The following is a 55,664-nucleotide window of genomic DNA, read 5'->3' on the forward strand; positions in this document are numbered from 1 at the left end:
CACGAACGTGCCGGGCACCGGGGGCACGTCGATCCACTCCCCGGCGCCGTTGAGCACCTCGAGGCCGGGTGCGGTGGGTTTGAGCAGGGTGAAGCACTCGTAGTCGGTGTGCGCGCCGATACCCATCCGGTCTTCGGCGTCCGGGTTGAAGGGGTAGTGCACGAGGCGCAGTTGGCTCGGCGTCTTCGTCGCATGACGGGAGAACACGTCCGGGTCCTCGCCCAGCGCGATCGCGAACGCCCGCAGCAGCCGCTGTCCGACCTCGAGCACCGCGGTGTAGTAGGCGGTGACCGATTCGGCGAACCCCGGCAGGTCCGGCCAGGTGTTCGGGCCCAGCATCGGGTTGCCGGCCAGGTGGTCCGGGTCGTCGGCCGGCAGGTCCAGCGCGGTGTCGAACGCCTCCTTGAGGTCCGGGTTCGCCTGATCGGCGACGCCTTCCTCGCCGACCGGCACATATCCGCGGTGACACCGGGACAGGCCGATGTAGCTGCGCATCTTCTCCTCCAGCGGCAGCGCGAAGAACTGCTTCGTCGCAGCGAGCATCCGGTCGAAGAGCGACTCGTCCACACCCGATCCGCTGAGGTAGAAGAAGCCGACGTCGCGCGCCGCGGCGCCGAGGTCGGCCGCCACGCGTTCCTGCTCCGCCGGGTCGGTCGAGCGCAGTCCGCTGATGTCGACGATCGGCACGGAGGTGAATGACGTTGCTCCGCTCACAGTTCCACTTCTCCTTCAGTTCGCTCGATGTCCCACCGCACGCCGCCGGCGCGTAGTCGAGGACCGGACGTCGTGATGTCGAGTGCGTTCCACCGGCTGTCCCCCACCGCGCCGACCACCACGGAAGTACCACTCGCCCAGCCGAATCGGCCACCGACCCGCAGCAGCAGACCGTGCGCGACGCCAGCGGTGAGCCACAGCGCCGAGCACGGTGTGGCCGGCCCGCTGTCGCGAACCCAGTGCTCGACGTAATCGGCGTGGACACCGCGCTCGACGAGCGTGTCGCCGTCCCAGTGCACGGCCCCCACATCGGGGAACTCGCCGGGTGGCTGCAGATCGATGTCGCGGCGCCATTCGAAGATGTTGCCGCGCTGGAGCAGTGTTCCCGCGAACCCCCGTGAATCGACGTACGCGCTCTCCCCCTGCAGCCATACGACGCCGGTCCCCGTGTCGCGGGATCCATCGGCCTCGACGAGCAGCGTGCGCCGCCACAGGCCGGTACACTCACCGATCAGCACCGCGGTCACGACACCGGACCGAACCGCTCGTGGAAGTGCTGGGTCAGTTCCGGCCACACGTGCGGATCGTGGCCCGGGATGAGCGGGAAACCCTTGTCGGCGGCCAACTTCTTGAGCCGCCGGATCGGTTCGACGGTCTCCTCGGGATCGACGTCGATGAACCCGCCGATCGCCCGTTCGTGCTCGATGTTCTCCGTGAGGTCGGCGGCGTCGAACGCGAAGACGAACCCGTCACCGCCGACCGAGGAGTCGAGCTGCACGACGAAGCTCTGATGACCCGGGGTGTGACCGTAGGTGGGCACCGCGGTGATCCCCGGCGCGATCTCCGCTTCCCCGTCGGCCAGCCGCCAGTCGATACGCGGATCGTCGAAGTCGATCCGGAAGATGGCGTGCTGCTCCGGGTCCGGGTGATTCGACAGACCGTATTCCAGCTCCCGGCGCTGCGCGTGCACCGGCACCCGGCCGGCGAACAGCTTCAGGCCGCCGGCGTGGTCGACGTGCAGATGGCTGACGGCCACGACGTGGATGTCGTCGATGTCCACCCCGACCTCGGCGAGCCGCTGTTCGATCGGCTCGCCGGGGCCGGGCAGCACCGGACGGTACTCCACCGTCGGATAGAAGCGCTTGGACAGGTAGGGATCCCGGATCAGCGCCGTGTTGAACCCGGTGTCCAGCAGTACCCAGCCGCCCTCGGTCTGCAGCAGCACACCGGGCACCGGTTCGCGCAACTGTTCGGCCGCCGATGCGCCGTGCACGCTGACCGATTTCGGGAGGTCCTCCCAGCCGAGCGTCAGCAGGATGATGCGCCGCACCCCGCTGGGTCCGACGAGGGTCGCCATCAGCCGGCCGACAACTCGAACAGCCGAAGCGAGTTCGGGTTCGTCACCACGTGGGCCTGCTCTACGCCCTTCAGCCACGGCTGGGCCACCATGAAGTCGTCGACGTCGGCGATGTTGAGCCAGCAGCCGGTCTCTTCGGCGGCCTTGGCTGCGTCGGAGAAGGCCTGTGGATCATCGGTTTCCAGACCCCGGGCCAGCGCTTCGGTGATCGGCGGGGCGGAACACCCGAGGTAGTTGAGGCCGCCGTCGGCATCCCAGGAGATGTGGCCCCACGTGTAGGGCGACGGCGCATCCGGCCACCCGGTGGAGGTCAGGATGTCCGGCGCGTTGGGGGCGTCGTTGCCGATCCAGCCGTAGATCTCCGAGGTCGGGTAGCTCTGCACCTTGGCGTCGAGGCCGGCCGCGGCCAGTTGAGTTTGAATCAGGTTGTTGACCAGCTGGTTGTCGGGGTTGGAGGAGTCGTACCCGATGGTGACGGATTTCTGGTCGGCGGGCAGGCCCGCGGCGATCTCGGTGAGGAGCGACGGGTCGTGGGTGATGTTCTGCTTGGCCAACTCCGGAGCGAGCATGTTCGGCGGATAGAGCTGTCCGGCCTTCTCGCCACGTCCGAAGTACGTCTGCTTGACCAGCGCGTCGACGTCGATCGCGGCCAACAGTGCGGCGCGGTTCTTCGGGTCGGTCAACATTCCGCGGCGCGGGTTGACGTAGAGGTAGTTCGACATCATCGTCGGCAGCGAGTAGTGCGCGTACTTGTCGTTGTCCAGGTACGACTCCACCGCCGAGGAGGGCAGGTCGTGCAGGATCGCGGCGATCTGGCCGTTGTTGAACTGCAGCTGCTGGGCGGAGACGTCGGTGATGACGGGGATCTCGACCTGCTCGAAATACGGCTTGTCACCCCAGTATCCGGGGTAGGCCGCCAACGCGTACCGGGATCCGACCTCCGCGGCGGTGAGCGTGTAGGGACCGGTGCCGAGGTCGTGGGTGGTCAGGTAGGTCTGCGCGTTGTCGCCGCCGGCGTTGGCCGCCAGGCCGGTCGGGCTGAGCATCCGCGGCCCGTACGGGCACGCGAGGTAGTCCAGGAACGCCGCGTTGGGTGCCTTCAACGTGATCGTGACGTCGTGGTCGCCTTGAGTGGTGATCGATTCGACGTCTTTCACCATGTACGCCGGGCCCTGGTCGACGGCCACCCGGCGGTCGAAAGAGGCCTTGACCGCAGCAGAAGTGAAGGGTGTCCCGTCGTGGAACGTGACTCCCTCCCGCAACTTGAAGGTGTACACGCGGTGATCGGGTGATTCGGTCCACTCCGTGGCCAGCAGCGGCTCGATCTCCGGTTTGTCGGTGCCGCCCTTGAACTGCAGCAGCCCCTCGTAGACGTTGGTCGTCAACAGCAGACCCTGACCGGCGTAGAAGATGTCCGGGTCCGGCGGTTGGCCCGGGTCCTGCAGGAACGACACGTGCAGCACCTTGTCGGTGGGCGCCGCGTTCGGCGCACCGTCCCCGGAATCCGAACCGCCGCAGGCGCTCAGTGTGAGGGCGGTGACCGCGGCGATTGCGGTGACGGTGGTGAGACGACGGATCATCGGGCCGCTCCTTCGAGGACGAGCGCGTCGGGAGCCCAGGCGCCGAAGGCGGCGAGGATCTCGTCGGTGGTGCGCAGCGCGCCGGTCTGCAGGTACTCCATGGCGTCGAGCGCGGCGTCGTGGCGGTACTGCGACGAGCCGCCGACGCAGTCGGACACCACCCGCACGTAGTAGTCCCGCTGATGGGCGTCGGCGAACGTGTAGTGCACGCACACATCGGTCAGCCCGCCGATGAGGATGAGGGTGGAGGCCTTCAATCCGCGCAGCACGATGTCGAATTCGGTGCCGATGAACCCGGAGTAGCGGCGTTTGACGATGTGGAACTCACGGTCGTCACGCTCCGGGCGTGGACGCAGCGACGGCTCGAGGTCGGTGCCCGGGTGACCGGCCACGCAGTGCACCCCTTCGGTGCCGTCGAGTTCGCGGCCGAAATCGACGCCGCTGGGCCGGTGCACCTCCTGGAAGAACACGACCGGAATGTCGGCGGCGCGCGCGGCGGCCACCAATTGCTCTGCGCGAGCAACCCGTTCGGCGTGCCCGGGCATGTGGTCGATGCCCACCTCGTCGGCCGGCATCCCCCCGCCCTGTTGGATGTCGACGACGACGAGCACGGGGTTGCCCACGATGAGTGGTTGTTGGGGCACTTATCCTCCTTTGACGGTGATGCGGGGATCGGCGGCCGCCTGCAGGAGGTCCACCATGGTGTTGATGAAGACGTAGAGCGCGCCGAGCATCAGCGTGACGCCGGCGATGGCCGGGAAGTCGGCGACCGGGATGCTCTGGGCGATGTACTGGCCGATGCCGGGCCAGCCGAACACCTGCTCGACGACGAGGACGCCGGAGAACATCAGACCGATCTGCAGGCCGGTCATCGACAGCGCCGCACCGACGGAGTTGCGCAGCACGTGACCGACCATGATCCGGCCTTCCGAAAGACCCTTCGCCCGTGCGGTTCTCGCGTAGTCGCTGTCGGTGTCACCCACCAGGCTCGACCGCAGCACCCGACCGATCGCCACCGCCGGACCGAGCGCGATCACCACGGCGGGCAGGAGCAGGTGGTGGAATGCGTCCGCGACGACGTCGAACCGGGCGTGCAACAGCCCGTCCACGGTGAGCAGGCCGGTCGGACCGGACGGCGCGTTCGTGATGCCGGACCGGCCGTTGGCCGGCACCCAACCGAGCTGCTGGTAGAAGACGATCAGACCGAGGATGCCGAGCAGGAACATCGGCGCCGACGAACCGGTGAACAGGACGGCCCGCAGTACCGCCGATCCACGCCACTTCAGCGTGGTGCTGAACGCCAGCAGAGCGGCGAGCACCAGGGCGATGACGATGCCGAAGAACGCCAGTTCCAGTGTGGCGGGCAGGAAGTCGCCGAGGTCGGACGCGACGGGGTGGCGGGTGCGGTACGACGTGCCGAGATCACCCGTCACCGCACCGGTCAGGTAGTTCCAGAACTGTACGAGTACCGGATCGTTGAGGCCGAGCGCCTCCCGGCGGGCGGCGACGGCCTCCTGCGAGGCCTGGGCGCCCAGCTGTGACTTCACCGGGTCCAGCGGTGAGATGTGGGCGAGCACGAACATCACACCGGTCAGCGCGACGAGGATCGCGAACATGGCGGCGATCCTGGTCGTCACGAAGGTCCGCATGCGCCCCTCCTCGTGCTCTTCGCGAGAGCGCTCATCGGCCTACCTGCCCTTCATGAGGTTGCGCAGGCTGTCGCCGGCGATGTTGCCGACCAGCGCCAGGACCAGCACGCCGAGTCCGGGCATCACCGGAATCCACCATTGCTGCAGGAAATAGCTCAGGTTGCGGGCCGAGTCCGCGCCCAGTTCCGGTGCGGGCGCGGACTGACCGAGCCCGAGGAACGACAGCGCGGCCAGGGTGAGGATCAGCGTGCCGATGTCCATGCTGGCCGCGACCACCGCGTTCGGCACCGCACCGGGCACCAGGTGGCGGGTGGCCAGCCGGATCGGACCGACCCCGGCGAGTTTGGCGGCCTCGACGTGGGGGCGGGCGGCGAGCCGCGCGATCTCGCCGCGCACCAGCCGCGCGTAGAACGGCCACCACACGATCGACACGGCGATCAGCGTGTGCAGGAAGCCAGGCCCGAGCGCGGCGACCACCGCGATCGCGAGAACCGGTGCGGGCAGCGACAGGAACGCGTCGGTGATCCGCATCAGCGTCGAATCGATCCAGCCTCCGGCCGTGCCGGCGATCACCCCGATCAGCCCGCCGATGAACAGGCCGAGCGCCACCACGGCCAGCGCCGCGAACCAGCTCGAGCGTGCCCCGTAGAGCACCCGCGACAGGATGTCGCGGCCGACGCTGTCGGTGCCGAGGAGGAATCCGTCGACACCGGGTGCCTGCAGTGGCATCCCGACGGGCAGCAGTGGATCGTGGGGTGAGATCACCGGTACGGCGACCGCGACCAGGGTGACGACGACGATGCTCGAGAAGCCGATCCAGTTGACCACCGCCGACCGTGACTGTGGCAGGGCCGGCACCCGTCGCCGCACCCGCACCATGGTGGGGGCCGGCAGCGCCACCGCCATCAGCCGGCCTTCCGCTCGATGCAGGCGACCTGGTGGGGGTTGCCGGGGAAGCCTTCGAGGCGGACGTCCAGTCCGGTGTCGCCGCAGGCGTCGATCGCCAGCGGGCACCGCGGATGGAAGGCGCATCCGGTGGGCGGGGACAACGGGCTGGCCGGCTCCCCCGCCAGGGACCGCGGTTCGTGCCCCAGATCGGGGATCGAGTCGACCAGGGCCTGGGTGTACGGGTGTGCGGGCCGGGCGATCACCCGGTCGGCGGGCCCGATCTCGACGATGCGGCCGAGGTACATCACCGCGATGCGGTCGGCGACCACCCGGGCCACCGACAGATCGTGGGTGACGAACACCACCGACATGTCGAGGCTCCGTCGCAGGTCGCCGATCAGGTTCAGGACCGATGCGGCCAGGGAGACGTCCAGTGCGCTGGTCGGCTCGTCGCACAACAGCACCTCGGGCGGCACCACCGTCGCACGGGCCAGCGAGACACGTTGTCGTTGACCGCCCGACAGCTGACCCGCGCGGGACTTGGCGATGTCGGCGGGCAACCCGACGCGCTCGAGCACCTCGGCGACCCGCTCCCGCCGGCGGGACCGGGACAGCCCTGTCCGGCGCAACCGCTCGCCGATCAGCTCACCGACCGACAGCCATGGCGTCAGCGAGGCGCCCGCATCCTGGAACACCATCTGCGGGCGCTCTTCTCCGATCAGCTCGACCGATCCCGACGACGGTGGCTCGAGCCCGGCGATGACCCGCAGCAGGGTGGATTTGCCCGAACCGCTCTCCCCGACCAGCGCGATCGACTCCCCGTGCCCGACGCGCAGCGAAACGCCACGCAGCGCATGCAGTTTCCCGTCCCTGTCGGCTGACCGGTCGAGCCATCGCCGGGCCACCGAGAAGGTCTTGGTGACGTCGCGCAGCGCCACCGACGGCGGCAACTCCCCACGGTCGGTATAGGTGGCGGGGAACGCCTGTCCGGTGGTGGTGGCCGCGGCCCCGAGCCGCTCAGCGACCTCCGCGAACGGGCGGATGCACGCGCTGACGCGCTCGGCTGCCACCGCGAGCGGATCCGGTGGCGCCGTATTGCACTCCTCGGTGGCCAGCGCACAGCGCGGAACGAACGCGCACCCGGGAAGCGGTGTCACCGCGCTGGGCACCGCGCCGGCGAGTGCGGCCAGCGGGCGGTCCCGCGCGGTGTCGAGCGTCAGCCGGGAGCGCAGCAATCCGTGGGTGTAGGGGTGAGCCGGGGTGGCCAGCACCGCAGCGCTGGGGCCGATCTCGGCGATCCGGCCGGCGTAGAGCACCGCGATGCGGTCGGAGATCTGGGCGGCCACACCGAGGTCGTGGGTGATCAGCACGATGCTGCAACCGATCTCGTCGCGCAGGCGCCGCAGCAGCCGCAGCACCTGGGCCTGCACCGTGACGTCGAGCGCGGTGGTGGGTTCGTCGGCGACGATGAGGTCGGGGTCACCGGCGATCGCGATCGCGATCATCACTCGTTGCCGCAGACCGCCGGACAGTTCGTGTGGGAAGGCCCGCATCCGGCGGTCCGGCTCCGGGATACCGACGGCGGTCAGCAGGCGTAGTGCCTCGTCCTCGCTGCCCGCCGCCTCGGCCACCTGCTTGCCGATGCGCATGGTGGGATTCAGCGAGGTCATCGGATCCTGGAACACCGCACCCAGATCGAGGCGGCGCACTTTGCGCAGCGCCTTCGCCTCACCGCGGACCATGTCGGACCCGGCGACGCGGATCGTGCCCGTGGTGGTGGCGTTGTCCGGTAGCAGACCGAGCAGACCGAACCCGAGAACGCTTTTGCCCGAACCGGATTCGCCGACCAGACCGAGGATCTCACCGCGCGCGATGGCCAGCGAGACGCCGCGCAGCGCGTGGATGGCGCGGCCGTTGCGGCGGAAGGTCACCCGCAGGTCGCCGACGGTGGCGACCGGGTCCGGCGTCGACGGCACCACGGCGGGTGCGTCGGCTTCGGAGACAGCGATGCCCATCAATCGCTCCTGCGGGCTGTGGTCGACCTGGGCCGAGCGGCCGGTTCGACGTGGCGATGGAGCGGCACATCGGTGAACCGCCCGCCTGTCACTTGACAGTTTTCACCGGCCGTCGGCGCGGTGGGTGTCGCGCGCGTAACCAATTGACGGCACACGTAACTGATGGGTATCGCGCGTTTCTGTCGTGTGACAGAAACGCCGGGGTATACCGATTCACCGGTTCGTGGGCCACGATAGAACCATGCCGCTCACCCGGGCCGGTCGTCCGCGCCTGAACACCGCACGACGCCCCGGCATGTCGGCGCGTGACGAAATCCTCGATGCCGCAGGCGAACTGTTCACCACGCTGGGGTACGCGAGCACCTCGACGCGCCATATCGCGGAATCGGTCGGCATCCGGCAGGCGTCGATGTACCACTACTTCAAGACCAAGGACGACATCCTCTGCGCGCTGCTGAGCCAGACGGTCACCCCCACATTGGGTTTCATCCCCAGCCTGCTGGGTGCGCGGCCGGCGTTGACGGCCGCCGAGCACCTGCACGCGCTCGCGGCGTTCGACGGTGACCAATTGCTCAGCGGACGGTGGAATCTGGGCGCGTTGTATCTGCTGCCGGAGTTGCGCGACGCCCGCCTGGAACCGTTCTGGTCCGACCGCGAACGACTGCGGTTGCACTACCTCGCGCTCAGCCGCGGCGTACTCGATCAGACCGGCGTCCACGAGGCGGCCGCTGATCTGCCGTTCCGCCTGGTGGAGTCACTGGTCAACATGTGGTCGGTGCCCGCGGGCCCGCGGCGCGAGGAGTTGCCGGTCCACGTGGCCGACGCCTGCCTGCGGGTGCTCGGGGTCCCCGACGGTGCCACCGCCGCCCTGCGGGCCCGCAGCGGGGAGGCGGTGCGGGACTACACCCGCTCACTGAGTGCGTTGCCGGTGACATCGGTCAGATAGCGCCGCCAGTCCCCGTAGGACGAGATGTCCTCACCGGACTCCCAAGCGTCGAGCGCGCAGCCGAACCCGACCACCTCGGTACCGTCGGCCAGCGTGACCCGGCCCAGCATCATCGGGGCGGGCAGCGCCGCGAGGAAGTCTCCGAGCATGGCGGCCCCGATCAACCACAGCTCACCGCCGATCGCCGCACCGGATGCCGCGCCCACCCGCATCAGGCCGGGTTTGGGCGGGTCGGTGTCCAGGCGCGAGAGGCGGTAGAGCGGGGCGGTGAGCACGGGTCCGACCCAACGGGCGCCCCGCTGGTCCAGCTGCCACGCCAGCGGCTGGCCACGCAGGTGCGCGCCGACGACGAGCAGCGGTACCGCCTGCAGTCCGGCACGCATCGGCCAGACCATCTGCCGGACAACAGGATCCGAGTGCGCCATGACACGGCGCGCGATATCGAGCGCCAGCGCGTCGGCGCCCGCTCGGGCGACCACCGACACCCCGAACTGCGCGCCGTCGACGGTCCCGGACGGCACGGCGACCGCGCACATGTCCATGAGGTTGCAGAAGTTGGTGTACGTGCCCAGCCGCGAGTTGACCCCGATCGGATCGGCCTCGACCTCGGCGATCGTCGGGTGTTCGGTCGTGGTCGGGATCAGCAGCGCATCGCAGTCGCCGAGTTCGGCCATCGCCACGGCGGTGAGTTCGGCCAGGCGCACCCGGTCGCGCAGCAGCCGTGTGGCGGGGACCGTACCGGCCGCCGAGATGATGGCACCCACGGTCGGGTCGACCTGGTCTGGGTGGGCGTCGACGAACTCCCCGACCGCTTCGTGGCGTTCGGCCACCAGGCCGCCGTCGTAGAGCAGTCGCGCCGCCTCGAGGAACGGGGTGAGGTCGATCTCGCGGACGCTCACGCCCCGCTCCTCGAGCCGGGCCCTGGCGTCGCCGAATGCGTTCTGCCAGGCTGGATTCAGGCCGGGCAGTTCACGGGGTACGGCCACCCGCGGCTCGGCCGGCGCGCCGAGTGGAGCCCCGGGCGGGAACGGCCGCGCCGCCGTCGTCTCGTCGGCACCCGCCAGCACGCCCATGGCGGCGTCGGCGGTGTCGAGGTCGCGGGCGAAGACGGTGACGCAGTCGTACGAGCGGCAGGCGGGCACCACACCGTCGGTGGGCACCACACCGTAGGTCGGTTTGATCCCGACGATGCCCTGCAGTGCGGCGGGGACCCGCCCGGATCCCGCGGTGTCGGTGCCGATCCCGACGTCGACGATGCCCAGGGCGACCGCGACCGCCGATCCGGAACTCGACCCGCCCGAGATGTATTCGGGCCGGCGGGCGTCGCGCACCGCGCCGTGCGGGCTGCGCGTGCCGACCAGCCCCGTGGCGAACTGGTCGAGGTTGGTCACCCCGATCACGACGGCACCGGCTGCGCGCAGGCGCGCGACCACCGGGGCGTCGGCAAGGGCGGCCTCGCCGGCATAGCCGGGACAGGCCGCGGTGGTGGGGATGCCCGCGACGTCGACGTTGTTCTTCACCGCGGCGGTCAGACCGGCCAGCGGGAGGCCGGCTCCCGCCGCAACGGCGGCATCGACGGCCCGCGCGTCGGCGAGCGCGTCGGCCAACGGCCGCAGGGCGATCCAGATCTCGGGTCGCGCGGTGGACTCGATCGTGGTGTACGCGGCGTGCACGCGGTCGACGGCGCTCATGCCGGGATCCCGGCGAGGTCACTGTCGCCGTCCAGGACGACCAGCGGTGTTCCCGGCTCCACCTGGTTGCCCGCCTCGACGAGGATGTGGGTCACCACGCCGTCGGCGGGCGCCGTCACGACGGTCTCCATCTTCATCGCCTCCAGCGCCAGCAGTGCCTGTCCGGCGGTCACCCGTTCCCCCACGGCGACAGCGACTTTCCACACGTTCGACGAGAACGGGGCGTCCACGCGCTGCGCGCCGTCGTCGAGGACGAGTTCGGTGGTGTCCGCGGCCCGCGACTGCGCCCGCTCGGCGCGGTCGAACTCCCCGGCCGCCGCCCACGCCTCCCGCTCGGTGGAGAACGCGGCGCTCTGGCGGGCCCGGAACTCGGCGATGGAGTCGGCGTTGTGGGCCAGGAAGCGCTCGTGTTCGTCGAGGGAGAACGTGCCGTCGGTGATCTCGACGCTGCCGCGGCCGGCGGCGAGATCGGCACGCAGGTCGAGCAGTTCCTCGGCCGACACCGGATACCAGGAGATGCGGTCGAAGAATCGCAGCAGCCATGGGTGGCCGGGTTCGAACGGCGCGGTGTGGCGGTGGGTGCTCCACACCTGCGTGGTGCGGCCGACGAACTGGTACCCGCCCGGCCCCTCCATCCCGTAGATGCACAGGTACGCACCACCGATACCGACGGAGTTCTCCGCCGTCCAGGTGCGGGCCGGATTGTATTTCGTGGTGACCAGGCGGTGGCGGGGGTCGAGTGGAGTCGCCACGGGCGCACCGAGATACACGTCACCGAGGCCCAGCGTCAGGTACTCGGCGGCGAACACGATGTCCGCGACGTCGTCCTGGGACGCCAATCCGTTGACGCGCCGGATGAATTCGATGTTGGACGGGCACCACGGCGCGTCGTCGCGCACCCCGGACATGTACCGCGCGATCGCCTCCCGGGTCGCCGGATCGTCCCAGGACAGCGGCAGCCGCACCGACCGGCTCGGTACCACCAGCTCCGAGGTGGCGGGCAGATCGTCTTCGAGTTCGGTCAGCAGTCCGAGGAGGCGGTCGATCGGCAGCTGTTGCGGGTCCACATGCACCTGCAGTGAGCGGATACCCGGTGTGAGGTCGACGATTCCGGTCACCCGCGTCTCGGCCAGCCGGCTGTGCAGGGCGTGCACGCGGGCGCGCAACGCCAGGTCGAGCACCATGTCGCCGTACTCGATCAGGAGGTTGTCGTCACCGCTGCGACGGTAGGTGACGCGGGGCTGACCGTCGCGGCGGGCCAGGACGCCGTCGTCACCGTCTCCCCCGGTCGCGAGCAGTGCCGGTGCGCCCACGTCGCTGCGCGCCGGCGCGTCCGCGGCGCGCACGGGCACGAACCGCACGGTGTCGCCCGGACGCAGCTGGCCGAGCTTCCATCGCTCCGCGGCCACCACCGTCACCGGGCAGACGAAGCCACCGAGACTGGGCCCGTCGGGGCCAAGCAGGATCGGGGTGTCGCCGGTGAAGTCCAGTGCGCCAACGGAATACGGGGTGTCGTGGATGTTCGACGGGTGCAGTCCGGCCTCCCCGCCGTCGGGCCGGGCCCAGCGCGGCCTCGGCCCTTCGAGCCGGACGCCGGTTCGGGCGGAGTTGAAGTGGACGCGGTACTCCGCGGCGAACAGGGTCTCGATGTCGTCGCGGGTGAAGAACTCCGGCGCGCCGTGCGGGCCCTCGGTGACGGCCAGCGTCCACCGGGAGGTCAGGGCGGGGCGCATCGCGGGGTCGACCGGGCCGCCCCCGCAGCCGGCGTCGGTCGACGGCCGCGCGGCCCGCAGCACGTCTCCGGCGACCAGGGGCCGGCCGCCGTGGCCACCGAACCGGCCCAGGGTGAACGTCGAGGCGCTGCCCAGGTAGGCGGGGATGTCGAGGCCACCGGCGACCAGCACGTAGGTCCGCAGGCCTGCGCTCTCCGGGGCGCCGACGTCCAGCACTCCCCCGGCCGGGACCTCCACCGGCTCCCACATCGGCACCGGCCGGCCGTCGACGGTGATGCGGCACTCGGCGCCCGTGACACACACGACGGTGGCGTGGGTGACGCGCAGCGCCGGCCCGGATGCGGTGCACTCGAGACCCGCTGCGCCGTCGGGGTTGCCGAGGGCACGGTTGCCGAGCCGGAAGGACAGGTCGTCCATCGGGCCGCTCGGCGGCACGCCGACGTGCCAGAGCCCGACCCGGCCGGGCAGGTCCTGCACGGTGGTCAGCAGGCCGGGGCGTTCGACCGTGATTCGGGGCCGGGTGTCGGCGACGTCGGCGAGCGTCGCGGTGCTGTGCCGGGCGGCGCGGACGTCTCCGTGGGTCACAGCCGCGCGCAGCGCGCCGATGTTGGTCTCGATGCCGTGCAGCACGATGTCGTCCAGCGCGGCGCCGAGTCGCTCCAACGCCTCGTCGCGTCCGGTGGCGGTGGCGATCACCTTGGCCAGCAGCGGATCGTAGAACGAGGACACCTCGGTGCCGTCCTCGATCCAGGTGTCCACGCGTACGTCGGCGGGGAAGGACACGGCGGTCAGCGTTCCGGTGCTGGGGCGGTAGTCGCGTGCCGGATCCTCGGCATACACGCGGGCCTCCAAGGCGTGGCCGTGCACCGGCACCGCACCGGTGGCCAGATGGGGTCGCAGCATGTCGGTCTCGCCGCGGCCGAGCCGGAACATCCACGCGGCGAGGTCGATTCCGGTGACGGCCTCTGTCACCGGGTGTTCCACCTGCAGCCTGGCGTTGACCTCGAGGAACGACGCCTGCTGCCGGACCGGGTCGTAGACGAACTCGACGGTGCCCGCGGACCGGTAGGCGACCGAGGCGGCCAGCGCCCGAGACGCCTGGTGCAGCAGGGCGCGGACCGGGTCGGGCAGCGCCGGCGCCGGCGCCTCTTCGATCACCTTCTGGTTGCGCCGCTGCAGGGAGCAGTCGCGGTCGCCGAGGGAGACGACGTTGCCGGTGCCGTCGCCGAAGATCTGCACCTCGACGTGGCGTGCGGTCTCGACGAACCGTTCGACGAACACCCCCGCGGTGCCGAAGCTGCGGGCGGCGAGGCGCGCCACCCGCTCGAAAGCCGCGCGTAGTTCGACGGCGTTGCGGCACACCTGCATTCCGATTCCGCCGCCGCCGCCGGTCGCCTTGAGCATGACCGGGTAGCCGATGATGTCCGCGGCGTCGAGTGCGGCGCCGGCGTCGGCGAGCAGATCCGATCCCGGGAACACGGGCACCCCGGCGTCGCGGGCCGCGGCGCGGGCGGTGTGCTTGGTGCCGAACACGCGCAGTTGCTCCGGCGTCGGGCCGACGAACGTCATCCCCGCGGCCTCCACCGCCTCGGCGAAATCGCCGTCTTCGGAGAGAAATCCGTAACCGGGGTGGATCATGTCGGCGCCGCTGGCGAGCGCGGCGGCCAGGATGGCGTCGATGCGCAGGTAGCTGTCGCCTGGCGCGGACGGCCCGAGCCGCACGGCGTGATCGGCGAGCCGCACGTGCGGGGCGCCGCGGTCGGCGTCGGAGAACACCGCCACGGTACGCAGTCCCAGCAGGTGCGCCGAACGCAGGAGGCGCACGGCGATCTCGCCGCGGTTGGCGATCAGCGCGGTGCTCACGGGCGGGTCACGATCATACGCACCGGCGTGGGGTTGAAGGCGTTGCAGGGGTTGTTGATCTGCGGGCAGTTGGAGACGAGCACGAGTGTGTCGATGTCGGCGCGCAACGCGATCCGCTTACCCGGTCCGGACAGGCCGTCGACGATTCCGAGCGCACCGTCGGGGTCGACGGGCACGTTCATGAACCAGTTGATGTTGCTCGCCAGATCGCGGGCCCCGAGCCCGTGGCGGGCGCCCTCCACCAGGAAGTTCTCCATGCAACCGTGCTGGGCACGGGTGTGCTGTCCGTAGCGCAGTGTGTTCGATTCCTTCGAGCACGCGCCGCCGAGGGTGTCGTGGACCCCGACCTCGTCGGCGACGACGGTCATCAACGCCGCCCCGGTGTCGGCGCGCAGTACCGAGCCGGTGGTCAGTGCGATACGGCCCTGGCGGGCAATGGTTTCCGCGGCGGAGTACCGCACCGCGGTGTCGGCGGCCGAGTACAGCAGGCAGTCGACGGCCTGGTTGCCCTCGAGGTCGACGATGGTCAGCACGTCGCCGGCGGAGACGACCGCCGACCAGGCCGCCCGGGCGGGGACGGTCTCGTCGAGCACGGTCTGTCCGGGAACGGGGGCCTCGATGGTGGTCACAGCACTCCTCGGGCGACGAGATCGGCGTCGGTGTTGGCGATCGCCTGGCGGTGTTCGGGGCCCAGTTCGCCGATGAGCTCACCGGCGGCGAGCCGGCCGAGGTCGGTTGCGGCGGGCCAGGCGTGCAGCTGCAGGGGTGAGCAGGTGAATTGCGGGCGGGGATCCAACGGGTGCGCGGTGTTGGCGAGCAGCACGATGGTGTCGACGTGGAGCAGCAGGTCGACCGCGGTGCCCGGACCTGCCGACCCCTCCCACCGCAGGACGCCGTCACCGCCGGCGCGCACGGATTTGAAGAACGATACCGACGGCACCAGATCACGTTGTGCCATACCGTTTTTCAGCGCGGCGAGCAGCAGCAGCTCGCGGCCCGCCGGAGCCGGTGACTCCGGGGCACCCGACCCGTACTTCGCCTCGTTGCCGGCGAGCGTCGTCGTGCCCGCGAGCGCATCGTGATGCCCTGAGGTGTCGGCGACGACGGTCGCGAGCACCCGCCCGAAGCCGCTCAGCAGCGGGTGACCGGGCCCGAGGTATGCCTGCCACGGCACCTTGACGGTGTCGGCGACGTTGAGCCGCTCGTGTGTCGCGTCGGCGCGGTGCAGGAGAAGATGCGCGCAGGCGTCACCGTCCACATCGGTCATGCGGATCCGCGTACCGCGGGCCAGCACCGCGGTGGTGTAGCCGCCGGGCGCCACCGTCTCCGACCACACCAGGCGTTCGGCCGCAACGCCGTCGGGTGCGGTCGGACTGCTCGACGCCGGAACGTGACGCATGTGGTCGGCGGTGCGGCCGTGCTGGGCGCGTGCGTGCGCCCGCGCGCCGGCGGTGGTGGCGGTCGACGACGTCGCTGCACTGCCGTCGGACGCGCGGAGATCGCTGGTCAAAGGTGCTCCCGGGGATCGCGGGGCCGGCGTCGACGGCGGCATTTCTGTCACCTGACAGTTTTCGTGTCGGCCGATCGCCGGTGGTTGCCGAGAGGTAACCGATCACCCGCGAAGCGTTAAGAACGCGGGGCGCGTGTGACTGTCGTGTGACAGGAGACCCGCCCGGTCGCTACCCTTCGCCGATGTTCCACGTGCTGACACTGACCTACCTGCAACCGCTCGACGTCATCGACCGGAGCCGGCCCGCCCACCTCGAATGGCTCGCAGGAGAAGTGGACTCCGGCCGGATCCTGCTCGCCGGCCGGGTCGAGAGCCAGACCGGCGCGGTGCTCGTCACCGGCGATCTCAGCGCTGAGGAGGCCGATGCGCTCGCAGCAGCCGACCCGTACACGCAGGCCGGAGTGGTGTCCTACGCGCGCACCTCGTTCAACGGCGCGTTCCGCGCGCCGGGCCTCTAGGATCGGATTCACACCTCCGATCGGGAATCGATCGGCCCCCGCGAACCGTTTCCGCACCGGGAGCGCCGCAGCGTCGCGGCCGAATTTGCGATTACCGAACAAAGAGGACGAATGGGTACCACTGTTTCCGCTTATGCCGCCACGTCGGCGACCGAACCGCTCACCGAGACCACGATCACCCGGCGTGACGTCGGACCTCATGACGTGGCGTTCGACATCCACTTCGCGGGCATCTGCCACTCGGACATCCACACCGTGAAGGCCGAGTGGGGGCAGCCGAACTATCCCGTCGTGCCGGGCCACGAGATCGCCGGCATCGTGACCGAGGTCGGCGCCGAGGTGACCAAGTACAAGGTCGGCGACCGGGTGGGCGTCGGCTGTTTCGTCGACTCCTGCCGCGAATGCGACAACTGCCGCGCCGGGCTCGAGCAGTACTGCAGCACCACCGGCATGGTCGGTACGTACAACGCCGTCGGCCGCGACGGTGAGCCCACCCAGGGCGGCTACAGCGGCGCGATCGTCGTCGACGAGAACTACGTGCTGCGCATCCCCGACAACATGGCGCTCGACGAGGCGGCTCCGCTGCTGTGCGCCGGCATCACCACCTACTCCCCGCTGCGGCACTGGGGCGCCGGCCCGGGCAAGAAGGTCGCCGTGATCGGGCTCGGCGGGCTGGGCCACCTCGCGGTGAAGATCGCCGTCGCGATGGGCGCCGAGGTCACCGTGCTGAGCCAGTCGCTGAAGAAAATGGAGGACGGGCTGCGCCTTGGCGCGACGGACTACCGCGCGACCAGCGACCGCGAGACGTTCAAGGACCTCAAGAGCACGTTCGACCTGATCCTCAACACGGTCTCGGCCAACCTGAACCTCGCCGACTACCTCGGTCTGCTCAAGGTCGACGGCACGCTCGTCGAGCTGGGCATGCCGGAGGACGCGATGAGCGTGCCGGCCGGCGCGCTGGTGTTCGGGCGCCGCAGCCTCGCGGGCTCGCTGATCGGCGGCATCCCCGAAACTCAGGAGATGCTCGACTTCTGCGCCGAGCACGACGTCCGTCCGGAGATCGAGGTCGTGACCCCCGACTACATCAACGAGGCGTACGAGCGCGTGCTGGCGAGCGACGTGCGGTACCGGTTCGTCATCGACACCGCCTCGCTGCGGAGCTGACCTTCCACATACGAAACGGCCGGAGTGCGCATCGCACTCCGGCCGTTGTCGTATCTGGTCGTCAGACGCCCAGCGTGCGCTGGATGTCGGGCTTCATCGCGTTGAGCTGCGAACCCCAGTAGCCCCACCCGTGAGTGCCGTTGGGCGGGAAGTTGAAGGTCGCGTTGCTGCCTCCGGCACCCTGGTACGCCTGCCGAAAGGCTTGGTTGCTGTCCTGAGTGATGTTCTCGAGCAGCTGGCCGGGGATGTCGCCGCCGCCGCCGAGGTCCCCCGGCCTGCCGTTGCCGGTGTACACCCAGAGGCGGGTGCCGTTGGCCGCCAGCCGACCGGCCTGCAGGGTCGGGTCGTTGCGCTGCCACGCCGGACCGCCACCAGGCCCCCACATCGCGGTGGCGTCGAAGCCGCCGGCGTCGCGCATCGCGAAGCCGACCAGCGTCGGCCAGATGCCCTGAGACAGGTTGAGGAATCCGGAGAGCGAGCCCGCGTAGCTGAACTGGCCCGGATGGTAGGCGGCCAGGATCAGCGCCGAGCTGCCCGACATGGACAGGCCGACGACGGCGTTGCCGCTGGGCGAGATGCCCTTGTTGGCGGCCAGGTACGCCGGCAGTTCGGAGGTCAGGAACGTCTCCCACTGGTAGTTGTAGGTCTGACCGTTGCCGACGGCCGGACCCTGCCAGTTGGTGTAGAAGCTCGACATACCGCCGACCGGCATGACGACCGACAGTCCGGATTCGAAGTAGTTCTCGAACGCCGCGGTCTCGATGTCCCAGCCGCTGTTGTCGTCACGGGCACGCAGCCCGTCGAGCAGGTAGACCGCCTTGGCGCCACCGCCCTGGAACTTCACCGGGATGTCGCGGCCCATCGCGGCCGACGGCACCATCAGCGTCTCGACCGGCAGACCCGGCCGTGAGTACGCGCCGGCCGTCGCCGCCCCGCCGGCAGCGGCGACCAGACCCGGCAGCATGAGGGCTGCCAGCGCGCCGGCCACCAGCCGACGCCGCACAGTGTGCATGAATCTCATCGTGTTCTTTGCCATCCTCTTGAGGCCCGCCGCACCGGCGGGTATTCCGTTGGGAAGGTGTACGGACCGGCACTGAGCTGCCCGGTTCCGGATGCCGCTGCTTGGCATCCCCGCATTCGCAGACGGTTCACCGCAAGCGGTACCGCCACCTAGTACGTCGCGGGTACATGCCCCGGTGTTACGACGATGAAACGCGCGCCCGTCGCGGTCAGTGTTTTGTCACGGGTCGCGGCGGCGCTGGTGACGTGCGCATCGCTCTACGGTGTGATCGACCGCGCGGTGGTCAACCACCCGGCCCCGTAGGTCGCCGATCGTCACCCCTCGCCACCGAGCTCGCTTCGGTCCCGTTCGTTCTCCGCGGTGTCCTGGGCCATCACCGACCCGTCGAGCCACTTCTGGACATCGCCCCCGAGGCGGTCCGCGGACAGCTGGGCGAAGTTCAGCGCCTGTACCGCCATCGCCGCCAAGACCTGCATAGCCCGTCCGCTGTGGTGGATCTCCGCCATCAGCGCGGAGAGCTCGTCATTGTCATCGGCGTTCAGCGCCGACAGGTACCGGCGAGCGTCAGCGAACTCCCGGTCGACGTGGGCCAGCCTCCGCCGGAAATCGTCGGGCGAGGGCAGCTCTGCGGGCGTCTCGGTCATGGGCTCTCTTCCGGTGGCAGGCGAACCCCATTCTTGGTGTTGGCATTCCGTACTTGTCCAGAAAGGCGTGCTGCCCGAGCGGTCGTACTCGGCGATCGCGGCCAACACGTCTTCTGCTTGGACATCCCCTCGCGCCCTGGCGTCACACGGTAGTCAATCGGTCGGACATGGCCCGACGGTGAAGTCCCCGGACGATGGATCTGATGCAGGTCTTCCGGACCGCAGATGGACGTAGTTGTCAAGGAGGCTTGCATGCAGATCGTCTTTGCCTGGAGTGGCGGCACCGCCAGGTTAACAGCCCTTCCCTGGCGTTGCACCCTTTGCCAGATTTACGGTACTTTGCGGATGGGCGGAGGCGTTCGATGGGGGGTTAATGAGGTATTTGCCTGTCAGCATGCACACCTTGGGTACAGCGCTAGCGATTAAATCGGCTCGCACACGCTGGCCTCATCCGTGACCGCTCTGTCCGATAAGGAGAACCAACTTTGAGCAAGGATGAGAAATGAAGAAAGCAATGGTGGGTTACGTCGGAGCGTTGATGCTCGTGTGGGGTGGCCTGGTGGTCGCCCCGGCAGTCAGCAACGCGCAGAACTGTCAGTGGGATGCGGCTTGGTTCTTCGGGGTCGGGTGCACGCCTCTCGGCCCGCCATCACCCCCGTCGCCGCCGGAGAGCCAGCCGTACCACCCGGTGCGCAACCCTCAGGGCCACGCCTGGAGCTACGAGATGAACGGCATCCACTGGTGCTCGCCGGAGACGCCATCAGAGTGCATCTGACCTGATCGCGTCTAGAGCATCCTCTTCGGCGATCATCAGTCACCCTGGTGGAGATGCTGGAGCCGTAGCTGATGCCTATTGCGAGCTTGGCAACCTGCTCATTGCAGTACAGGTACACCTGTGGGCGAATACCGCGACGCTACTGCGCGATGGTTGCCGACCTCATCCTGACCAGGTGACGGCAACTGTATGAACGCGGCGATCGAATACGTCGTCAGTCGCGGTGCCGAACCCTTACGTCGGCAAGGACTCCACTGAAGTATTCGGCAGCCCCGTGATGGTTGCAGACCTCGCGACGGCAGGTCATACGCCGCCTCTAGAGAGGATTACCTCTCGGAACTGCTGTGTTAGAAGTCCCAGTCCTCGTCTTCGGTGACGACGGCCTTGCCGATCACGTAGCTCGACCCCGAACCGGAGAAGAAGTCGTGGTTCTCGTCGGCGTTGGGGCTCAGCGCGGACAGGATCGCCGGGTTGACGTCGGTCTCGTCACGCGGGAACAGCGCCTCGTACCCGAGGTTCATCAGCGCCTTGTTGGCGTTGTAGCGCAGGAATTTCTTGACGTCCTCGGTCAGGCCGACACTGTCGTAGAGGTCCTGGGTGTACTCGACCTCGTTGTCGTAGAGCTCGAAGAGCAGCTCGTAGGTGTAGTCCTTGAGTTCGGCCTGGGTGGCAGGGTCCTGCAGGGCCAGACCCCGCTGGTACTTGTAGCCGATGTAGTAGCCGTGAACGGCCTCGTCGCGGATGATCAGCCGGATCATGTCGGCGGTGTTGGTGAGCTTGGCGCGGCTGCTCCAGTACATCGGCAGGTAGAAGCCCGAGTAGAACAGGAAGCTCTCCAGCAGCGTCGAGGCGACCTTGCGCTTGAGCGGCTCGTCGCCCTTGTAGTACTGCATGACGATCTCGGCCTTGCGCTGCAAGTTCTGGTTCTCCTCCGACCAGCGGAACGCGTCGTCGATCTCTGCGCTCGAGCACAGCGTGGAGAAGATGTTGCTGTAGCTGCGCGCGTGCACCGACTCCATGAACGCGATGTTGGTGTACACCGCCTCTTCGTGCGGGGTGAGCGCGTCGGGGATCAGGCTCACCGCGCCGACGGTGCCCTGGATGGTGTCCAGCAGCGTCAGGCCGGTGAACACCCGCATCGTGAGCTGCTTCTCGTGGGCGGTGAGCGTGTTCCACGACGGGATGTCGTTGGACACCGGCACCTTCTCGGGCAGCCAGAAGTTGCCCGTCAGGCGGTCCCACACCTCGGCGTCCTTGTCGTCCTGCAGACGGTTCCAGTTGATCGCCGAGACGCGGTCAATCAGCTTCATGCCATCGCTCACCAGAACCCCACTTCACCAGGTGTTTTCGCCAGATCGCCACAGTGCCCCGCGGCTACCGCCGACACTACTCGTAGTAGCCGACACCTCGAGCGAACCCCACATATTGGGTTCGTGGCGTGTCGCGCGCTCAGGCGACGTGCTCGTTGCGACGCACACCCTCGTGCAGCGGCAGGTCGGGGTCGAGGACGATTCCGAGCAGCTCGCAGGTGCCGTTGATCGAGCCGATCATGATCGTCGTCAGATGCGCGACGAACTCCTCGGACGGCATGCGGCGAGGGCTGTCCTGCTCGGTGCCCAGCCACCAGTCGGTGGCCGAGGCGATCGAGCCGAACGCGGCGTAGGCGGCGAGTTCGAGCGCCGCGGCGTCCAGCTCGATCTCGCCCAGCTCGTTGTCGAACATGTCCGCCATCGCGAGCGTGATCTCGCGGCTCTCGTTCAGCGCGCGCATGGTCGATTCGCTCTGCTCGGCGAAGCGGCCCTGGATCAGGAACCGGATGACGTTGGGGTGTTCGTCGACCAGCCGCACGTATTGCTCGACCGCGCGCCGGATCACCGCGCGGCCCGAATCCACCGACAGGTCGATCGACGGGAAGATCGCCGCCCAGAGCATGTCGCGCAGGCGCTGGCCGATGGCCTGGAACAGGTCGGACTTGTCGGTGAAGTGCCGGTAGATCTTGGGTTTCGCGGTGCCGGCCTCTTCGGCGATCTCCCGCAGGCTGACGTCGGGGCCCTGCCGGTCGATGGCCCGGAACGAGGCGTCGACGATCTCCGCGCGCACCTTCTTGCGGTGCTCGCGCCAGCGCTCGCTGCGCGCGTCCACTTTGCCGCCCGGCTCACTGCCGGTGCGGGTTCTCGAGCCTCGTCGCACCCGCCCACTGTACTCGCTCGAGGGTCGCTGACCTGCTCAGAACCCTCCGGCCGCGCGGTAGGCAGGACGCTCTCCCGCGCAGCCGCACACACATCTCTTGGGTACTATCGTCGCGACAGCCCGACAGACGAGACGAGATTCATGACACAGCGATACGACCTGGTCATCGCAGGTGGCGGCCCTTCGGGCTCGGCCGCCGCGTGGCAGGCCGCGCAGACCGGCGCCAAGGTGGTGGTCCTGGACAAGGCCGTGTTCCCGCGCGACAAGCCGTGCGGCGACGGCCTGACCGCCAGGGCGGTGAGCTACCTGCAGAAGATGGGCCTGGCCGACGAGGTCGCCACCTTCCACCGGGTCAACCGCGTCACGGTCTTCAGCCCCAGCGAGTGGGAGCTGTCGTTTCCGAAGCGCCCGGGCATGCCCGACCACGGCCACACCGTCAGCCGCACCCACCTCGACACCGTGCTGCTCAAGCACGCCGAGTCCGCCGGTGCGGAGATCCGTCAGGGCGCCGAGGTCGCGGGCCCCGAACTCGATGCCAACGGCCGGGTCATCGGCGTGACGCTCAAGGGCGGCGAGAAGGTCTACGGCGACGCCGTGATCGCCGCCGACGGCGCGTACTCCCCCATCAAGCGGGCGCTGAAGATCGACTCGCAGTACAACGGCTACTCGGCCATCGCGATCCGCTCGGAGATGCACGCCAACCGGCCCGACTCCGACAGCCTCGACATCTATCTCAAGCTGGCGTTCCAGGGTGATCAGCTGCCCGGATACGGCTGGGTGTTCCCGATGGGCGACGGGGTGTTCAACATCGGGCTCGGGTACGTCAACAGCTACAAGAACTGGCAGTCGATCAACGCCACCCAGTTCCTCGGCGACTTCCTGCGGACGCTGCCCCGAGAGTGGGAGCTTCCGCCGATCGAGGAGCTGAAGAAGAACAAGAGTGTGCGGGCATGGCGACTGCCGATGGGCTTCACCGCATGGCCGCCATGGCGTCCGGGCGTGCTGTTCACCGGCGACTCACTGGGCGCGGGGAAGCCGGCGTCCGGCGCGGGCATCTCCAAGGCGCTGGAATCGGGGCTGGCCGCCGGTGAGTGCGCGATCGCGGCGCTGACCAACGGCGGACCCGACGATTTCACGAACTACGCGCAGCGGATGGAAGCCGCGTGGGGCCGGGAGTACAAGCGGGGCCGCTACTTCCACAAGCTGGCCGGAATCCCCGCGGTCGCCAACAACGGCATCAAGTTGATCGACAACGCGTTCTTCCGTGACCGGATGCTCAAGTCGCTGTACAAGAAAGAGCAAGGGCCGCAGCACAAGTACTGAGATTTCCGCCCCGCCGAGTTGTCGGCGCGCGCCGGGTGTGAGCCTTCGGGTTCACACCCGGCGTTTTGCTTGTCGAGTGCACGGTTGTTGCCACCGCTTCTCGATGTTTGCGTACACCAACCGTGCGTTCGGCGCCGTGGCCTGGCGGCATGTGCGAGCGTTGCCAGATCGGCAAAGGTGCTTGCCAATGCACGCGAGTGCGGGTCAAGCTCGAACCATGAGCGATTCACGTGTTCAGCAGGAGTGGGACGAGCGGTACTCGGGTGCCGAGCAGCTGTTCAGCGGACGACCCAACACCGTGCTCGTCGCCGAGGTGAGCGGCCTCACGCCCGGCCGCGCACTCGATGTCGGGTGCGGGGAAGGTGCCGACGCGGTGTGGCTGGCCACGATGGGGTGGACGGTCACCGGCCTCGACGTGTCGCAGGTGGCCCTGGATCGCGCCGCCAGCCGTGCGAAAAACGCTGGTGTCGAAGTGAACTGGCTGCGAGCCGACCTCGTCGAGGCGTCGCTGCCTGTCGGTGGATTCGACCTGGTGTCCGCGCAGTACCCGGCGTTGCGGTCATCGGAGAACCGGGACGCCGAACGCGCCCTCGTCACGGCGGTGGCTCCGGGAGGCGTCCTGCTCGTGGTGCACCACGCCGGGTTCGACGGCGAGGCGGCCAAGGCCCGCGGCTTCGACCCGGCCGACTACGTCTTCCCACCTGATGTGCTGTCGCTGCTCGGCAGCGACTGGGACGTCCACTTCGAGGAACGTCGCCCACGCGAGACTCCACTCGGCGACGATGAGCACCGGCATACCCACGATGCGGTCCTGCTGGCGCGCCGCCGCCCATAGCCTGTCCGTATGGGCGACATGAGCGCGGCGCGAATCGGATCCGATGCCGCTGCATGTCTTGTGGCCGGCGGCGCGGTGACCCTCGAAGACGGTTTGACCGACGACGAGTTCGCGCGCGTCGAGGAGTTGTTCGGCTTCGCGTTCGCCGACGACCATCGGGCGTTTCTGGCCGCCGGACTGCCGGTCGGGGCGTCGTGGCCGAACTGGCGTGGCGAGGGCCGTCAGAGCCTGCAGAAGCGGCTGCAGTTGCCGACCGAGGGAATCGTCTTCGACGTGGAATGGAGCGGATTCTGGGTCGACGGGTGGGGGCCGCGCCCGGCTCGGATGAAGGATGCACTGCGCTCAGCCAGGTATCAGATGGCGCGGGTCCCGCAGATGATCCCCGTGCATGCCCACCACTATCTGCCGGCCGGCAGTGGAACGTTCGGCCATCCGGTGCTGTCGATCATGCGGACCGACGTACGCCTCGCGGGGGCCGACTTGGCCGACCACCTGGCCCGGGAGTTCGCCACCGACGGAGACCAGCCGTCGGCCGCCGCTGCCACCGTCGAGTTCTGGTCGGATCTGATCGCCTGACTCCGCTCGATCTATCGTCGACGCATGCGGCTCACCAACGACTGCTACCTCGTCACTTTGCGCTTTCCGACCGGTGAGGAGCACTACTACCGCGACGGCGCCCGCTGGACGAAGCTGACCACTCGCGGTCGACGGATGCCGGCCACCGCCGAACAGGTGATGAACCATCTGCTGCCCGCCCTGGCCGGCGTGAAGTCCGGCGTCGAGGTCCGGGTGACGCACCGCGACCTCAGCGACGAGACGGGCCAGACACTGGACCGGCTCCGCAGCGGCTAGCGCAGGCCCCGTCAGCCGCTCAGCGACCGCGGCCGGTCCGGCCGGGTCTACGCGCGACCTTCCCCGCAGCGGCGCGCTTGGCCTGCTTCGCCAGCGTCTTCTCCCGTGCGGTGCGTTTCGGCGCCGGCTCGACCTGCCCCCGCGACGACCCGGGTTTGCGGCCACGGACGATCCCGATGAACTCCTCGAGCAGCGCAGGCTGCGGCCCCTCGGGGAAGGCCAGCGCCACGGGGCAGGCGGGCGCGTCGGTGATCGGGCGGTACGTGAGGTCCTTGCGGTGGTACAGCCGCGCCAGCGACTGTGGCACGATCAGCGCGCCGACCCCTGCGGCGACGAGTTCTGTTGCCGCCTCGGTGGTTTCGGGTCGGTGGTCGACCGGGGTGCCGGGCGCGTCCGCCCAGGCGACGACGTCGTCGAGCGGGAGCAGCACCGGCTCACCGGTGAGGTCCGCGGCGGTGACGGCGTCAACGGCGCTGACTACGTGGTCGGCCGGCACCACGACCACCGTGGTCTCTTCGTAGAGCGGGATGACGGCAAGCCCGGACGTGTCGGCCGGCAGCCGGAGCAACGCCACGTCGACGGTGCCGGCCCGCACGGCGGCGGCCGCCTCTGCCGCGGCGAGGGCGCACAACTGCAACGGGGTCTCGGGGTGGCGCTCCGCCCAGTTCCGCGCCCACTTCGCGGGCGTCCCGCCGGGGACGTAACCGAGGGTGAGTGAGGGCGGTGAGGACGAAGCCACCGCCTCAGGCTACCGATGGGCCTCCTCGATAGGCTCGGGTCATGAGCAGGCCGAACGCGCAGTCCATGAAGCCCGCCACGGCGGCCAAGAAGCTGGACGTGTATCTGCCCGCGACGCCGGCCGAGTTCCAGGAGAACCCGATCACCCGCTCCGAGCTCGCCGCCCTTCAGGCCGATCCGCCGCAGTGGCTCAAGGACCTCCGCAAGAACGGACCGCACCCGAAGAACCTCGTGGCCGCCAAGCTGGGCGTCTCGATCGCCGCCCTGGCGCGCAACGGCGTCGGGGATGCCCTCACCACCGAGCAGATCGATCAGCTGCTCGAGGAAAAGCCGGAGTGGCTGGTCGCGGAGCGCGAGAGCTATCAGGAGGTGCTGCGCGAGCAGCGACGCCTCAAGGCGCAGCGGGCCGACCAGGCTCGCGAGAGCTGACGTGAACAGCGGCAGCCGATGACCTCGCTGTACGGCTGGGTGCGCCGGAATCGAATCGCAGCGGCCACTGCGGCTTTCGTCGGCTATTCCGCTGTGATGCTCCGATTGGATGGCCGGATGCGCGCCGCGGGCGGCCCCGGCATCGTCGCGTTCGAGCTCGCGGGCACGGCCGCCAAGGCCGAGGACATCATGGGTCGGTGGGGACCGACCGGCCTCCGCGCGGCTCGCCAGTCGATGTGGCTCGACTTCGGTTACATGACCAGCTACGGGATCCTGCTCGCTCTGCTCGTCGACCGCCGCCGTCGAGGCCGGGGTCATCCGCAGTGGCTACCGGCCCTGGCCGCCGGTGCGGTCGCCGCCGACGCAGTCGAAGGAGTTGCGCTGCTGCGCGTGCTCGACCGGCGAGAGATGGCCGCGAATGCCCGCCGCGCCCACGTCGCGGCCTCCATCAAATTCGCCCTCATCGCCGCGGCGCTCGGGTATGCCGTCTACCCCGTGCGGCCTAGCGGAAGAACAGGTCGCTGAGGCGATCGACGAAGCGATCGATGCGCTGCTCGAGTCGGCTGCCCTTGACCCACTTCTCCCAGACGTAGATCAGACCGAACAACGCGACCACGACCCCGAGAACCAGAGCGGCGACGAGAACGGCTTCGACGGTCGTCGACATCGGCGATCAGCGACCAGCCGTCACAGCATGCAGGACACGCAGCCCTCGACTTCGGTTCCCTCCAAGGCCATTTGGCGCAGGCGGATGTAGTACAGCGTCTTGATGCCCTTGCGCCACGCGTAGATCTGCGCCTTGTTCACATCACGCGTCGTCGCGGTGTCCTTGAAGAACAGCGTCAGCGACAGACCCTGATCGACGTGCTGGGTCGCCGCGGCATACGTGTCGATGATCTTCTCGTAGCCGATCTCGTACGCGTCCTGGTAGTACTCCAGGTTGTCGTTGGTCAGGTACGGCGCCGGGTAGTAGACACGGCCGATCTTGCCTTCCTTGCGGATCTCGATCTTGCTCGCCACCGGGTGGATCGAGCTGGTCGAGTGGTTGATGTAGGAGATCGACCCCGTCGGCGGCACGGCCTGCAGGTTCTGGTTGTAGATGCCGTGCTGCTGCACCGATTCCTTGAGCCGGCGCCAGTCGTCCTGGTCCGGGATGCGGATCCCCGCATCGGCGAACAGCTGCCGCACCCGCTCGGTCTTGGGCTGCCACGGCTGCTCGGTGTACTTGTCGAAGAACTCCCCCGACGCATACTTGGAGCGCTCGAATCCCTTGAAGTGCGTGCCCCGTTCGATCGCAATGCGATTCGACGCCCGCAGCGCGTGGTAGAGCACCGTGTAGAAGTAGATGTTGGTGAAGTCCACACCCTCTTCGGATCCGTAGAAGATCCGCTCGCGCGCCAGGTAGCCGTGCAGGTTCATCTGCCCGAGGCCGATGGCGTGAGAGTCGTTGTTGCCCTGCTCGATCGACGGCACCGAGGTGATGTGCGTCTGGTCGCTCACGGCGGTCAGCGCACGAATGGCCACCTCGATGGTCTGCGCGAAATCCGGGGAGTCCATCGCCTTGGCGATGTTCAGCGAGCCCAGGTTGCAGGAGATGTCCTTGCCGACCTTCGAATAGGACAGGTCGTCGTTGAACTCCGAGGGCGTGGAGACCTGCAGGATCTCCGAGCACAGGTTCGAGTGGGTGATCTTGCCGTAGATGGGGTTCGACCGGTTCACCGTGTCCTCGTACATGATGTACGGGTAACCCGACTCGAACTGCAGCTCGGCGAGCGTCTGGAAGAACTCGCGCGCCTTGATCTTCGTCTTGCGGATCCGGCTGTCGTCGACCATCTCGTAGTACTTCTCGGTCACTGAGATGTCGGCGAACGGCAGCCCGTACACCCGCTCGACGTCGTAGGGCGAGAACAGGTACATGTCCTCGTTCTTCTTCGCCAGCTCGAACGTGATGTCCGGGATCACGACACCCAGCGAGAGCGTCTTGATGCGGATCTTCTCGTCGGCGTTCTCGCGTTTGGTGTCGAGGAAGCGGTAGATGTCCGGGTGGTGGGCGTGCAGGTACACCGCGCCCGCGCCCTGCCGGGCACCCAGCTGGTTGGCGTAGGAGAACGAGTCCTCGAGCAGCTTCATGATCGGGATGACGCCCGAGCTCTGGTTCTCGATGTTCTTGATCGGGGCGCCGTGCTCACGGATGTTGGTGAGCAGCAGGGCAACTCCGCCGCCGCGCTTGGACAGCTGCAGTGCGGAGTTGATGGAGCGCCCGATGGACTCCATGTTGTCCTCGATGCGCAGCAGGAAGCAGCTGACCGGTTCGCCGCGCTGCTTCTTGCCCGAGTTCAGGAACGTCGGCGTCGCCGGCTGGAACCGGCCGTCGATGATCTCGTCGACGAGCTTCTCGGCAAGCGTGGTGTCGCCGGCGGCCAGCGTCAGCGCCACCATCACGACGCGGTCCTCGAAACGCTCGAGGTAGCGCTTCCCGTCGAACGTCTTGAGCGTGTAGGAGGTGTAGTACTTGAACGCCCCGAGGAAGGTCGGGAAGCGGAACTTCTTGGCGTACGCGCGGTCGAGCAGCGTCTTGACGAAGTTGCGCGAGTACTGGTCGAGGACCTCGCGCTCGTAGTACTCCTTCTGGATCAGGTAGTCGAGCTTCTCGTCCTGATTGTGGAAGAACACCGTGTTCTGGTTGACGTGCTGCAGGAAGTACTCGCGGGCGGCGAGCACGTCCTTGTCGAACTGGATCTTGCCGTCCTTGTCGTACAAGTTCAGCATCGCGTTCAGCGCGTGGTAGTCGGTCTCCCCGGGCAGGGTGTGCGCGCCGGTGGTTACAGGCTCTGCAGCTGTGACGGTGGGTGACACGTCTGTTCCTTCCAGAAATTCGCCAGACCGGCGCGGACGGCGAGGACGTCGTCGACGGTCCCCATCAGTTCGAAGCGGTAGAGATAGGGCACGCCGCACTTACGGGACACCACATCGCCCGCGTAGCCGAACTCGGCGCCGAAGTTGGTGTTGCCCGCGGCGATGACGCCGCGGATCAACGACCGGTTGTGTTCGTTGTTGAGGAACGCGATGACCTGTTTGGGGACATAGCCCCCGGCATCGGGATCGGGCCCGTTGGCGTGCCCGCCGCCGTAGGTGGGCAGCACCAGCACGTAGGGCTCGTCGACCTCGATGCGGTCACGCAAAGGGATGCGGATGGCGGGCAGCTCCAGCTTCTCGACGAAGCGGTGCGTGTTCTCCGAGACGCTGGAGAAGTACACGATGTTGCCCATTGTTCGACCTCCGCTGACCGCGTACCCGCTCAGGCGGTGGCGGCCACCGCACCGGCGAGCGACTTGATCCGGTCGGGACGGAAGCCCGACCAGTGGTCGTTGCCGGCCACCACGACCGGAGCCTGCAGGTAACCCAGGGCCATGACGTAGTCACGCGCCTCGCTGTCGAGGGTGATGTCGACGACCTCGTAGGCGATGCCCTGCTTGTCCAGCGCCTTGTAGGTGGCGTTGCACTGCACGCATGCGGGCTTGGTGTACACGGTGACGGTCATCGGCGGTACGGCTCCTTACGCGAAACGGCGATAGTGAATCAACTCGGACTGGCAACTGCATCGGTACTTCATGCCGCTACGTTGTTCAGCGGTCCACAGGCTCCGGAAATTCCTGGTCGGCCGGGGTGCGTCTCCGGCGGACCGGATAGCCGATTGCACTGGATCCTGCGCTCCGGCCGGCCTCCGAACCCTGGTGGCCTGCCGGTAGGCAAGACACTACACCTAGTGGCCGACATCGCGGACAGATACAAGATGTTCTGAACAACATTCATGGAATTCCCAGGTCGTAAGCTCCGGCGGGCCCTTGCGTCCGGCGTGTCGCCACGCCGGACGCAAGGTGTGTCGCTATATCTGGGTAGGTCTACCACCGGCCACTGACAGCCCGCCCGGGGTGGAAGTCGTCCAGATGCGCCCAGCAAACGCTTGCGGCCACTGGGCCGTCCGGTCGTCCACCGGCGCAGCCCTCACCCGACCGAGGCGACGAGCTTTCCGAGCACGTCGCCCACGGCCGTGACCACGTCGGCGCTTTCACGGGGGTGTGCACCGTGCAACGACGACGCCGGTACCGACAGTTCGAGGTCCTCGATCACGCGCGCGCCCGCGATGCCGAAGGACTTGCGGGTCTCGTCGTGGGCCCACTTCCCGCCGTAGCGGCCGAGCGCGGCGCCCACCACCGCGAGCGGCTTGTCCATGAGCGCGCCGTCGCCCCACGGTCGAGACAGCCAGTCGATCGCGTTCTTGAGAACCCCCGGGATGCTTCCGTTGTATTCGGGCGTGATCACCAACGCGGCGTCGGCGTCGGCGGCCGCGGCGCGAAGCGCCCGCACCGGCTCGGGCACCGAGTCGGTGTCGAGGTCCTCGTTGTAGAAGGGCACCTCGGCGAGGCCGTCGAAGACGCGCAGCGTGACGCCGTCGGGAGCGGTGTCGACCGCCACCTCGGCGAGCTGACGGTTGATCGACGCCTTTCGCAGGCTCCCGACGAGCACCAGGACATTCATATCCGTCATGGGCGGTTCCTTTCTCGTGACATCCACCGGCACAGCTTAACCGGACCACGGTCCGGTTAATTCCGGCTGGGATAAGGTCGACGGTGTGAGCGCCCCCGACCGGTTTGCCCCGCTCCCGGTGACCGACACGCCGCAGGAGCGTGGCGACGCCGCGCGCAACCGCGCGCTGTTGCTCGACGCGGCGCGCCGGCTCATCGCCGAGCGCGGTGCCGGGGCGGTCAGTACCGACGACATCGCCGCGGCGGCCGGGGTGGGCAAAGGAACGCTGTTCCGGCGCTTCGGCAGCCGGGCCGGCCTGATGGTGGTGCTGCTCGACGAGAACGAGAAAGCCCACCAGCAGGCCTTCATGTTCGGGCCGCCCCCGCTCGGGCCCGGCGCTCCCCCGCTGGAACGCCTGATCGCCTACGGCAGGGCCCGGCTCGCGTTCGTCCATGACCATCACGCCCTGCTGTCGGACGCCGGACGCGATCCGCAGACGCGGTTCACCGGCCCCAGCGCCCTGCACCACACCCATGTGCGGGTGCTGCTGCAGTCGGCCGGCACCACCGGTGACCTCGACGCGCAGACCACCGCGCTGAGCGCCCTGCTCGACGCCGACTACGTCGAACACCGCCTCGCCGAGGGCGCGACCCTCGACGAGCTGGGCGATGCGTGGGAAACGGTGGCCGTCAAACTCTGCGGGCGCTGACCGTGGGCCGCTGGATCCTACACGTCGACCTCGACCAGTTCCTCGCGGCGGTCGAGCTGCGCAGGCACCCCGAACTGGAGGGGTTGCCCGTCATCGTCGGCGGCAGCGGGGATCCGACCGAGCCCCGCAAGGTGGTCACGTGCGCGTCGTACCGGGCACGCGAGTTCGGCGTGCACGCCGGGATGCCCCTGCGGGTGGCGGCGCGCCGCTGCCCCGACGCGACGTTCCTGCCGTCGGACACCGCCGCATACGACGAGGCGTCCGACCAGGTCATGGGTTTGCTGCGCGATCTGGGTCATCCGGTCGAGGTGTGGGGCTGGGACGAGGCCTACGTCGGGGCCGATGTCGAGGATCCGTTCGCACTCGCCGAACGGATCCGCGAGGTGGTCGCCGGGACCGGCCTGTCGTGTTCGGTCGGCATCAGCGACAACAAGCAGCGCGCCAAGGTCGCCACCGGGTTCGGCAAACCGGCCGGGGTGTTCTCGCTCACCGACGCCAACTGGATGGCCGTGATGGGTGACCGGCCGGTCGACGCACTCTGGGGGGTGGGACCCAAGACCGCGAAAAAGCTTGCGAGTCTGGGCATCACCACGGTGTCCGACCTCGCCGCCACCGACGCCGCGGTTCTGACGTCGGCGTTCGGCCCGACCACCGGACTGTGGATCCTGTTGCTGGCCAAGGGCGGCGGCGACAGCGAGGTCAGCCCACAGCCGTGGGTTCCGCGCTCGCGCAGCCACGTGATCACCTTCCCGCAGGACCTCACCGACCGCGCGGACATGGAATCGGCGGTGGCCCGCCTGGCCGCACAGACGCTGGCCGAGGTCGTCGACGCCGGCCGCGTGGTCACCCGTGTCGCGGTGACGGTGCGCACCAGCACCTTCTACACCAGGACGAAGATCCGCAAGCTGGCCGCCGCCGGCACCGACCTCGACCTCATCACCGCGACCGCACTCGACGTGCTGGCGCTGTTCGACCTCGACCGGCCGATCCGCCTCCTCGGGGTACGGCTCGAACTGGCCATGCCCGAATGGGTTGTCGGCGCGAACCCATAGCGTGGGCGCCATGCTCTCGACCGTCGCCATCCGCGGCTACCGCTCGCTGCGCGATGTGGTGCTCCCGCTGCGCCGGCTGACCGTGGTGACCGGCGCCAACGGCAGCGGCAAATCGTCGCTGTACCGGGCGCTGGGACTGCTGGCCGACTGCGGCCGCGGTGAGGTGATCGGATCGCTGGCCCGCGAGGGCGGGTTGGAGTCCGTGCTGTGGGCCGGCCCCGAACAGACCGCGGGCGCCCGCCGCACCGGCACGACCGAGGGCACCGTGCGCACCCGGCCCGTATCACTTGAACTCGGTTACGCCGCAGACGATCTGGGATACCTGGTCGACCTGGGCCTGCCGCAGCACGCCGGCCCGGGCTCGCTGTTCGCCCGTGATCCCCAGATCAAACGCGAAGCGGTGTTCGCCGGGCAGGTGATGCGCCCCGCCGCCACCCTGGTGCGTCGCGGCAGTCAGTACGCCGAGGCGAGCGCCGAATCCGGGCGCGGCTTCGACGAACTGACCCGCTCGTTGCCGTCGCATCGCAGCGTGCTCGCCGAATACGCCGGCGCGCTGCCGGAACTGGCCGCGGTGCGCGACCGGCTGCGGAACTGGCGGTTCTACGACGGGTTCCGCGTGGACGCCGCGGCGCCCGCCCGTCGCCCGCAGGTGGGCACCCGCACCCCGGTGCTCTCCGCCGACGGCGGCGATCTGGCTGCCGCCGTGCAGACGATCGTCGAGGCGGGTCACGACGACCTCGCCCGCGCGGTCGCAGACGCGTTCGACGGCGCGACGGTCCACATCGCCGTGCACGACGGGCTGTTCGACCTGCAGCTGCGCCAGCCGGGGATGTTGAGGCCGTTGAGGTGCGCCGAATTGTCCGACGGCACACTGCGTTTCCTGCTGTGGGCGGCGGCGCTTCTCAGTCCCGAGCCGCCGTCGCTGATGGTGCTCAACGAACCGGAGACGTCCATGCATCCCGACCTCGTCCGGCCGCTGGCGGCGCTGGTCACCGCGGCCGCGGCGCGGACACAGGTCGTCGTCGTCACGCACTCCCCGGCGATGATCGACCTGCTCGGCGCGGTGCCGCTGGATGAGGACGGCGACGCGGTCCGGCTCACGCTGTACAAGGAGTTCGGCGAGACCCGCGTCGACGGGCAGGGTCTGCTGAGCACCCCACCGTGGGACTGGGGTAAGCGGTGATCAGCGGCGCGGCCGAAGGGCACGGGAGAACAGCACGTTGACCTGTCGCATCGCCACGCTGTACGGCCACCACATGGTGCGCTTGAACAAGTAGAACGCCCGGATGTCGGGCGAGGTGTAGATCAGGTAGCGGTTGCGGCGCACGCCGGTCAGGATGCGCTCGGCGGCCCGTTCCGGTGACACCGCGTGCCCGCTGAACCGGCTCGTCCACTTCTGCACGTTCGGGTCCTCGCGGTCGACGCCGGCGATCTGAACGGTCTGCACCAGTGGGGTTTTCACCGCGCCGGGCACCACCACCGACACTCCGATGCGATGGCGCGCGAGGTCGAAGCGCAGCACTTCGGACAGGCCGCGCAAACCGTACTTGCTGGCGCTGTAGGCGGCGTGCCACGGCAGGGCGACCAGCCCGGCCGCCGACGACACGTTGACCAGCTGGCCACCCCGGCGTGCCTCGATCATCGGCGGCACGAACGTCTCGATGACGTGGATGGGTCCCATCAGGTTGACGTCGATCATCGACTTCCAGTGCTGGTGGGTCAGGCGGTCGACGGTGCCCCACGCCGAGACGCCGGCGATGTTCATCACGACGTCCATCGCGGGGTGCGCGGCGTGGATGTCGGCGGCGAACTGCACGACGGCGTCGTAGTCGGAGATGTCGAGTGCCCGGTGCACCGCGACCTTGCCGCCGAGCGCGCGGGCATCGGCGACCGTGGTCTCCAACCCCTCGGCGTCCCGGTCGGTGAGGAACAGTTCGGCGCCCTCGCGGGCCAGTCGCAGCGCGGTGGCCCGCCCGATTCCGCTGGCCGCGCCGGTGAGGAGACAACGCTTTCCGGTGAATCCGCTGCCCTGCGTCATGGCGGTGACCCTACCTGCCGGCTGGGACGCTCAGCCCTCACGCAGGTCGGAACCACCCCACAGGGCGTACAGCCAGAGCCGCTCGACCACCTCGACCGCACGTGCCGGGTCGTCCCCGCGGCCGACGAAGGCACTGTCCTGGGTCAGCGTCATGGACGTGGTGGCGGTCAGCATCCGCACCAGCGCGGGCAGGTCGTCGGAGATCGGCCGGGCGCCCTCGTCCTGACGCACCAGCCCGACGATCTTGTCGATGACGGTGTCCTCGAAGTCGTTCATGATCTCGCGGATCTGCGCGTCGGTGCTCTGCGCCAGCTTGCACGCCCGCATGATCGGGTCGTTGCTGGCGAACACGGCGGCGGCGTAGCCGACCATGCGCTCGGCGAAATCCGACGGGGATTCGCCGGCTTCGCGCGGCGCGAAGTCGTGGGTCAGTTTGTCGAGTTCGGCCATGGCGTCGGCGACGATCACGGCCAGCACCGCGTACTTGGAGTCGAAGTAGAAATAGAACCCGGAACGGGCGACGCCGGCCCTTTCGCTGATCGTGCTCACCGACAGGTCGGCGAACGGCCGCTCCTGGAGTAGCTCGCGGACCGCGCCGACGATCGCGTCGCGTTGCCGGTCACCGCGGCTGCGGCGGATCTCGGGCGTGGCCGATTCGGCGGTCATGACATTAAACCTTGGCACCGCGGCACGCCAGAACAAAACTTGACATGCGTCAAGTGTGTTGGTCAGGATGTGCAGGAGGTGACGTCCACCACAGCGTTGTGACCAGCAGGAGCGTTCAGATGGCGACCATCAGCACCCCGGATTATCTGCTCGACCAGGCCAGGCGGCGGTTCACGCCGACGCTGAACACCATCCCCGGGATGGGAGCCGTAGAGAAGCGGTTGCGCACCAGGCTGGAGAACAACGAGTGGAAGCAGTTCGTGCTGGCCGAGCCACCGGCGGGCAGCGGACTCAAGCCGGTGATGGGTGATTCGGGTCTTCCGGTGCTCGGCCACATGATCGAGACGTTCCGCGGCGGCCCGGACTATCTGCTCCAGGTGTACAAGACCTACGGTCCGCTGCACTACGCGTACTCCCCCGCTCTGCCCGCGGTCGTCGCCCTCGGGCCCGACGCCACCCAGGCCGTCTTCTCGAACAAGAACAAGGACTTCTCGCAGCGCGGCTGGCATCCGGTCATCGGCCCGTTCTTCAACCGGGGTCTGATGATGCTCGACTTCGATGAGCACATGTACCACCGCCGGATCATGCAGGAGGCCTTCACCCGCAGCCGGCTGACCGGGTACGTCGAGCACATCGACCGCGTCGCCTCCCAGGTGATCGCCGGCGACTGGGTGGAGAACGACCCGCGGTTCCTGTTCTATCCAGCCGTCAAGGAACTGACGCTCGACATCGCCTCGGTGGTGTTCATGGGCCACGAGCCGGGGACCGACAAGGAACTCGTCACCAAGGTCAACGACGCGTTCACGATGACGACCCGGGCCGGCGGGGCCATCATCCGCACGGCACTGCCGCCGTTCAAGTGGTGGCGTGGGCTGCAGGCGCGCAAGGTCCTCGACGACTACTTCGAGGCACGGGTCAAGGAGAAGCGCGGTTCGGACGGCACCGACATGCTCACGGTGCTGTGTCACACCGCTGACGAGGACGGCAACACGTTCTCCGACCAGGACATCGTCAACCACATGATCTTCCTGATGATGGCGGCCCACGACACCTCGACCTCCACGCTGACGACGATGGCCTACCACCTGTCGCGCAATCCGGAGTGGCAGGAGCGCTGCCGCGAGGAGTCCGAGCGTCTGGGCGACGGTCCGCTCGACATCGAGGCGCTGGAGAAGCTCGAGACCCTCGACCTGGTGATGAACGAGGCGCTGCGCCTGGTGACGCCGCTGCCGTTCAACGTGCGTCAGACCGTACGTGACACCGAGCTGCTGGGCCACTACCTGCCGGCCAACACGAACGTGGTGACCTGGCCGTCGGTGAACCATCACCTGCCGGAGTTGTGGACCGATCCCGAGAAGTTCGATCCGGCGCGCTTCGCCGAACCGCGCAACGAACACAAGCGGCACCGGTACGCGTTCGCGCCGTTCGGCGGCGGAGCGCACAAGTGCATCGGCATGGTGTTCGGCCAGCTGGAGATCAAGACCGTGATGCACCGGCTGCTGCGCCGCTACCGCCTGGAGCCGCCACGCCCCGGTTACGTCTCGAAGCTGGACTACGCGGGCATGCCGGTGCCGATGGACGGTATGCCGATCGTGCTGCGCCCGTTGCGCTGACCGGCGGCTCAGGCGGTGAGCAGCCGGTTGGCGCAGGCGATGACCGCTCGAAGCGCCGACTGAGTGGCGTCGTCGGACCACCCCATCGCCCATTCGGTGCGCATGCCGTCGGACCCGCGGATGAAGGTCGCGGTGTGCGCGCCGGCGGGGATCTGGTGGAAGGCGACGGTCTCCACGGCGATGCCCTGGTCGTAGAGCATCGCGGTCAGCGCCGCGACCGGGCCGCACGCCGCCGCCGTCGCGGTGCTGATCCGGTCACCGAACGCGAGCGTGGCCTGATAGGTGCGCGCCTGCGGGCCCAGCCGGCCCGCGGGGCGGTCGCCGTCGGTACACGTCCACTGGCCGAGCCGCAGCGGGCCCGTCGTCGGGGCGTACTCGTCGAGGAATGCGTCCAGGGTCATCTCGTCGGCCTCCTTACGCAAACCGCGGGGCAGCGGGGCAGGCAGGACTGATGCGAACGTCGGCCGGGTGACCCCGTGCGGTGCGATCTCGCTGGCAGTGGACGTCAATGCCGGTGATGGCGAGGTGGTGATCATGTGCCGGTCTTCTCGTGGAGGAGGTGACCGACGGTGTAGCAACGACCCACAGCGAGGGGTCGGTCGAGATCAGACCCCGCTGCGGGTTGCTACTACGAGTCGCCTTGGCACGCCGACGATGCTAGACCCCGCCGCGGGGACGGCGCAATCGCATTCTCGGCGCGGGCGGCCGCACCGTCGGCACTAGTGTCGACGCAATGCATTGGCCCGATATCGGTCTGCTGCTCGCCGCCGGCATCCTCGGCGGACTCACCGGCAGCATCGCCGGCCTGGCGTCCGTGGCCACCTATCCCGCACTGTTGCTCGCCGGGCTGCCGCCGGTGGCGGCCAACGTCACGAACACGGTGTCGCTGGTGTTCAACGGTGTCGGTTCGGTGCTTGGGTCGCGGCCGGAACTGAGAGGCCAGGCCGCGTGGCTGCTGCGCATCGTCCCCGCCGCGGGGCTCGGCGGGGTGGCCGGCGCCGTGTTGCTGCTGTCGACGCCTGCCGAGGGGTTCGAGAAGGTCGTGCCGATCCTGCTGGGCGGTTCGGCGGTCGTGATCCTGCTGCCCCGCCGTGCCGCCCCGGCGCACCCCGGACGCCGACCCAGCGCCGGGCTGTGGGAATCCGCCGCGATCCTGGCCATCTGTGTCTACGGCGGCTACTTCGGCGCCGCGGCCGGCGTGCTGTTGCTGGCGCTGCTCCTCACCACGGGCGGCAATACGCTCGCGCACGCCAACGCGGGCAAGAATGTCGTGCTGGGGGTCGCCAACACCGCTGCCGCACTGGTGTTCGCGGTGGCCGCGCCGGTGCACTGGCTGGCGGTCATCCCGCTGGGCGCCGGCTGCCTGCTCGGGTCCCGGCTGGGCCCGGTGGTGGTCCGTCATGCGCCCGCAGGCCCACTGCGGGTCCTCATCGGTCTGGCCGGGGTGGCGCTGGCGGTCAAACTCGGCGTCGACACCTACCGCTGAGCGGTCACATGAAGGGGTCTTCACCTTTGGCGACGCGCATGCCGAGGTCGATCAGGTTCGTCGCCGAGCTGTGCAATCGCTCGCCGGCCTCGCGGTTGGCCCGGCCGGCCAGGAAGCGCGACCACGTCCCCTCGATCACGACGGCGAGCTTGAAGCAGGCCATCGCCAGATACCACGACAGCGCGGTCGTCTGCCGTCCTCCCGCCGCCGCGTAGGCGTCGAGCAATTCGCCCCTGCCGGCGAGTCCGCCGAGTGCGGCCAGCTCCTTTCCGGCGTCGATGGGGTTCGGGTCGTGCGGCCAGCAGATCAGCATCCAGCCGAGGTCCAGCAGTGGATCGCCGATCGTGCACATCTCCCAGTCGATGAATGCGGCCAGCTCGGGTGTCTCCCGGCGCAACAGCACGTTGTTCAGATGCGCGTCGCCGTGCATGATGCCCGGCTCACCGTCCGGCGGCCGGTTGCCCTCCAACCATTCGGCCAGCTCGGCGACCCCGGACAACGACTCGGGCGCATACCGCTCGTGGCGGTAGCTCTCGAGCAATCGGAGGAACTGCGGAACCTGGCGCGCCAGAAACGATCCCGGCCGCTTGATGGCGGCGAGTTCGCTGCCCTGCCACGGCACGTTGCCCAGCTGGGCGAGGCTCGCCGCGTACGACAGGCCGACGCGGTGGCGCATGTCGGGGTCGTGCCGATAGGCCTCGGCGACCTCGTTGCCGGGGTTGAACCCGTCGACCTCCTCCATCAGGTAGAAGACGACGCCGAGCACCTCGAGGTCCTCGCACCCGGCGATGAACCCGGGATGCGGCACGGAGCTGCCTGCGAGCGTGCGCAGGACGGCGATCTCGCGTTGCATCGTCTTGTCACTTGTCGGACGCGGATGCACCGGCGGACGACGCAGCACCATCGGCCGTCCGTCGAGGTGCAATCGCACGACGACGTTCTGGGTGCCGCCGGTCAGCGGTGCGACGTCGGTGATCGTCTCGCCGAGGCCCTCTCGCCGTGCCCAGCGCACCAGCGCGGTCACATCGGCGTCGGTCAGGGTGGGAAGCTGCGCGGCGTCGGGCATGCGGACATGGTGTCAGGCCTTGCGCGCCGTCAACAGCAGATACTCCCACTCCATTCGCGACGATCCGTCCATCAGCTCGTCACCGAGTGCGGCGATGTCGCGATCGAGCTGCGCGACCCGCTCCGCGTCGTCGGCGATATTGCGGTACGCGGCGATGGTCGGGCCGTACATGGCCTTGAAGTAGTCGCGGAATTCGGCGCCGTCGGCGAAGTGCGTCACCGGCAGGGTGCGGCGCTGCGCGGTGAGTTCGCCGACGCGGTCGCCGAAGAGCTCCCGGACGTGCTCTTCGCGTCCCCACAGCGGGGGCGGTTGCGCGCCGGGGGGCGGGGGCGGCATGTACGGCTTCATGGTGGCGAACAGCCGCCCGATGTGACCTTCGGGTGTCCAGTTGATCAGGCCGATGGTGCCGCCCGGCCGGCACACCCTCACCAGCTCGTCGGCGGCGCGCTGATGGTACGGCGCGAACATGACCCCGATACACGACATGACGATGTCGAAGTCGTTGTCCGCGAAGGGCAATGCGTGTGCGTCGGCTTCGCGCCATTCGAGGTCGACGCCCAGCTCCGCGGCGGCGGTACGGCCGTGCTCCAGCAGTTCGGGGGTGAGGTCGCTGGCCGTGACCGTGGCACCGGTGCGGGCCGCGGGGATCGCGGCGTTACCCGTTCCCGCGGCGACGTCGAGCACCCGATCGCCGGGCCCGATACCGGTGGCCTCGACCAGAACCGGTCCCAGCGGTGCGACGAGTTCCGCCGCGAGTTTCGGATAGTCTCCCGATGCCCACATGGACCGGTGCCGCGCGGCCAGTTGCCCGTCGTCGACGGTGGCGGTGTCGCTGCTCATGATGGCGTCCTCCTTGTTCGGTGCACACATCGTCACTCCCGCACCCGCGGCGATTCCAGTTCCAGATCTGTACTGGTGACCCGATCTGCGGGACGATGGCGATGCGACCGACCAGGAGGTACGCCGATGTCGGGTTACGGCCAATTCTGTCCCGTGGCCAAGGCCATGGAGCTGCTCGACGAACGGTGGACGCTTCTGGTCGTCCGCGAATTGCTGCTTGGTAGTACACATTTCAATGAGTTGCGCCGCGGCGTGCCGAAGATGTCGCCCGCCCTGCTGTCGAAACGGCTGAAGTCACTCACCCGCGCCGGGGTGGTGGAACGTAGCGAGATCGACGGGCGCACAGGCTATTCGCTCACCGCGCGTGGGCAGGAGCTCGCCGCGGTGGTCGAGGCGCTCGGCACCTGGGGGGTGCGCTGGATCGGCGAGCTCGGCGACGAGGACCTCGACCCGCACCTGCTGATGTGGGATATGCGGAGGACGATCCCGGTCGCCGAGTGGCCGGACACCCGCACCACGCTGGCGTTCCGCCTCGAGGGGGCGGATGCGCGCGCGGCACGGTGGTGGCTGGTGGTCGCCGACGGGCAGGCCGACGTCTGCGACGTCGACCCCGGCTACGACGTGGCGGCCACCGTGCAGACCAGCCTGCGCACGCTGACCGCGGTCTGGCGCGGCGACGTCAGTTGGCAGCGCGCGATGCTCGACGGCAGCGTCGCGGTGTCGGGCGCGGCGGAAGCCCGTCGCGCGGTGCCGGCGTGGATCGGCCAGGGATCACTGGCCGCGGTGCCCCGGGCCGCCGATCGCGATTTCGGCGTGATCAGTCGCGGCTGACGCGACCGATCACGCCGAAATCACCTACTTGGGCGCGAACCGCTGCCCGGCGTCGAGCCGGATGCACTGTCCGTTGAGCATCGCGTTCTCAACGATCGCCACGGCGAGCTTGGCGTACTCCTCGGGGCGGCCGAGCCGCTTGGGGAACGCGGCGTCCTTGGTCAGCTGGGCGGCGAATTCGTCGGGGATGCCCTCGGTCAACCCGGTGGCGAACAGGCTGGGGGCGATCGCGAGCACCCGGATGCCCAGGCTGCCGAGGTCACGGGCCATGGTCAGGCACATCCCGGCGATGGCCGCCTTCGACGCGGTGTACGCGACCTGACCGATCTGGCCCTCGAATGCGGCGATCGAGGAGGTGTTGATGATGACGCCGCGCTCGTCGTCCTCCGGCTCGTTCTTGCTCATGTGCTCGGCGGCGAGCCTGCTGATGTTGAAGGTGCCGACGGTGTTGAGGTCTTGCACCTGACGGAACACGTCGAGGTCGTGCGGCCCGTTCTTGCCCAGCGTCCGCATGGCCGAGCCGCCGCCGGCGGTGGTGACCGCGACATGGAGACCCCCGAGGGCCTCGACCGCCTGGGCCAGGACCTGCTCGGTGCCCGCGAAATCCATGACGTCGACCGGGTAGAACGTCGCGCCGAGCTCGTCGGCCACCTCCTGGCCCTTGGACTGCGGCCGGTCGAGCACGGCGACGGTGGCGCCCCGCTTGGTCAGCGCCTCGGCGGTGGCACGGCCGAAACCGGAGGCACCCCCGACGATGACGGCCTTCTTGCCCTCGATCTCCATCTAGTTCCCTTTCCACTTTGCGGTCGGACTGTAAAGGAACCTAGCCGACGTCAGCGTTCGGTAAGGCTTTCGGGTGCGCGAACTGACTACCTTGGCGACCATGGCCGGCCTCCCGCGTCCCACCCGCGCCTGGTGCGGAATCGCCGCCGCTGCCGTCGCGGTGGGTGTCACCGAGTTGGTGGCGGTGCCGTTCGGCCCGCAGGCCGATGCCCGCACCGCCGTCGGCTCCGCGGTCATCGACGCGACCCCGGGTCCGGTCAAGGAGTGGGCGATCACGACCTTCGGGATGGCCGACAAACTGGTGCTGTCCGTACTGGTGCTGGCGGTGATCGCGGTGCTCGCCGCGGCGGGCGCCGCCCTGCAGACCCGGAAGTTGCCGGTGGGCAGCGTCGTGATCGTGGCAGGCGGCCTCCTGGGCTGCGCGGCCGTCCTGTCCCGCGCCGGCGCTCATGCGGCCGATGTCATCCCGGCGCTCGCCGGCACCGTGTGCGGGGTGGCGGTGCTGCAGTTCCTGCTGTCCGGACGGATCACCGACGCACCCGAGACGGCCGGCGGGGACGTCGACCGCGGGCGGCGGCTGTCGCTGGCCGCGTTGGGGGTGCTCGCGGCAGGCGGTGTCGCGGGGGCGACCGGGGCGGCGCTGTCGCGGCGGGCCGCCTCGGTGTCGAACGACCGCACCGCGTTCACGCTGCCGCGCGTCGACGTGGCCGCGCCTCCGATCCCGCCGGCGGTCCAGCCCAGCGGCGGCGGGCTGCCGTCGTTCGTCACGCCGACGGCCGACTTCTACCGCATCGACACGGCGCTGAGCGTGCCGCAGGTCGCCCGCGACCAGTGGCGGTTGCGCATACACGGCATGGTCGACCGCGAGATCACCTACGGCTTCGACGATCTGGAGCGCTTCGAGGCGGTCGAGAAGGTCGTCACGTTGACGTGTGTGTCCAACCCGGTGGGCGGGAACCTCATCTCCAACGCCACATGGACGGGCTACCGAGTGCGAGACCTGTTGGCGCAAGCGGGCATTCACTCCGACGCCGATATGGTGCTGTCGACCTCCCACGACGGTTTCACCGCGGGTACGCCCGTCGAGGCGCTGACCGATTCCCGCGATGCGCTGCTGGCGGTCGGGATGAACGGCGAGCCACTGCCCACCGAACACGGCTACCCGGCCCGGCTGGTGGTGCCCGGCCTCTACGGCTACGTGTCGGCCACCAAGTGGGTCGTCGACCTGGAGCTGACCCGGTTCGACCGCGCACAGGCGTACTGGACGAAGCTGGGGTGGTCGGAGCGCGGGCCGATCAAGACCGAATCACGGATCGACGTCCCGCGCAGCGGCGGCGAGGTCACAGCCGGACCGGTCACCTTCGGCGGGGTGGCGTGGGCGCAGAACCGCGGTGTGCGCGCCGTCGAGGTACGCATCGACCCACCCGGCGGTCAAGGCGACTGGCAGCCCGCCGAACTGGGCGCGAGCTACTCGAACGACACCTGGCGGCTGTGGAGCATCGACTGGCAGGCCCGCGAGCCGGGTCTGCACACGATCACCGTGCGCGCCACCGACAACACCGGCACCGTGCAGACGCCCGACCGCGCCGACCCGGTGCCCGACGGCGCGACGGGCTGGCACAGCATCGTCTTCAACGTCACCTAGTCTCCGCGACGGTGCGTGTCTGCACCCGGCGCGCCGCGCCGACACCGGTAGTTTGCGCACGCTCGCACCCGTCGCCGCCGCATGCCATTCTCGACGTGTGCTGCTCGTCGATGTCGCCACCGCCTCAGCTGATGTCGGCGCGACGTCGTCCCGGCTGGCCAAGACCGCCCGCATCGCCGAACTGCTGAGCCGCGCGGGCGCCGAGCAGGACGCCCGCCAGATCGCGGTGACCGTGGCGTGGCTGTCCGGTGAGCTGCCCCAGCGCCAGATCGGTGTGGGGTGGGCGGCGCTGCGTTCCCTTCCCGCGCCGGGCGACACACCGACGCTGACGGTGCCCGCGGTCGACGCGGCGTTCTCGGAGATCGGCGCCGTCTCCGGGAAAGGGTCCCAGCTCCGCCGGGCGAACCTGATCGCCCAGTTGTTCGCCGCGGCCACGGCGGTCGAGCAGACCTTCCTGCGCCGCCTGCTGACCGGAGAGCTGCGCCAGGGCGCGCTGATCGGGGTGATGGCCGACGCGGTCGCCAAGGCGGCCGGTGTGCCTGCCACCGGGGTGCGGCGTGCGGCGATGCTCGCCGGCGACCTGCCCGCGGTCGCGGCCGCCGCGCTCACCGCCGGCGATGCGGGACTCGCGCAGTTCACGCTGCGGGCGGGCCGACCGGTCGGACCGATGCTCGCCCAGACCGCGACCGGTGTCGCCGACGCACTGGAACGGCTGGGCGGGTCGGCGGTGTTCGAGGCCAAACTCGACGGCGCCCGCGTCCAGATCCACCGCACCGGGTCGGACGTCTCGGTGTACACCCGCTCGCTGGACGACGTCACCGAACGCCTACCCGAGGTCGTCGAGGCGGCGCTCGCCCTGCCGGTCACCGACCTCATCGCCGACGCCGAGGCGATCGCGCTGCGCCCCGACGGGCGTCCGCACCGCTTCCAGGTCACCGCCTCGCGGTTCGGGCGCGCCGCCTCCCGTGCCACCCAGCCGCTGTCGGTGTTCGTGTTCGACCTGCTACACGTCGACGGCACCGACCTGCTCGACCTGCCGACCCTCGAACGTGTCCGGGTGCTCGACGACCTGGTCCCCGCCGCGCACCGCGTCGACCGGCTCGTCACCGGCGACGGCGCCGCCGCACAGCACTTCCTCGACGCGACGCTGGCCGCGGGCCACGAAGGGGTGATGGCCAAGTCGCCCACGGCGCCCTACGAGGCCGGCCGCCGCGGGGCGGGGTGGTTGAAGGTCAAACCGGTCCACACCCTCGATCTCGTCGTCCTGGCCGTGGAGTGGGGCAACGGCAGGCGCACCGGCAAACTCTCCAACATCCACCTCGGCGCGCGCGACCCCGCGACCGGGGGTTTCGTCATGCTCGGCAAGACGTTCAAGGGGATGACCGACGCGATGCTCGACTGGCAGACCACCCGATTCCTCGAGCTGGCCGACGGTCCGACGGACGGGTACGTGGTCAGGGTGCGCCCCGAGCAGGTGGTCGAGATCGCGTTCGACGGGGTGCAGGGCTCGACACGCTACCCCGGGGGAATGGCTCTGCGGTTCGCGCGCGTCCTTCGTTATCGTGACGACAAGTCGCCGGCCGAGGCCGACACCGTCGACAGCGTGCGCGAGTTCTACGAACGCGCCTGACCCACGAAAGCAGGGATTCGACGCATCGCCGATCATGTCGGTGCAAGGATCACCACAGGCATCTGACACTGTCGCGCCATCGAGGGAGAGACCGTGGCCACACCCACCGCCGCACCATCCGAGCGCTTCGAGGAGACGGACGGCGACGTCACCTATATCCGCACGGATCGAGATCTGCCGCCGGTGGCGATCATCGACCGGTCCCCGATCACGACCAGACACAAGGTCGTCTTCGGGCTCATCGCACTGATCGGTGCGATCGCCTGGGCGGTGATCGCCTTCTTCCGCGGTGAGACGGTGAACGCCGTCTGGTTCGTGATCGCCGCCATCTGCACCTACGTGGTGGCGTTTCGCTTCTACGCGCGGCTGATCGAGATGAAGATCGTCAAACCCCGCGACGACAACGCCACGCCCGCCGAGCTTTTCGAGAACGCCACGGATTACGTGCCGACCGACCGCCGGGTACTGTTCGGCCACCACTTCGCCGCCATCGCCGGTGCCGGCCCGCTGGTCGGTCCGGTTCTCGCCATGCAGATGGGATTCCTGCCCGGCACCATCTGGATCATCATCGGCGCGGTCTTCGCCGGCTGTGTGCAGGACTACCTGGTCCTGTCCATCTCGACGCGCCGCCGGGGCCGCTCGCTGGGCCAGATGGCCCGCGACGAACTGGGCGCCGTCGGTGGCGCCGCCGCGATCGTCGGCGTGCTGGTCATCATGGTCATCCTGCTGGCCGTGCTGGCCCTGGTGGTCGTCCAAGCACTGGCGCAGAGCCCGTGGGGCGTGTTCTCCATCGCGATGACGATTCCGATCGCGATCTTCATGGGCGTCTACCTGCGCTTCCTGCGCCCGGGACGGGTGTCCGAGGTGTCGGTGATCGGCGTGGCGCTGCTGCTGCTGGCCGTCGCCTCGGGCAACTGGGTGTCCCACACCTCATGGGGCGCATCGTGGTTCGACCTGTCGCCGGTGGCGTTGAGCTGGTGCATCATCGCCTACGGGTTGGCCGCGTCGGTCCTGCCGGTGTGGTTCCTGCTCGCCCCGCGCGACTACCTGTCGACGTTCATGAAGGTCGGCACGATCGCGCTGCTGGCGATCGGCATCCTCATCGCCCGCCCGGTGATGGAGGCGCCCGCCATCTCCCAGTTCGCCACCAGCGGCACGGGTCCGGTCTTCGCGGGGTCGCTGTTCCCGTTCCTGTTCATCACGATCGCGTGCGGCGCGCTGTCGGGCTTCCATTCGCTGATCTCCTCGGGCACCACGCCGAAGCTGCTGGAGAAGGAAAGCCAGATGCGGCTGATCGGCTACGGCGGCATGCTGACCGAGTCGTTCGTGGCGATCATGGCCCTCATCACCGCGGCGATCCTCAACCAGCACCTGTACTTCACGCTCAACGCCCCCGCCGCACAGACCGGTGGTACGGCAGCGACCGCGGCGGAATACGTCAACGGGCTGGGCCTTTCCGGCGCGCCGATCACCCCGGAGGAGATCGACCAGGCCGCGGCGAGCGTCGGCGAGCAGTCCATCGTCTCGCGGACCGGTGGGGCGCCCACGCTGGCGTTCGGGATGTCCGAGGTGCTGAGCAGTGTCTTCGGCGGCGATACGCTCAAGGCCTTCTGGTACCACTTCGCGATCATGTTCGAGGCGCTGTTCATCCTCACCACCGTCGACGCCGGCACCCGGGTGGCGCGGTTCATGCTGTCGGACGGGCTGTCGAATCTCGGTGGGCCGCTGCGCAAGCTGAAGGATCCGAGCTGGCGCATCGGCGCCTGGGCCTGCAGCCTGATCGTGGTGGCCGCGTGGGGCAGCATCCTGCTGATGGGCGTCACCGACCCGCTCGGCGGCATCAACACACTCTTCCCGCTGTTCGGCATCGCCAACCAGCTGCTCGCCGCGATCGCGCTGACCGTCGTCACCGTGGTCGTGCTGAAGAAGGGCCTCGTGCAATGGGCGTGGGTGCCGGGCATCCCGCTGCTGTGGGATCTGGTCATCACGTTGACCGCCTCATGGCAGAAGATCTTCTCCGGCGACCCGAAGGTCGGCTACTGGACGCAGCACTTCCAGTACAAATCGGCGCTGGCGCAGGGCAAGGAGGCGTTCGGCGCGGCCAAGAACCCCGACCAGATGAACGACGTCATTCGCAACACGTTCATCCAGGGCACGCTGTCCATCGTGTTCGCCGTGCTGGTGGTGATCGTCTTCGCGGCGGGAGTGATCATGGCGGTGCGCGCACTGCGCGGCACCGCGCCGCCGACCACCGAGGACGAGCCGCTGCCGTCACGCATCTTCGGGCCCTCCGGGCTGCACACCACCGCGCGGGAGAAGGAGGTGCAGAAGCAATGGGACGCGTTGTCGCCGTCGCACACCAGATCCGTTGGTACGTCGGCTCATTGATGGGTGACAACCACTACGCCCGCTACGTCGAGCACCGGCGGCGCACCCATCCGGGCGAGCCGGTGCTCAGCGAGCGGGAGTACTGGCGGATGAGGCATGCGGCGGCCGACGCCAACCCGGGCGCGCGCTGCTGCTGATTCAGGACAGGATGTATCGGATCGGCAGGTGCTTCAGCCCGCCGACGAATGTGGTCGCCACGTGTTCTGGCCGGCCGGCGAGTTCGACCGACCGCAGCCGCGGGATCAACTCGGTGAAGAAGCTGGTGACCTCCATGCGGGCCAGTGCCGCACCGAGGCAGAAGTGCACGCCGTGGCCGAACGCGATGTGCCTGTTGGGATCACGACCGACGTCGAAGGTGAACGGTTCGTCGAAGACGTCCTCGTCCCGGTTGGCCGACGGGTAGGACAGCAGCACCGACTCCCCCGCCTTGACGCGAATTCCGCGGACCTCGGTGTCGGCCTGCGCGGTGCGCATGAACTCCTTGACCGGGGTGACCCAGCGGATCATCTCCTCGGTGGCCGTCGCCATGAGTCCCGGATCGTCACGTAGCCGCTGCAGTTGGTCCGGATGCTCGATCAGGGCGTGCAGTCCACCGGAGATGGTGGCGCTGGTGGTGTCGTGCCCGGCGGTCGCGACGATCACGTAGTAGGACACCGTGTCGATGTCGGACAGCGGCTCGCCGTCGACAGCGGCGTTGGCGATGGCCGACGCGAGGTCGGTGGTGGGCTCGGCGCGGCGGGCCGCGGTCAGTTCGTTGAAGTATCCGAACATGTCGAGCAGCACGCCGAGCTGCTCCTCTTTGGTGGCGCCATGGCTGAATTCGTCGTCGTCGTTGCCGAACAGCTCCTGGGTGTAGCGCAGCATGCGGGGAAAGTCGGACTCGGGCACGCCGAGCAGCGACATGATCACGTAGAGCGGGAAGTTGACGGCGACCTCCTGGACGAAGTCGCACTCCGGTCCGATGGCCAGCATGTGGTCGACGTACCGCTTCGCCAGTTCGTCGACGCGGATCTTCATCTCGCGCATGGCCTTCGGGCGGAACCAGTCGGCGCCGATGGCCCGCACCACGCGGTGCCGCGGATCGTCGAGGTGGATCAGTGTGCTGATCCCCGCGCCCGCCTGCAGCTCATCGGACTCCGCCGTCATCAGCACGGGTCGTGGGCAGTTGGTGAACAGGTTGTTCGCGCGTTCGACGGCCATGATGTCGGCGTGCTTGGTGACCGCCCAGAACGGCCGGTAGCCGTCGACGTCGACCCACGACACCGGCGCGTGGGCACGAAGGTGGGTCAGCGCGGCGTGCAGTGCGGTTTCGTCGGTGTAGGCCGAGGGCGTGGCGAAAACCCTCGCGGCCTCGTCGATGATCGGGGTGCTCACGGGTGGCTCCTCTCGGCGGCGGTCAGGTCGCGCAGTTCGCGCAGGACCGTGGCGACGGCGTCGTCGGCAACGGCGGCCGGGAAGGCGGGCAGCACGCGGTCGATCACGCCGTCGCAGCGGTCGCGCAGCCTCTGCGCGACGGTCGCCAGGGGCGCGACGACGGCGAAGGCGGCCAGGACGTCGTCGTCGATCAGCGTTCCCATCGCGTCCCATTCGCCGTGCCGGGACAACCGGTGCAGTTCGGTGTGCAGATCGCCCCAGCCGTGCAGCTCGAGGACCGCGCGGTAGGCGGGTGTCGACCCGTAGAACGCCAGCTGTTTGCGCGTGGCGACCGCGGCCGCCTCGATGTCCTCGGCGGTCTCCCCCGTGACCACCAAGACCGGACAGGAAACCTGGAAGTCTCTGCGACTGCGGACATTTCGGGTCAAGCCGTCGAGCAGTGCCGGTGTGGTGACCTCGTCGAGATAGCGCTTGGTGGTGAACGCGTGCGCCAGCAGCCCGTCGGCGATTTCACCGCACATCCGGGTCATCGCCTCACCGACCGCGGCGATGAAGATCCTGGGGACGCCGTGAGGGTGCGGTTCGGGTGTGAACATCGGGGTCATGATCTTGTGGGTGTAGAAATCCCCTTCGAACCGCAGCGGTGTGCCCTCGTGCCAGCACGACCAGATCTCGTGCAGTGCGGTGACGAACTCCCGCATTTGCCGCACCGGGTGACCCCAGGGCATGGAGAAGCGCTTCTCGATGTGTGGCTGGACCTGGGTGCCCAGGCCGAGGATGAACCGACCGCGGGAGTACGCCTGCAGATCCCACCCGATGTTGGCCACGGTCATCGGGTTTCGCGCGAACGCCACCGCGATGCTCGTGCCGATCTCCAGCCGCGTCGTGTGTTCGGCGGCCAGCAGCAGCGGCAGGAACGGGTCGTGGTTGATCTCCCCGGTCCAGCATCCGTCGTAACCCTGGCCTTCTACGGCGGCGGCGGCCTCGGGCACTCGAGCGAGTTCGCTGGGGATGCCCCGGTCGATCCTGAGGCCGGGCGTCACACCGTCACCCATGGGCGATGACGCTACAGTAAGCAATTCAGTAAGGTCAACGACCGCGAGTGAGGACCGCCCCATGACGGACGCCCAGGATTGGCAGGAGACGCTCGAGGATCTCGACCGTCGCCGCTCGCACGCGCACGGTATGGGCGGGCCCGAGCGGGTGGCCAGACACCACGGCAAGGGCAGACTCGATGCCCGAGCGCGCATCGCCCGCCTGCTCGACCCGGACACGTTCTGTGAATTCGGCACCCTGGTCGGCGGCGACATCGCGGCCGACGGGATCGTGGCGGGGTCGGGCCGCATCGGCGGCACACCGGTGATGGTCGGTGCCGAGGACTTCACGACGCTCGCGGGCAGTATCGGGCCGGGAGGCAACGCGAAGCGGTACCGGCTCGCGGAATTGGCGCTGCGCAACAAGGTTCCGATGGTCATGCTGCTGGAAGGAGCGGGGTTCCGGCCCAGTGGCGAACACTACGGGCGCACGCCGACCGACCTCATCGTGCAGGCGCAGTGCTCCGGGAAGGTGCCGACGGTGTCGGCGGTGCTGGGGCCGTCCGCCGGCCACGGTGCGCTGGTCGCGCCGGTGTGCGACTTCACCATCATGAGTGCCGGTGGCGCGATCTTCACCGCCGGCCCTCCCGTGGTCAAAGAGTCCACCGGAGAGGAGATCTCGAAGGAGAATCTGGGCGGTCCCGGGGTGGCGCTGGCCAGCGGGGTAATCCACAACGACGCCGAGGACGACGAGACCGTGATCGACGACATCCGCCGGTACCTGTCGTACTTCCCGTCGAGCGCGTGGTCGTATCCGCCCACCCGGCTCGCCGACGGCACCGCCGACCCGCGCCCCACGCCCGAACTCCTCGGAATCGTCTCGCGCGACAACCGCCACATCTACGACATGCGAACGGTGCTCGACGTCGTCTTCGACCGGCCGGACTGGTTCGAGGTGCAACCTCGGTTCGGTCGGGCGATCATCTGCGCGCTGGCACATCTGGGCGGTTTCCCGGTCGCGGTGGTGGCGAACCAGCCGCAGGTGATGGCGGGTTCCATCGACTCCGATGCCGCGGACAAGGCCGCGCACTTCATCATGGTCGCCGACTCGTTCCACCTGCCCATCGTGTTCCTGGCCGACAATCCCGGGATGTTGCCGGGCAGCCGGTCCGAGCGCAGCGGGGTGCTGCGCAGCGGCGCCCGGATGTTCGCCGCCCAGACCGCCGCCTCGACCCTCAAGCTGCATGTGACGCTGCGCAAGGCATTCGGGTTCGGTTCGATGGCCATGTCCCTGTTGGGTTTCGACAATCAGGTGGCCACGTTCGCCTATCCCGGCGCCACCATGGGTGCGATGAGCGCCGCGGCGATGAGCCGGGCGACCCACGCGGGAGAGGACTACGCCGAGGTCCTCAAGACCATGGAGCTGGAGGCCAGCTACCGCTCGGCCGGGCACCTCGGATTCGACGAACTCATCTCACCGGTCGAGACCCGTGACCGGTTGCTCGTGGCGCTACAGCACGGCGTCTTCAGCAGGCAGGCCGTCGCCGAACCGGTCAGCCGCACCTTCATCATGCCGTAGTGATTTCGGCGTGCTCAGTCGCGCTGGGCGCGACCACGCACGCCGAAATCGCTCATGAGCGGCGGTAGGCCTCGACGATCGGCGCGAGTTCGTCGGGTGTCGCCCCGTGCATGATCAGCGCATCGGCGCCGTAGTCGAACTCCTTGCGGATCCGCTCGACGCACTGCTGGGCCGACCCGGTCGCCGCCGGGGCCAGCCATTCGCCGGGGATCAGCGTCGCGATGTGTTCGATCTGCTGGGGTGTGGCTTTGTGGTCGATCCCGCCGGGAATGGAGGTCACCACCTCGTCCTCCCGAAACCGTTGCAGCACTGCGGGATCCCAGTCGTTGGTCTTGACCAGCAGGTCGCCGTAGCCCTGCAGGTAAGTGGCGAGCCGGGCGACGGTCTTCTTCAGCCGCAACTCCTCGGGCAGGTGATCGCCGACCGTGGCGAAGCACGACCACACCCGCACGTTGGCCGGATCGCGCCCCGCCCGCTCCGCGGCGTCCTTCACGGTCTTCACGCACCGCTGCAGCGTCTCGGGGGTGAAGTAGGTGTGCAGGATGACGTCGTCGAAGGCACGCCCGCCGAGCGCGAGTGTCTGCGGCCCGAAGGCGACCAGGGCCAGCCTGATGTCCTCTTTGAAGTCCGGGTCGAGGAACAGCACCGGGTACTTGCCGAGCGGCCCGTCGTGGTTGAAGATCAGCTCACCCTGCCACAGGCGGCGCATCACCTGCGCGAAGTCCTCCATCTGCGCGGTCGTGACGGCCGGGATGCCGAAGGCGCCGTAGATGGCGCCGATGCCGCGGCCGATGCCGAGGGTGAACCGCCCGCCGGACAGCCGGTGCATGGTCGTCGCCCACGATCCGGTGATCAACGGGTGACGGGTGTTGTGATTGGTTGCCGCGGTGGCGATCTGCATCCGCTCGGTCACCGCGCACGCGGCACCGACCAGCGACGACGCCTCCTTGACGTTCCAGCGTTCGGAGATGAACGCCGTCCCGAAGCCGAGCTGCTCGCCGCGCCGCGCCTCGTCCATCAGGGTGGCGGGTCCGTCGCCGCCCGCCCCGGCCAGCAGGTAGTAGCCGAGCTCGTCGAGTGTGCCCTCAGTCAATGCCAGACCCCTTGTTTGTAGCCACAGTTCCAGACCTCGGTGATCCTGCCGTCGACGACGCGGAACACCTCCATGCTGCCGATCGTCGTCTGCGTCCCGTCCTTCAGGGTCATCGGCGACTGGTAGACGATCGCGACGTGTTCACCGTCGTCGCCGGCGACCACGAGGTTGAGCTCGAACCGCACGGTGTCGAACATCTCCCAGTGGTCGACGATCCGCCGCACCGCCTGCTCGTGGGTGAGTGTCGTCGCCTCCCCCACACCGTGCCGAATCACGGTGCGGCCCAGCAGTTCGTCGGCGAGCGCGAAGTCACGCTTGTTCCACACCGTCAGGTTATAGAGCTCGACGACGTGGCGGGCGGTCCGCGTCATGTCACCTCCCGGGACACCCGACGGAGGAAGCGTTCGGAAACCCGCTGCACCCGGCCGGAGAGGATGTGGCCGACATGGCTGCCGTCGTGCCAGTACAGTTCGCCGCCCCACCGCTGGTGCAGTTCCTCGGCCGGTGCGCGCATCGCCATGCGATCGTGCCAGGCGCCGACGATGAGCCGGCGTTCGGGCGGCGGCGCGGGCTGGACCGCCAGCAGATCCACCACCGACGACATCGCGGCCACGGGGCCGGAGGTCAAGACCTCCGCGGTGGCGTCCGCGGAAGGTCCCCACCGGCTCAGGTGGTGGGCGATCATCGCGTTGAGGCCGAAGATCGGCGTGAACACCGCGACGGCGTCGACCGTTCTCTCGAAGTGCGAGACCAGCGCGGCGACCGGACTGCCCATCGAGACACCGGACACGGCAAGAACAGTGGACTGCGGCACCAGCCACCGCACGAGGGCCCGCACCTCGGAGACGGCGCGCATCATGCCTGCGACGTTGCCCAGTGGGTCCATGTTCGGGTACGGCGGCCACTGGGATCTGCGCGCTCCGTGGCCCGGCTGGATGGGGAGGGCGATGTTGTACCCGAGGTCGCGCTGCACCCGCGCGGCTCGGGAGAGCACCAGGTCCAACGGTTGGCCTTGGCCGGCGCCGTGAATCCACACCAGCCACGGCCGCGGTTCGTCGCCGTCGCGGATCAGGTGCACCGCGGCGGTGGCCGTACCGGCGAGCCCGGCATCGACGAGGGTCGGTGGCAGCGCCGGGTCGTGGTCGAAACTGATCCGCTCGTAGCGCAGCCGGCCGAACCGCCGGCGCGACGACGAACGCACCCGCAGCGGGGTTGGTTCCGCATGCGCACGTTCGATGCCGAGTGCCGCCAGTTCCTCCGCTGCCGCCCCGCACGCGTCCGTCGATCTCACGAGGGCCGGTCCGGGGCCGGTGAGCGTCATCCCGGTCAGCGCCATCTCGTCGAGAGCCACCTCCCCCAGTCGCCGTATCCCGTTCGGAGAGAACACCGCACGGCCCGACCTCGCCACTTCGCGGTGGGCGCGCGGCAGCACCCCGGCGACATCGGCGACCGTCCGCCGAACGCGGTCGAGGGAGCTCATCCCAGCGTGAATCCGGAATATCCCGCGGCGGCGATCTCGTCGCAGCGCCGGCGGTACTCGGGTAGTCCGGCGGTGTAGCCCATGTACATCCGTTTCTTGCCGGGGACGTTCCCGCCGTTGTACCAGGAGTTGCACGACGGATGCACCAGCACGGTCGGCGCCACCAGGGCGGTGGTGTGTTCGATCCACTGGGTCTGCGCATCGGGCAGTGCCTCGATCGTGCGGTGACCGTGAGCGCGCATATAGGTCAGGCAGTCCACGATCCAGTCCACGTGCTGTTCGAGCGCGGCCACGAAGTTGGTTGCCGCGCTGGGACTTCCGGGCCCCTGGACGGTGAACAGGTTGGGGAAGCCGGCGACCTGCAACCCGAGGTAGGACACCGGCCCTTCGGCGGCCCACACGTCGCGCAACAGCACCCCGTCGCGCCCGCGGACGTCGATGCGGCTCAGGGCACCGGTCATGGCGTCGAATCCTGTCGCGTACACGATGACGTCGAGGCCGTAGTGGCCCTGCTCGGTGTCGATGCCCGAGGGTGTCACGGAACGGATCGCGCCTCGGCGCAGGTCGACCAGCGTGACGTTGTCCCGGTTGAACGTCTCGTAATAGCCCTGGTCGATGATCGGCCGCTTGCACGCGAACGGGTGGGTGGGCACCAGGGCGGCCGCCGTCTGCCGATCACGCACGATGCGGGCCACCGCCTCACCGTAGAGTTCGGCGGCCATCCGGTTGGCCTCGATGTCGAAGAAGACATCGCCCCAGTTCAGCGCGCCCATGACGCCGTGCTCGTCGACCGCCCGGCGCCGCTCCTCGGCCGAGGCGCTCTTCAGCGGCGGGCGGACCAGCATGTCGAGCAGCACCGAGAAGGCACTGAGCCGGGCCGCTCCCACCGGGTGTGCGCGCTGGGCCGCACGGATCTCGCCGTAGCGGGATTTGAGCTCGGCCAGCTCGCCGGGTGCGAATGGGCGGACCTGCCAGGGCAGCGTGTACGCCGGCGACCGTTGGAACACCACCAACTCGTCGGCTTCGCGTGCCACGACGGGAATCATCTGCACCCCGGTGGACCCGGTGCCGATCACCCCGATCCGCTTCCCGCGCAGGTCGGCACCGTCGCGGGGCCAGCGGCCGGTGAACAGTGAGGTGCCGCCGAACGTGTCCATGCCCGCGATGTCGGGTTCGAGGGGTACGGACAGGATGCCGGTCGCGGCGACGACGAACGGCGCGACGTAGCGGGCGCCTGCCGCCGTCTCCAGCGTCCATTCGGCGGTGTCCTGGTCGAACGTCATCGACACGATCTCTGTGTCGAACTCGATGTCGCGACGCAAATCGAGGCGGTCGGCCACGAAGTTCAGATACGCCTCGATCTCGGGTTGGGCCGGCATGGTCTCGGTCCACTCCCACTCCTGCTCGATCTCCGCGGAGAAGCTGTAGGAGTACTCGATGCTCTCGATGTCGCAC

The 55,664-nt window shown here is 68.9% G+C and carries 55 protein-coding genes (2 of these 55 only partly in view); 21 read left to right on the plus strand and 34 right to left on the minus strand.

The features are described 5' to 3' along the window. The 8 genes in view from G6N30_RS12155 to G6N30_RS12190 are tightly spaced (at most 39 nt apart) and all read right to left on the minus strand, a layout consistent with a single transcriptional unit that may run on beyond the window. On the minus strand, nucleotides 1–714 hold the 5' portion of the coding sequence (locus tag G6N30_RS12155) for an isopenicillin N synthase family dioxygenase (RefSeq protein WP_134053077.1). It extends 330 nt beyond the left edge of the window; only the first 714 of its 1,044 coding nucleotides appear in the window; it begins with the start codon at nucleotides 712–714; its stop codon lies beyond the left edge, outside the window. Further along, on the minus strand, nucleotides 711–1,241 hold the full coding sequence (locus G6N30_RS12160; RefSeq protein WP_134053079.1) for a hypothetical protein: 531 nt from the start codon (nucleotides 1,239–1,241) through the stop codon (nucleotides 711–713). The genes G6N30_RS12155 and G6N30_RS12160 overlap by 4 nt, the downstream gene beginning before the upstream one ends. Next, nucleotides 1,238–2,071 (minus strand): N-acyl homoserine lactonase family protein, encoded by an 834-nt coding sequence (locus G6N30_RS12165; protein ID WP_134053081.1) that lies wholly within the window; start codon nucleotides 2,069–2,071, stop codon nucleotides 1,238–1,240. Before G6N30_RS12165 ends, G6N30_RS12160 begins: the two co-directional genes overlap by 4 nt. Further along, nucleotides 2,071–3,651 carry an ABC transporter substrate-binding protein gene (locus G6N30_RS12170; RefSeq protein WP_134053083.1) on the minus strand — a complete coding sequence of 527 codons (1,581 nt, stop codon included), beginning with the start codon at nucleotides 3,649–3,651 and terminating at the stop codon, nucleotides 2,071–2,073. The genes G6N30_RS12165 and G6N30_RS12170 overlap by 1 nt, the downstream gene beginning before the upstream one ends. Next, nucleotides 3,648–4,295: a cysteine hydrolase family protein gene (locus G6N30_RS12175; protein ID WP_134053085.1), complete on the minus strand. Its 648-nt coding sequence runs from the start codon at nucleotides 4,293–4,295 to the stop codon at nucleotides 3,648–3,650. Before G6N30_RS12175 ends, G6N30_RS12170 begins: the two co-directional genes overlap by 4 nt. Continuing rightward, nucleotides 4,296–5,300: an ABC transporter permease gene (locus G6N30_RS12180; protein ID WP_134053087.1), complete on the minus strand. Its 1,005-nt coding sequence runs from the start codon at nucleotides 5,298–5,300 to the stop codon at nucleotides 4,296–4,298. Nucleotides 5,301–5,339: 39 nt separating this feature from the next. Next, nucleotides 5,340–6,206: an ABC transporter permease gene (locus G6N30_RS12185; RefSeq protein ID WP_134053089.1), complete on the minus strand. Its 867-nt coding sequence runs from the start codon at nucleotides 6,204–6,206 to the stop codon at nucleotides 5,340–5,342. Next, nucleotides 6,206–8,203 carry a dipeptide ABC transporter ATP-binding protein gene (locus tag G6N30_RS12190; RefSeq protein WP_134053091.1) on the minus strand — a complete coding sequence of 666 codons (1,998 nt, stop codon included), beginning with the start codon at nucleotides 8,201–8,203 and terminating at the stop codon, nucleotides 6,206–6,208. The genes G6N30_RS12185 and G6N30_RS12190 overlap by 1 nt, the downstream gene beginning before the upstream one ends. A gap of 241 nt (nucleotides 8,204–8,444) precedes the next feature. On the opposite strand from G6N30_RS12190, the gene G6N30_RS12195 reads away from it, so the two are divergent. Beyond that, nucleotides 8,445–9,149, plus strand: a complete 705-nt coding sequence (locus G6N30_RS12195; protein WP_134053093.1) for a TetR/AcrR family transcriptional regulator — start codon at nucleotides 8,445–8,447, stop codon at nucleotides 9,147–9,149. Here the strand turns inward: G6N30_RS12195 and atzF are convergent. Genes atzF through G6N30_RS12215 form a run of 4 tightly spaced genes read right to left on the minus strand, consistent with a single transcriptional unit; the run spans nucleotide 9,104 to nucleotide 15,988 of the window. Next, complete coding sequence (gene atzF, locus G6N30_RS12200) at nucleotides 9,104–10,840, minus strand: allophanate hydrolase (protein WP_134053095.1); 1,737 nt, start codon at nucleotides 10,838–10,840, stop codon at nucleotides 9,104–9,106. The two genes, G6N30_RS12195 and atzF, sit on opposite strands and share 46 nt — an antisense overlap. Beyond that, the gene (gene uca, locus G6N30_RS12205) at nucleotides 10,837–14,436 is read right to left on the minus strand and encodes an urea carboxylase (protein WP_134053097.1); all 3,600 of its coding nucleotides are present in this window, start codon (nucleotides 14,434–14,436) and stop codon (nucleotides 10,837–10,839) included. The genes atzF and uca overlap by 4 nt, the downstream gene beginning before the upstream one ends. Continuing rightward, nucleotides 14,433–15,065, minus strand: a complete 633-nt coding sequence (locus G6N30_RS12210; RefSeq protein WP_134053098.1) for an urea amidolyase associated protein UAAP2 — start codon at nucleotides 15,063–15,065, stop codon at nucleotides 14,433–14,435. Before G6N30_RS12210 ends, uca begins: the two co-directional genes overlap by 4 nt. Then, a complete protein-coding gene (locus tag G6N30_RS12215) occupies nucleotides 15,062–15,988 on the minus strand; it encodes an urea amidolyase associated protein UAAP1 (RefSeq protein ID WP_134053100.1) in 927 nt (308 codons plus the stop codon). Before G6N30_RS12215 ends, G6N30_RS12210 begins: the two co-directional genes overlap by 4 nt. A 140-nt stretch (nucleotides 15,989–16,128) precedes the next feature. On the opposite strand from G6N30_RS12215, the gene G6N30_RS12220 reads away from it, so the two are divergent. After that, complete coding sequence (locus tag G6N30_RS12220; RefSeq protein ID WP_134053102.1) at nucleotides 16,129–16,404, plus strand: YciI family protein; 276 nt, start codon at nucleotides 16,129–16,131, stop codon at nucleotides 16,402–16,404. 111 nt (nucleotides 16,405–16,515) lie between these two features. Continuing rightward, nucleotides 16,516–17,568 carry an NAD(P)-dependent alcohol dehydrogenase gene (locus G6N30_RS12225; protein ID WP_134053104.1) on the plus strand — a complete coding sequence of 351 codons (1,053 nt, stop codon included), beginning with the start codon at nucleotides 16,516–16,518 and terminating at the stop codon, nucleotides 17,566–17,568. A gap of 61 nt (nucleotides 17,569–17,629) precedes the next feature. On the opposite strand, the gene G6N30_RS12230 is transcribed toward G6N30_RS12225, so the two are convergent. Both G6N30_RS12230 and G6N30_RS12235 read right to left on the minus strand, forming a co-directional pair. Then, complete coding sequence (locus tag G6N30_RS12230; protein ID WP_134053106.1) at nucleotides 17,630–18,589, minus strand: alpha/beta hydrolase; 960 nt, start codon at nucleotides 18,587–18,589, stop codon at nucleotides 17,630–17,632. 314 nt (nucleotides 18,590–18,903) lie between these two features. Then, the gene (locus G6N30_RS12235; protein WP_134053108.1) at nucleotides 18,904–19,233 is read right to left on the minus strand and encodes a hypothetical protein; all 330 of its coding nucleotides are present in this window, start codon (nucleotides 19,231–19,233) and stop codon (nucleotides 18,904–18,906) included. A 502-nt stretch (nucleotides 19,234–19,735) separates the two neighbouring features. Here G6N30_RS12235 and G6N30_RS12240 point away from each other — a divergent pair. Next, a complete protein-coding gene (locus tag G6N30_RS12240) occupies nucleotides 19,736–20,008 on the plus strand; it encodes a hypothetical protein (protein WP_134053110.1) in 273 nt (90 codons plus the stop codon). Between the two features lie 347 nt (nucleotides 20,009–20,355). On the opposite strand, the gene nrdF is transcribed toward G6N30_RS12240, so the two are convergent. Together nrdF and G6N30_RS12250 are read right to left on the minus strand one after the other, a co-directional pair. Continuing rightward, nucleotides 20,356–21,318: a class 1b ribonucleoside-diphosphate reductase subunit beta gene (gene nrdF / locus G6N30_RS12245; RefSeq protein WP_134053112.1), complete on the minus strand. Its 963-nt coding sequence runs from the start codon at nucleotides 21,316–21,318 to the stop codon at nucleotides 20,356–20,358. A 139-nt stretch (nucleotides 21,319–21,457) separates the two neighbouring features. Then, nucleotides 21,458–22,198, minus strand: a complete 741-nt coding sequence (locus tag G6N30_RS12250) for a TetR/AcrR family transcriptional regulator (protein WP_134053114.1) — start codon at nucleotides 22,196–22,198, stop codon at nucleotides 21,458–21,460. 141 nt (nucleotides 22,199–22,339) lie between these two features. Here G6N30_RS12250 and G6N30_RS12255 point away from each other — a divergent pair, with 141 nt between their 5' ends. From G6N30_RS12255 to G6N30_RS12270, 4 genes are all read left to right on the plus strand, one after another. Next, nucleotides 22,340–23,521, plus strand: a complete 1,182-nt coding sequence (locus G6N30_RS12255; protein WP_134053116.1) for an NAD(P)/FAD-dependent oxidoreductase — start codon at nucleotides 22,340–22,342, stop codon at nucleotides 23,519–23,521. Nucleotides 23,522–23,738: 217 nt separating this feature from the next. Then, nucleotides 23,739–24,356: a class I SAM-dependent methyltransferase gene (locus G6N30_RS12260; RefSeq protein WP_197906170.1), complete on the plus strand. Its 618-nt coding sequence runs from the start codon at nucleotides 23,739–23,741 to the stop codon at nucleotides 24,354–24,356. A 9-nt stretch (nucleotides 24,357–24,365) separates the two neighbouring features. Further along, a complete protein-coding gene (locus G6N30_RS12265; protein ID WP_134053120.1) occupies nucleotides 24,366–24,932 on the plus strand; it encodes a hypothetical protein in 567 nt (188 codons plus the stop codon). 24 nt (nucleotides 24,933–24,956) lie between these two features. Beyond that, nucleotides 24,957–25,208, plus strand: a complete 252-nt coding sequence (locus G6N30_RS12270) for a hypothetical protein (RefSeq protein WP_134053122.1) — start codon at nucleotides 24,957–24,959, stop codon at nucleotides 25,206–25,208. A gap of 19 nt (nucleotides 25,209–25,227) precedes the next feature. Here G6N30_RS12270 and G6N30_RS12275 read toward each other — a convergent pair whose 3' ends face one another. Then, nucleotides 25,228–25,947 carry a LysR family transcriptional regulator substrate-binding protein gene (locus G6N30_RS12275; protein ID WP_134053124.1) on the minus strand — a complete coding sequence of 240 codons (720 nt, stop codon included), beginning with the start codon at nucleotides 25,945–25,947 and terminating at the stop codon, nucleotides 25,228–25,230. Between the two features lie 41 nt (nucleotides 25,948–25,988). Here G6N30_RS12275 and G6N30_RS12280 point away from each other — a divergent pair, with 41 nt between their 5' ends. Beyond that, entirely contained in the window at nucleotides 25,989–26,375 is a 387-nt protein-coding gene (locus G6N30_RS12280) for a DUF5997 family protein (RefSeq protein ID WP_134053126.1), read from the plus strand. 96 nt (nucleotides 26,376–26,471) lie between these two features. After that, nucleotides 26,472–26,900, plus strand: a complete 429-nt coding sequence (locus tag G6N30_RS12285; protein WP_134053128.1) for a hypothetical protein — start codon at nucleotides 26,472–26,474, stop codon at nucleotides 26,898–26,900. Here the strand turns inward: G6N30_RS12285 and G6N30_RS26920 are convergent. The 5 genes from G6N30_RS26920 to G6N30_RS12305 all read right to left on the minus strand — a co-directional run bounded on the left by G6N30_RS26920 (nucleotide 26,878) and on the right by G6N30_RS12305 (nucleotide 30,923). Next, nucleotides 26,878–27,042, minus strand: a complete 165-nt coding sequence (locus tag G6N30_RS26920; protein ID WP_166674581.1) for a hypothetical protein — start codon at nucleotides 27,040–27,042, stop codon at nucleotides 26,878–26,880. The genes G6N30_RS12285 and G6N30_RS26920 overlap by 23 nt on opposite strands. Before the next feature lie 20 nt (nucleotides 27,043–27,062). Next, a complete protein-coding gene (gene nrdE, locus G6N30_RS12290) occupies nucleotides 27,063–29,180 on the minus strand; it encodes a class 1b ribonucleoside-diphosphate reductase subunit alpha (protein WP_179965626.1) in 2,118 nt (705 codons plus the stop codon). Between the two features lie 17 nt (nucleotides 29,181–29,197). Continuing rightward, the gene (gene nrdI, locus G6N30_RS12295) at nucleotides 29,198–29,644 is read right to left on the minus strand and encodes a class Ib ribonucleoside-diphosphate reductase assembly flavoprotein NrdI (RefSeq protein WP_134053132.1); all 447 of its coding nucleotides are present in this window, start codon (nucleotides 29,642–29,644) and stop codon (nucleotides 29,198–29,200) included. A 29-nt stretch (nucleotides 29,645–29,673) separates the two neighbouring features. Then, nucleotides 29,674–29,916, minus strand: coding sequence for a redoxin NrdH (locus tag G6N30_RS12300; RefSeq protein ID WP_134053134.1), 243 nt, complete (start codon nucleotides 29,914–29,916; stop codon nucleotides 29,674–29,676). A gap of 464 nt (nucleotides 29,917–30,380) precedes the next feature. Continuing rightward, the gene (locus G6N30_RS12305) at nucleotides 30,381–30,923 is read right to left on the minus strand and encodes an NAD(P)H-dependent oxidoreductase (protein ID WP_134053136.1); all 543 of its coding nucleotides are present in this window, start codon (nucleotides 30,921–30,923) and stop codon (nucleotides 30,381–30,383) included. Nucleotides 30,924–31,008: 85 nt separating this feature from the next. Here G6N30_RS12305 and G6N30_RS12310 point away from each other — a divergent pair, with 85 nt between their 5' ends. Genes G6N30_RS12310 through G6N30_RS12320 form a run of 3 tightly spaced genes read left to right on the plus strand, consistent with a single transcriptional unit; the run spans nucleotide 31,009 to nucleotide 33,846 of the window. After that, nucleotides 31,009–31,611: a TetR/AcrR family transcriptional regulator gene (locus G6N30_RS12310; protein ID WP_134053138.1), complete on the plus strand. Its 603-nt coding sequence runs from the start codon at nucleotides 31,009–31,011 to the stop codon at nucleotides 31,609–31,611. Between the two features lie 2 nt (nucleotides 31,612–31,613). Then, the gene (locus tag G6N30_RS12315) at nucleotides 31,614–32,663 is read left to right on the plus strand and encodes a DNA polymerase IV (protein ID WP_134053140.1); all 1,050 of its coding nucleotides are present in this window, start codon (nucleotides 31,614–31,616) and stop codon (nucleotides 32,661–32,663) included. Nucleotides 32,664–32,673: 10 nt separating this feature from the next. Beyond that, on the plus strand, nucleotides 32,674–33,846 hold the full coding sequence (locus G6N30_RS12320; protein ID WP_134053142.1) for an AAA family ATPase: 1,173 nt from the start codon (nucleotides 32,674–32,676) through the stop codon (nucleotides 33,844–33,846). Here the strand turns inward: G6N30_RS12320 and G6N30_RS12325 are convergent, their stop codons facing one another. Together G6N30_RS12325 and G6N30_RS12330 are read right to left on the minus strand one after the other, a co-directional pair. Next, nucleotides 33,847–34,701, minus strand: a complete 855-nt coding sequence (locus G6N30_RS12325) for an SDR family oxidoreductase (protein WP_134053144.1) — start codon at nucleotides 34,699–34,701, stop codon at nucleotides 33,847–33,849. A gap of 30 nt (nucleotides 34,702–34,731) precedes the next feature. After that, nucleotides 34,732–35,367, minus strand: a complete 636-nt coding sequence (locus tag G6N30_RS12330; protein ID WP_134053146.1) for a TetR/AcrR family transcriptional regulator — start codon at nucleotides 35,365–35,367, stop codon at nucleotides 34,732–34,734. A gap of 119 nt (nucleotides 35,368–35,486) precedes the next feature. On the opposite strand from G6N30_RS12330, the gene G6N30_RS12335 reads away from it, so the two are divergent. Beyond that, nucleotides 35,487–36,980 carry a cytochrome P450 gene (locus G6N30_RS12335; RefSeq protein ID WP_134053149.1) on the plus strand — a complete coding sequence of 498 codons (1,494 nt, stop codon included), beginning with the start codon at nucleotides 35,487–35,489 and terminating at the stop codon, nucleotides 36,978–36,980. Nucleotides 36,981–36,988: 8 nt separating this feature from the next. Here G6N30_RS12335 and G6N30_RS12340 read toward each other — a convergent pair whose 3' ends face one another. Beyond that, a complete protein-coding gene (locus G6N30_RS12340; protein ID WP_134053151.1) occupies nucleotides 36,989–37,516 on the minus strand; it encodes a 2-isopropylmalate synthase in 528 nt (175 codons plus the stop codon). Nucleotides 37,517–37,713: 197 nt separating this feature from the next. Here G6N30_RS12340 and G6N30_RS12345 point away from each other — a divergent pair, with 197 nt between their 5' ends. Beyond that, nucleotides 37,714–38,466, plus strand: coding sequence for a sulfite exporter TauE/SafE family protein (locus G6N30_RS12345; protein ID WP_134053153.1), 753 nt, complete (start codon nucleotides 37,714–37,716; stop codon nucleotides 38,464–38,466). A gap of 4 nt (nucleotides 38,467–38,470) precedes the next feature. On the opposite strand, the gene G6N30_RS12350 is transcribed toward G6N30_RS12345, so the two are convergent. Together G6N30_RS12350 and G6N30_RS12355 are read right to left on the minus strand one after the other, a co-directional pair. After that, the gene (locus G6N30_RS12350; RefSeq protein ID WP_134053155.1) at nucleotides 38,471–39,532 is read right to left on the minus strand and encodes a phosphotransferase family protein; all 1,062 of its coding nucleotides are present in this window, start codon (nucleotides 39,530–39,532) and stop codon (nucleotides 38,471–38,473) included. A 12-nt stretch (nucleotides 39,533–39,544) separates the two neighbouring features. Beyond that, nucleotides 39,545–40,372: a class I SAM-dependent methyltransferase gene (locus tag G6N30_RS12355; protein ID WP_134053157.1), complete on the minus strand. Its 828-nt coding sequence runs from the start codon at nucleotides 40,370–40,372 to the stop codon at nucleotides 39,545–39,547. A gap of 126 nt (nucleotides 40,373–40,498) precedes the next feature. On the opposite strand from G6N30_RS12355, the gene G6N30_RS12360 reads away from it, so the two are divergent. Further along, nucleotides 40,499–41,203 (plus strand): winged helix-turn-helix transcriptional regulator, encoded by a 705-nt coding sequence (locus tag G6N30_RS12360; protein WP_134053159.1) that lies wholly within the window; start codon nucleotides 40,499–40,501, stop codon nucleotides 41,201–41,203. Nucleotides 41,204–41,227: 24 nt separating this feature from the next. On the opposite strand, the gene G6N30_RS12365 is transcribed toward G6N30_RS12360, so the two are convergent. After that, entirely contained in the window at nucleotides 41,228–41,986 is a 759-nt protein-coding gene (locus G6N30_RS12365; protein ID WP_134053161.1) for an SDR family NAD(P)-dependent oxidoreductase, read from the minus strand. Nucleotides 41,987–42,086: 100 nt separating this feature from the next. On the opposite strand from G6N30_RS12365, the gene G6N30_RS12370 reads away from it, so the two are divergent. The 4 genes from G6N30_RS12370 to G6N30_RS12385 all read left to right on the plus strand — a co-directional run bounded on the left by G6N30_RS12370 (nucleotide 42,087) and on the right by G6N30_RS12385 (nucleotide 47,786). Next, entirely contained in the window at nucleotides 42,087–43,631 is a 1,545-nt protein-coding gene (locus G6N30_RS12370) for a molybdopterin-dependent oxidoreductase (RefSeq protein ID WP_134053163.1), read from the plus strand. A gap of 97 nt (nucleotides 43,632–43,728) precedes the next feature. Beyond that, nucleotides 43,729–45,261 carry an ATP-dependent DNA ligase gene (locus G6N30_RS12375; protein ID WP_134053165.1) on the plus strand — a complete coding sequence of 511 codons (1,533 nt, stop codon included), beginning with the start codon at nucleotides 43,729–43,731 and terminating at the stop codon, nucleotides 45,259–45,261. Nucleotides 45,262–45,354: 93 nt separating this feature from the next. Then, nucleotides 45,355–47,649: a carbon starvation CstA family protein gene (locus tag G6N30_RS12380; RefSeq protein WP_134053167.1), complete on the plus strand. Its 2,295-nt coding sequence runs from the start codon at nucleotides 45,355–45,357 to the stop codon at nucleotides 47,647–47,649. Then, nucleotides 47,595–47,786 (plus strand): YbdD/YjiX family protein, encoded by a 192-nt coding sequence (locus G6N30_RS12385; RefSeq protein ID WP_134053169.1) that lies wholly within the window; start codon nucleotides 47,595–47,597, stop codon nucleotides 47,784–47,786. Before G6N30_RS12380 ends, G6N30_RS12385 begins: the two co-directional genes overlap by 55 nt. Before the next feature lies 1 nt (nucleotide 47,787). Here G6N30_RS12385 and G6N30_RS12390 read toward each other — a convergent pair whose 3' ends face one another. Together G6N30_RS12390 and G6N30_RS12395 are read right to left on the minus strand one after the other, a co-directional pair. Then, nucleotides 47,788–49,008 carry a cytochrome P450 gene (locus G6N30_RS12390; protein WP_179965627.1) on the minus strand — a complete coding sequence of 407 codons (1,221 nt, stop codon included), beginning with the start codon at nucleotides 49,006–49,008 and terminating at the stop codon, nucleotides 47,788–47,790. Nucleotides 49,009–49,019: 11 nt separating this feature from the next. Further along, nucleotides 49,020–50,078, minus strand: coding sequence for an LLM class F420-dependent oxidoreductase (locus tag G6N30_RS12395; protein WP_134053173.1), 1,059 nt, complete (start codon nucleotides 50,076–50,078; stop codon nucleotides 49,020–49,022). 61 nt (nucleotides 50,079–50,139) lie between these two features. On the opposite strand from G6N30_RS12395, the gene G6N30_RS12400 reads away from it, so the two are divergent. Continuing rightward, nucleotides 50,140–51,636, plus strand: a complete 1,497-nt coding sequence (locus G6N30_RS12400; RefSeq protein WP_134053175.1) for an acyl-CoA carboxylase subunit beta — start codon at nucleotides 50,140–50,142, stop codon at nucleotides 51,634–51,636. 52 nt (nucleotides 51,637–51,688) lie between these two features. Here the strand turns inward: G6N30_RS12400 and G6N30_RS12405 are convergent, their stop codons facing one another. The 4 genes in view from G6N30_RS12405 to G6N30_RS12420 are tightly spaced (each overlapping or abutting the next) and all read right to left on the minus strand, a layout consistent with a single transcriptional unit that may run on beyond the window. Further along, entirely contained in the window at nucleotides 51,689–52,729 is a 1,041-nt protein-coding gene (locus G6N30_RS12405) for a TIGR03857 family LLM class F420-dependent oxidoreductase (protein WP_166674582.1), read from the minus strand. Then, complete coding sequence (locus G6N30_RS12410; protein WP_134053179.1) at nucleotides 52,726–53,100, minus strand: nuclear transport factor 2 family protein; 375 nt, start codon at nucleotides 53,098–53,100, stop codon at nucleotides 52,726–52,728. Before G6N30_RS12410 ends, G6N30_RS12405 begins: the two co-directional genes overlap by 4 nt. Next, nucleotides 53,097–54,209 (minus strand): alpha/beta hydrolase, encoded by a 1,113-nt coding sequence (locus tag G6N30_RS12415; protein WP_134053181.1) that lies wholly within the window; start codon nucleotides 54,207–54,209, stop codon nucleotides 53,097–53,099. Before G6N30_RS12415 ends, G6N30_RS12410 begins: the two co-directional genes overlap by 4 nt. Then, a protein-coding gene (locus G6N30_RS12420) for a flavin-containing monooxygenase (protein ID WP_134053183.1) crosses the window boundary here: on the minus strand, nucleotides 54,206–55,664 show its 3' portion. It continues 161 nt past the right edge of the window; only the last 1,459 of its 1,620 coding nucleotides appear in the window; the start codon falls outside the window, past its right edge — the gene reads right to left on this strand; its stop codon occupies nucleotides 54,206–54,208. Before G6N30_RS12420 ends, G6N30_RS12415 begins: the two co-directional genes overlap by 4 nt.

It is taken from the genome of Mycolicibacterium litorale (assembly GCF_010731695.1).
In the GTDB taxonomy this organism is placed as follows: domain Bacteria; phylum Actinomycetota; class Actinomycetes; order Mycobacteriales; family Mycobacteriaceae; genus Mycobacterium; species Mycobacterium litorale.

Coding starts and splice junctions, on each gene's coding strand:
- G6N30_RS12165 (WP_134053081.1), bottom strand. CDS start 2,071: ATGGCGACCCTCGTCGGACCCAGCGGGGTGCGGCGCATCATCCTGCTG.
- G6N30_RS12170 (WP_134053083.1), bottom strand. CDS start 3,651: ATGATCCGTCGTCTCACCACCGTCACCGCAATCGCCGCGGTCACCGCC.
- G6N30_RS12180 (WP_134053087.1), bottom strand. CDS start 5,300: ATGCGGACCTTCGTGACGACCAGGATCGCCGCCATGTTCGCGATCCTC.
- G6N30_RS12185 (WP_134053089.1), bottom strand. CDS start 6,206: ATGGCGGTGGCGCTGCCGGCCCCCACCATGGTGCGGGTGCGGCGACGG.
- G6N30_RS12190 (WP_134053091.1), bottom strand. CDS start 8,203: ATGGGCATCGCTGTCTCCGAAGCCGACGCACCCGCCGTGGTGCCGTCG.
- G6N30_RS12195 (WP_134053093.1), top strand. CDS start 8,445: ATGCCGCTCACCCGGGCCGGTCGTCCGCGCCTGAACACCGCACGACGC.
- atzF (WP_134053095.1), bottom strand. CDS start 10,840: ATGAGCGCCGTCGACCGCGTGCACGCCGCGTACACCACGATCGAGTCC.
- G6N30_RS12215 (WP_134053100.1), bottom strand. CDS start 15,988: ATGCCGCCGTCGACGCCGGCCCCGCGATCCCCGGGAGCACCTTTGACC.
- G6N30_RS12220 (WP_134053102.1), top strand. CDS start 16,129: ATGTTCCACGTGCTGACACTGACCTACCTGCAACCGCTCGACGTCATC.
- G6N30_RS12225 (WP_134053104.1), top strand. CDS start 16,516: ATGGGTACCACTGTTTCCGCTTATGCCGCCACGTCGGCGACCGAACCG.
- G6N30_RS12230 (WP_134053106.1), bottom strand. CDS start 18,589: ATGAGATTCATGCACACTGTGCGGCGTCGGCTGGTGGCCGGCGCGCTG.
- G6N30_RS12235 (WP_134053108.1), bottom strand. CDS start 19,233: ATGACCGAGACGCCCGCAGAGCTGCCCTCGCCCGACGATTTCCGGCGG.
- G6N30_RS12240 (WP_134053110.1), top strand. CDS start 19,736: ATGAAGAAAGCAATGGTGGGTTACGTCGGAGCGTTGATGCTCGTGTGG.
- nrdF (WP_134053112.1), bottom strand. CDS start 21,318: ATGAAGCTGATTGACCGCGTCTCGGCGATCAACTGGAACCGTCTGCAG.
- G6N30_RS12255 (WP_134053116.1), top strand. CDS start 22,340: ATGACACAGCGATACGACCTGGTCATCGCAGGTGGCGGCCCTTCGGGC.
- G6N30_RS12260 (WP_197906170.1), top strand. CDS start 23,739: ATGAGCGATTCACGTGTTCAGCAGGAGTGGGACGAGCGGTACTCGGGT.
- G6N30_RS12265 (WP_134053120.1), top strand. CDS start 24,366: ATGGGCGACATGAGCGCGGCGCGAATCGGATCCGATGCCGCTGCATGT.
- G6N30_RS12270 (WP_134053122.1), top strand. CDS start 24,957: ATGCGGCTCACCAACGACTGCTACCTCGTCACTTTGCGCTTTCCGACC.
- G6N30_RS12280 (WP_134053126.1), top strand. CDS start 25,989: ATGAGCAGGCCGAACGCGCAGTCCATGAAGCCCGCCACGGCGGCCAAG.
- G6N30_RS12285 (WP_134053128.1), top strand. CDS start 26,472: ATGCTCCGATTGGATGGCCGGATGCGCGCCGCGGGCGGCCCCGGCATC.
- G6N30_RS26920 (WP_166674581.1), bottom strand. CDS start 27,042: ATGTCGACGACCGTCGAAGCCGTTCTCGTCGCCGCTCTGGTTCTCGGG.
- nrdI (WP_134053132.1), bottom strand. CDS start 29,644: ATGGGCAACATCGTGTACTTCTCCAGCGTCTCGGAGAACACGCACCGC.
- G6N30_RS12300 (WP_134053134.1), bottom strand. CDS start 29,916: ATGACCGTCACCGTGTACACCAAGCCCGCATGCGTGCAGTGCAACGCC.
- G6N30_RS12305 (WP_134053136.1), bottom strand. CDS start 30,923: ATGACGGATATGAATGTCCTGGTGCTCGTCGGGAGCCTGCGAAAGGCG.
- G6N30_RS12320 (WP_134053142.1), top strand. CDS start 32,674: ATGCTCTCGACCGTCGCCATCCGCGGCTACCGCTCGCTGCGCGATGTG.
- G6N30_RS12325 (WP_134053144.1), bottom strand. CDS start 34,701: ATGACGCAGGGCAGCGGATTCACCGGAAAGCGTTGTCTCCTCACCGGC.
- G6N30_RS12330 (WP_134053146.1), bottom strand. CDS start 35,367: ATGACCGCCGAATCGGCCACGCCCGAGATCCGCCGCAGCCGCGGTGAC.
- G6N30_RS12335 (WP_134053149.1), top strand. CDS start 35,487: ATGGCGACCATCAGCACCCCGGATTATCTGCTCGACCAGGCCAGGCGG.
- G6N30_RS12340 (WP_134053151.1), bottom strand. CDS start 37,516: ATGATCACCACCTCGCCATCACCGGCATTGACGTCCACTGCCAGCGAG.
- G6N30_RS12345 (WP_134053153.1), top strand. CDS start 37,714: ATGCATTGGCCCGATATCGGTCTGCTGCTCGCCGCCGGCATCCTCGGC.
- G6N30_RS12350 (WP_134053155.1), bottom strand. CDS start 39,532: ATGCCCGACGCCGCGCAGCTTCCCACCCTGACCGACGCCGATGTGACC.
- G6N30_RS12355 (WP_134053157.1), bottom strand. CDS start 40,372: ATGAGCAGCGACACCGCCACCGTCGACGACGGGCAACTGGCCGCGCGG.
- G6N30_RS12360 (WP_134053159.1), top strand. CDS start 40,499: ATGTCGGGTTACGGCCAATTCTGTCCCGTGGCCAAGGCCATGGAGCTG.
- G6N30_RS12365 (WP_134053161.1), bottom strand. CDS start 41,986: ATGGAGATCGAGGGCAAGAAGGCCGTCATCGTCGGGGGTGCCTCCGGT.
- G6N30_RS12370 (WP_134053163.1), top strand. CDS start 42,087: ATGGCCGGCCTCCCGCGTCCCACCCGCGCCTGGTGCGGAATCGCCGCC.
- G6N30_RS12385 (WP_134053169.1), top strand. CDS start 47,595: ATGGGACGCGTTGTCGCCGTCGCACACCAGATCCGTTGGTACGTCGGC.
- G6N30_RS12395 (WP_134053173.1), bottom strand. CDS start 50,078: ATGGGTGACGGTGTGACGCCCGGCCTCAGGATCGACCGGGGCATCCCC.
- G6N30_RS12400 (WP_134053175.1), top strand. CDS start 50,140: ATGACGGACGCCCAGGATTGGCAGGAGACGCTCGAGGATCTCGACCGT.
- G6N30_RS12410 (WP_134053179.1), bottom strand. CDS start 53,100: ATGACGCGGACCGCCCGCCACGTCGTCGAGCTCTATAACCTGACGGTG.
- G6N30_RS12415 (WP_134053181.1), bottom strand. CDS start 54,209: ATGAGCTCCCTCGACCGCGTTCGGCGGACGGTCGCCGATGTCGCCGGG.